The organism is Cyanobium gracile UHCC 0281 (assembly GCF_034931305.1).
Lineage (GTDB): Bacteria > Cyanobacteriota > Cyanobacteriia > PCC-6307 > Cyanobiaceae > Cyanobium > Cyanobium gracile_A.
The window spans coordinates 1-51,749 of the sequence record NZ_JAYGHY010000017.1; the positions used below are offsets into that span (position 1 = coordinate 1).

General features: G+C 64.9%; 67 protein-coding genes, 1 tRNA gene and 1 pseudogene. 29 read left to right on the forward strand and 40 right to left on the reverse strand.

What is annotated here, in order from left to right; translation table 11 throughout:
• Positions 1-126 (forward strand): annotated as a pseudogene (locus tag VB739_RS07105) (photosystem II q(b) protein); the annotation flags it as partial.
• A 99-nt stretch (positions 127-225) separates the two neighbouring features.
• Positions 226-612, forward strand: coding sequence for a hypothetical protein (locus VB739_RS07110; RefSeq protein ID WP_323356400.1), 387 nt, complete (start codon positions 226-228; stop codon positions 610-612).
• Between the two features lie 277 nt (positions 613-889).
• Here VB739_RS07110 and VB739_RS07115 read toward each other — a convergent pair whose 3' ends face one another.
• On the reverse strand, positions 890-1,306 hold the full coding sequence (locus VB739_RS07115) for a PilZ domain-containing protein (RefSeq protein WP_323356401.1): 417 nt from the start codon (positions 1,304-1,306) through the stop codon (positions 890-892).
• A 244-nt stretch (positions 1,307-1,550) separates the two neighbouring features.
• On the opposite strand from VB739_RS07115, the gene VB739_RS07120 reads away from it, so the two are divergent.
• On the forward strand, positions 1,551-1,718 hold the full coding sequence (locus VB739_RS07120; RefSeq protein ID WP_323356402.1) for a hypothetical protein: 168 nt from the start codon (positions 1,551-1,553) through the stop codon (positions 1,716-1,718).
• Positions 1,719-1,805: 87 nt separating this feature from the next.
• Here the strand turns inward: VB739_RS07120 and VB739_RS07125 are convergent, their stop codons facing one another.
• Genes VB739_RS07125 through VB739_RS07145 form a run of 5 tightly spaced genes read right to left on the reverse strand, consistent with a single transcriptional unit; the run spans position 1,806 to position 6,324 of the window.
• Complete coding sequence (locus tag VB739_RS07125) at positions 1,806-2,303, reverse strand: hypothetical protein (RefSeq protein WP_323356403.1); 498 nt, start codon at positions 2,301-2,303, stop codon at positions 1,806-1,808.
• Positions 2,304-2,347: 44 nt separating this feature from the next.
• Positions 2,348-3,313 carry a histone deacetylase gene (locus VB739_RS07130; RefSeq protein WP_323356404.1) on the reverse strand — a complete coding sequence of 322 codons (966 nt, stop codon included), beginning with the start codon at positions 3,311-3,313 and terminating at the stop codon, positions 2,348-2,350.
• Positions 3,313-3,939, reverse strand: coding sequence for a DUF3598 family protein (locus tag VB739_RS07135; RefSeq protein ID WP_323356405.1), 627 nt, complete (start codon positions 3,937-3,939; stop codon positions 3,313-3,315). The genes VB739_RS07130 and VB739_RS07135 overlap by 1 nt, the downstream gene beginning before the upstream one ends.
• 56 nt (positions 3,940-3,995) lie before the next feature.
• Entirely contained in the window at positions 3,996-5,276 is a 1,281-nt protein-coding gene (arsJ, locus tag VB739_RS07140; protein ID WP_323356406.1) for an organoarsenical effux MFS transporter ArsJ, read from the reverse strand.
• Between the two features lie 7 nt (positions 5,277-5,283).
• On the reverse strand, positions 5,284-6,324 hold the full coding sequence (locus VB739_RS07145; protein ID WP_323356407.1) for an ArsJ-associated glyceraldehyde-3-phosphate dehydrogenase: 1,041 nt from the start codon (positions 6,322-6,324) through the stop codon (positions 5,284-5,286).
• 53 nt (positions 6,325-6,377) lie between these two features.
• Between VB739_RS07145 and VB739_RS07150 the strand changes: the two genes are divergently transcribed.
• Complete coding sequence (locus tag VB739_RS07150; RefSeq protein WP_323356408.1) at positions 6,378-6,707, forward strand: metalloregulator ArsR/SmtB family transcription factor; 330 nt, start codon at positions 6,378-6,380, stop codon at positions 6,705-6,707.
• Positions 6,708-6,751: 44 nt separating this feature from the next.
• Positions 6,752-7,156 (forward strand): YccF domain-containing protein, encoded by a 405-nt coding sequence (locus VB739_RS07155; protein WP_323356409.1) that lies wholly within the window; start codon positions 6,752-6,754, stop codon positions 7,154-7,156.
• Here the strand turns inward: VB739_RS07155 and VB739_RS07160 are convergent.
• The 3 genes from VB739_RS07160 to VB739_RS07170 all read right to left on the reverse strand — a co-directional run bounded on the left by VB739_RS07160 (position 7,153) and on the right by VB739_RS07170 (position 8,081).
• The gene (locus VB739_RS07160) at positions 7,153-7,575 is read right to left on the reverse strand and encodes a type II toxin-antitoxin system VapC family toxin (RefSeq protein ID WP_323356410.1); all 423 of its coding nucleotides are present in this window, start codon (positions 7,573-7,575) and stop codon (positions 7,153-7,155) included. The genes VB739_RS07155 and VB739_RS07160 overlap by 4 nt on opposite strands.
• Positions 7,576-7,591: 16 nt before the next feature.
• A complete protein-coding gene (locus tag VB739_RS07165) occupies positions 7,592-7,879 on the reverse strand; it encodes an AbrB/MazE/SpoVT family DNA-binding domain-containing protein (RefSeq protein WP_323356411.1) in 288 nt (95 codons plus the stop codon).
• 128 nt (positions 7,880-8,007) lie between these two features.
• Positions 8,008-8,081: transfer RNA gene (locus VB739_RS07170), tRNA-Arg, on the reverse strand.
• Between the two features lie 83 nt (positions 8,082-8,164).
• Here VB739_RS07170 and VB739_RS07175 point away from each other — a divergent pair.
• Positions 8,165-9,073 carry a hypothetical protein gene (locus VB739_RS07175; RefSeq protein ID WP_323356412.1) on the forward strand — a complete coding sequence of 303 codons (909 nt, stop codon included), beginning with the start codon at positions 8,165-8,167 and terminating at the stop codon, positions 9,071-9,073.
• Between the two features lie 4 nt (positions 9,074-9,077).
• Here the strand turns inward: VB739_RS07175 and VB739_RS07180 are convergent, their stop codons facing one another.
• A complete protein-coding gene (locus tag VB739_RS07180) occupies positions 9,078-9,317 on the reverse strand; it encodes a hypothetical protein (RefSeq protein ID WP_323356413.1) in 240 nt (79 codons plus the stop codon).
• On the reverse strand, positions 9,317-10,207 hold the full coding sequence (gene rsmI, locus VB739_RS07185; protein WP_323356414.1) for a 16S rRNA (cytidine(1402)-2'-O)-methyltransferase: 891 nt from the start codon (positions 10,205-10,207) through the stop codon (positions 9,317-9,319). Before rsmI ends, VB739_RS07180 begins: the two co-directional genes overlap by 1 nt.
• A 20-nt stretch (positions 10,208-10,227) precedes the next feature.
• Here rsmI and VB739_RS07190 point away from each other — a divergent pair, with 20 nt between their 5' ends.
• Positions 10,228-11,163: a 3'(2'),5'-bisphosphate nucleotidase CysQ gene (locus VB739_RS07190; RefSeq protein ID WP_323356415.1), complete on the forward strand. Its 936-nt coding sequence runs from the start codon at positions 10,228-10,230 to the stop codon at positions 11,161-11,163.
• A 16-nt stretch (positions 11,164-11,179) separates the two neighbouring features.
• Here VB739_RS07190 and VB739_RS07195 read toward each other — a convergent pair whose 3' ends face one another.
• The 6 genes from VB739_RS07195 to rseP all read right to left on the reverse strand — a co-directional run bounded on the left by VB739_RS07195 (position 11,180) and on the right by rseP (position 16,271).
• Positions 11,180-11,596: a type II toxin-antitoxin system VapC family toxin gene (locus tag VB739_RS07195; protein ID WP_323356416.1), complete on the reverse strand. Its 417-nt coding sequence runs from the start codon at positions 11,594-11,596 to the stop codon at positions 11,180-11,182.
• Positions 11,590-11,832 (reverse strand): type II toxin-antitoxin system prevent-host-death family antitoxin, encoded by a 243-nt coding sequence (locus tag VB739_RS07200; RefSeq protein WP_323356417.1) that lies wholly within the window; start codon positions 11,830-11,832, stop codon positions 11,590-11,592. The genes VB739_RS07195 and VB739_RS07200 overlap by 7 nt, the downstream gene beginning before the upstream one ends.
• Positions 11,833-11,908: 76 nt before the next feature.
• The gene (locus tag VB739_RS07205; RefSeq protein WP_323356418.1) at positions 11,909-14,038 is read right to left on the reverse strand and encodes a polyribonucleotide nucleotidyltransferase; all 2,130 of its coding nucleotides are present in this window, start codon (positions 14,036-14,038) and stop codon (positions 11,909-11,911) included.
• 131 nt (positions 14,039-14,169) lie between these two features.
• On the reverse strand, positions 14,170-14,472 hold the full coding sequence (rpsN, locus tag VB739_RS07210; protein ID WP_254954972.1) for a 30S ribosomal protein S14: 303 nt from the start codon (positions 14,470-14,472) through the stop codon (positions 14,170-14,172).
• Positions 14,473-14,494: 22 nt separating this feature from the next.
• Positions 14,495-15,181, reverse strand: coding sequence for an endonuclease III (gene nth / locus VB739_RS07215; protein ID WP_323356419.1), 687 nt, complete (start codon positions 15,179-15,181; stop codon positions 14,495-14,497).
• Position 15,182: 1 nt separating this feature from the next.
• Entirely contained in the window at positions 15,183-16,271 is a 1,089-nt protein-coding gene (gene rseP, locus VB739_RS07220; protein WP_323356420.1) for an RIP metalloprotease RseP, read from the reverse strand.
• Positions 16,272-16,365: 94 nt separating this feature from the next.
• On the opposite strand from rseP, the gene VB739_RS07225 reads away from it, so the two are divergent.
• The 6 genes from VB739_RS07225 to VB739_RS07250 all read left to right on the forward strand — a co-directional run bounded on the left by VB739_RS07225 (position 16,366) and on the right by VB739_RS07250 (position 23,213).
• Positions 16,366-16,785 carry a PilZ domain-containing protein gene (locus VB739_RS07225; protein WP_323356421.1) on the forward strand — a complete coding sequence of 140 codons (420 nt, stop codon included), beginning with the start codon at positions 16,366-16,368 and terminating at the stop codon, positions 16,783-16,785.
• Between the two features lie 180 nt (positions 16,786-16,965).
• Positions 16,966-19,743 carry a hypothetical protein gene (locus VB739_RS07230; protein WP_323356422.1) on the forward strand — a complete coding sequence of 926 codons (2,778 nt, stop codon included), beginning with the start codon at positions 16,966-16,968 and terminating at the stop codon, positions 19,741-19,743.
• A 4-nt stretch (positions 19,744-19,747) separates the two neighbouring features.
• Positions 19,748-20,377 carry a hypothetical protein gene (locus VB739_RS07235; protein ID WP_323356423.1) on the forward strand — a complete coding sequence of 210 codons (630 nt, stop codon included), beginning with the start codon at positions 19,748-19,750 and terminating at the stop codon, positions 20,375-20,377.
• A 77-nt stretch (positions 20,378-20,454) separates the two neighbouring features.
• Entirely contained in the window at positions 20,455-20,946 is a 492-nt protein-coding gene (locus VB739_RS07240; protein ID WP_323356424.1) for a hypothetical protein, read from the forward strand.
• A 2-nt stretch (positions 20,947-20,948) separates the two neighbouring features.
• Positions 20,949-21,596 (forward strand): prepilin-type N-terminal cleavage/methylation domain-containing protein, encoded by a 648-nt coding sequence (locus VB739_RS07245; RefSeq protein WP_323356425.1) that lies wholly within the window; start codon positions 20,949-20,951, stop codon positions 21,594-21,596.
• Positions 21,597-21,605: 9 nt separating this feature from the next.
• Complete coding sequence (locus tag VB739_RS07250; protein WP_323356426.1) at positions 21,606-23,213, forward strand: class I SAM-dependent methyltransferase; 1,608 nt, start codon at positions 21,606-21,608, stop codon at positions 23,211-23,213.
• On the opposite strand, the gene serS is transcribed toward VB739_RS07250, so the two are convergent.
• Positions 23,188-24,486: a serine--tRNA ligase gene (gene serS, locus VB739_RS07255; RefSeq protein ID WP_323356427.1), complete on the reverse strand. Its 1,299-nt coding sequence runs from the start codon at positions 24,484-24,486 to the stop codon at positions 23,188-23,190. The genes VB739_RS07250 and serS overlap by 26 nt on opposite strands.
• A gap of 135 nt (positions 24,487-24,621) precedes the next feature.
• Here serS and VB739_RS07260 point away from each other — a divergent pair, with 135 nt between their 5' ends.
• The gene (locus tag VB739_RS07260; protein ID WP_323356428.1) at positions 24,622-24,873 is read left to right on the forward strand and encodes a type II toxin-antitoxin system prevent-host-death family antitoxin; all 252 of its coding nucleotides are present in this window, start codon (positions 24,622-24,624) and stop codon (positions 24,871-24,873) included.
• Positions 24,874-24,959: 86 nt separating this feature from the next.
• The gene (locus tag VB739_RS07265) at positions 24,960-25,169 is read left to right on the forward strand and encodes a hypothetical protein (RefSeq protein WP_323356429.1); all 210 of its coding nucleotides are present in this window, start codon (positions 24,960-24,962) and stop codon (positions 25,167-25,169) included.
• A gap of 2 nt (positions 25,170-25,171) precedes the next feature.
• On the opposite strand, the gene VB739_RS07270 is transcribed toward VB739_RS07265, so the two are convergent.
• The 8 genes from VB739_RS07270 to VB739_RS07305 form a co-directional block, all read right to left on the reverse strand.
• A complete protein-coding gene (locus VB739_RS07270; protein WP_323356430.1) occupies positions 25,172-25,696 on the reverse strand; it encodes a hypothetical protein in 525 nt (174 codons plus the stop codon).
• 11 nt (positions 25,697-25,707) lie between these two features.
• Positions 25,708-26,247, reverse strand: a complete 540-nt coding sequence (locus tag VB739_RS07275) for a prepilin-type N-terminal cleavage/methylation domain-containing protein (RefSeq protein ID WP_323356431.1) — start codon at positions 26,245-26,247, stop codon at positions 25,708-25,710.
• Between the two features lie 4 nt (positions 26,248-26,251).
• Positions 26,252-26,839 (reverse strand): pilus assembly FimT family protein, encoded by a 588-nt coding sequence (locus tag VB739_RS07280; protein ID WP_323356432.1) that lies wholly within the window; start codon positions 26,837-26,839, stop codon positions 26,252-26,254.
• Positions 26,839-27,447 (reverse strand): prepilin-type N-terminal cleavage/methylation domain-containing protein, encoded by a 609-nt coding sequence (locus VB739_RS07285; protein WP_323356433.1) that lies wholly within the window; start codon positions 27,445-27,447, stop codon positions 26,839-26,841. The genes VB739_RS07280 and VB739_RS07285 overlap by 1 nt, the downstream gene beginning before the upstream one ends.
• Before the next feature lie 6 nt (positions 27,448-27,453).
• Positions 27,454-28,998: a hypothetical protein gene (locus VB739_RS07290; protein WP_323356434.1), complete on the reverse strand. Its 1,545-nt coding sequence runs from the start codon at positions 28,996-28,998 to the stop codon at positions 27,454-27,456.
• Between the two features lie 284 nt (positions 28,999-29,282).
• Positions 29,283-29,552, reverse strand: a complete 270-nt coding sequence (locus VB739_RS07295) for a NifU family protein (RefSeq protein WP_323356435.1) — start codon at positions 29,550-29,552, stop codon at positions 29,283-29,285.
• A gap of 45 nt (positions 29,553-29,597) precedes the next feature.
• On the reverse strand, positions 29,598-29,876 hold the full coding sequence (locus VB739_RS07300) for a type II toxin-antitoxin system VapC family toxin (RefSeq protein ID WP_323356436.1): 279 nt from the start codon (positions 29,874-29,876) through the stop codon (positions 29,598-29,600).
• A gap of 4 nt (positions 29,877-29,880) precedes the next feature.
• Positions 29,881-30,114, reverse strand: coding sequence for a type II toxin-antitoxin system prevent-host-death family antitoxin (locus VB739_RS07305; protein ID WP_323356437.1), 234 nt, complete (start codon positions 30,112-30,114; stop codon positions 29,881-29,883).
• A gap of 175 nt (positions 30,115-30,289) precedes the next feature.
• Here VB739_RS07305 and VB739_RS07310 point away from each other — a divergent pair, with 175 nt between their 5' ends.
• Positions 30,290-31,873 (forward strand): class I SAM-dependent methyltransferase, encoded by a 1,584-nt coding sequence (locus VB739_RS07310; protein ID WP_323356438.1) that lies wholly within the window; start codon positions 30,290-30,292, stop codon positions 31,871-31,873.
• A 51-nt stretch (positions 31,874-31,924) separates the two neighbouring features.
• On the forward strand, positions 31,925-33,733 hold the full coding sequence (gene lepA, locus VB739_RS07315; protein ID WP_323356439.1) for a translation elongation factor 4: 1,809 nt from the start codon (positions 31,925-31,927) through the stop codon (positions 33,731-33,733).
• Here the strand turns inward: lepA and VB739_RS07320 are convergent.
• From VB739_RS07320 to VB739_RS07330, 3 genes are all read right to left on the reverse strand, one after another.
• Positions 33,705-34,169 carry a type II toxin-antitoxin system VapC family toxin gene (locus tag VB739_RS07320; protein WP_323356440.1) on the reverse strand — a complete coding sequence of 155 codons (465 nt, stop codon included), beginning with the start codon at positions 34,167-34,169 and terminating at the stop codon, positions 33,705-33,707. The genes lepA and VB739_RS07320 overlap by 29 nt on opposite strands.
• Positions 34,159-34,395: a FitA-like ribbon-helix-helix domain-containing protein gene (locus tag VB739_RS07325; protein ID WP_323356441.1), complete on the reverse strand. Its 237-nt coding sequence runs from the start codon at positions 34,393-34,395 to the stop codon at positions 34,159-34,161. The genes VB739_RS07320 and VB739_RS07325 overlap by 11 nt, the downstream gene beginning before the upstream one ends.
• Before the next feature lie 92 nt (positions 34,396-34,487).
• Positions 34,488-35,096 (reverse strand): hypothetical protein, encoded by a 609-nt coding sequence (locus tag VB739_RS07330; RefSeq protein ID WP_323356442.1) that lies wholly within the window; start codon positions 35,094-35,096, stop codon positions 34,488-34,490.
• Between the two features lie 56 nt (positions 35,097-35,152).
• Between VB739_RS07330 and VB739_RS07335 the strand changes: the two genes are divergently transcribed.
• From VB739_RS07335 to VB739_RS07350, 4 genes are read left to right on the forward strand one after another with little or no spacing between them, the layout of a single operon-like run.
• Entirely contained in the window at positions 35,153-35,677 is a 525-nt protein-coding gene (locus VB739_RS07335) for a hypothetical protein (RefSeq protein ID WP_323356443.1), read from the forward strand.
• The gene (locus VB739_RS07340) at positions 35,674-36,078 is read left to right on the forward strand and encodes a hypothetical protein (RefSeq protein WP_323356444.1); all 405 of its coding nucleotides are present in this window, start codon (positions 35,674-35,676) and stop codon (positions 36,076-36,078) included. Before VB739_RS07335 ends, VB739_RS07340 begins: the two co-directional genes overlap by 4 nt.
• The gene (locus VB739_RS07345) at positions 36,065-36,565 is read left to right on the forward strand and encodes a GspH/FimT family protein (RefSeq protein WP_323356445.1); all 501 of its coding nucleotides are present in this window, start codon (positions 36,065-36,067) and stop codon (positions 36,563-36,565) included. The genes VB739_RS07340 and VB739_RS07345 overlap by 14 nt, the downstream gene beginning before the upstream one ends.
• Before the next feature lie 37 nt (positions 36,566-36,602).
• On the forward strand, positions 36,603-37,175 hold the full coding sequence (locus VB739_RS07350; RefSeq protein WP_323356446.1) for a prepilin-type cleavage/methylation domain-containing protein: 573 nt from the start codon (positions 36,603-36,605) through the stop codon (positions 37,173-37,175).
• Positions 37,176-37,401: 226 nt separating this feature from the next.
• On the opposite strand, the gene VB739_RS07355 is transcribed toward VB739_RS07350, so the two are convergent.
• From VB739_RS07355 to VB739_RS07370, 4 genes are all read right to left on the reverse strand, one after another.
• Positions 37,402-37,569, reverse strand: coding sequence for a hypothetical protein (locus VB739_RS07355; RefSeq protein WP_323356447.1), 168 nt, complete (start codon positions 37,567-37,569; stop codon positions 37,402-37,404).
• On the reverse strand, positions 37,570-37,977 hold the full coding sequence (locus VB739_RS07360) for a PIN domain-containing protein (RefSeq protein WP_323356448.1): 408 nt from the start codon (positions 37,975-37,977) through the stop codon (positions 37,570-37,572).
• Positions 37,974-38,234 (reverse strand): AbrB/MazE/SpoVT family DNA-binding domain-containing protein, encoded by a 261-nt coding sequence (locus tag VB739_RS07365; protein ID WP_323356449.1) that lies wholly within the window; start codon positions 38,232-38,234, stop codon positions 37,974-37,976. Before VB739_RS07365 ends, VB739_RS07360 begins: the two co-directional genes overlap by 4 nt.
• Before the next feature lie 396 nt (positions 38,235-38,630).
• Positions 38,631-38,906: a Uma2 family endonuclease gene (locus tag VB739_RS07370; RefSeq protein WP_323356450.1), complete on the reverse strand. Its 276-nt coding sequence runs from the start codon at positions 38,904-38,906 to the stop codon at positions 38,631-38,633.
• Positions 38,907-39,346: 440 nt separating this feature from the next.
• On the opposite strand from VB739_RS07370, the gene VB739_RS07375 reads away from it, so the two are divergent.
• Both VB739_RS07375 and VB739_RS07380 read left to right on the forward strand, forming a co-directional pair.
• Positions 39,347-39,592: a FitA-like ribbon-helix-helix domain-containing protein gene (locus tag VB739_RS07375; RefSeq protein WP_323356451.1), complete on the forward strand. Its 246-nt coding sequence runs from the start codon at positions 39,347-39,349 to the stop codon at positions 39,590-39,592.
• On the forward strand, positions 39,592-39,984 hold the full coding sequence (locus tag VB739_RS07380) for a type II toxin-antitoxin system VapC family toxin (protein ID WP_323356452.1): 393 nt from the start codon (positions 39,592-39,594) through the stop codon (positions 39,982-39,984). The genes VB739_RS07375 and VB739_RS07380 overlap by 1 nt, the downstream gene beginning before the upstream one ends.
• 242 nt (positions 39,985-40,226) lie before the next feature.
• Here VB739_RS07380 and VB739_RS07385 read toward each other — a convergent pair whose 3' ends face one another.
• Entirely contained in the window at positions 40,227-40,655 is a 429-nt protein-coding gene (locus VB739_RS07385; protein ID WP_323356453.1) for a type II toxin-antitoxin system VapC family toxin, read from the reverse strand.
• A 198-nt stretch (positions 40,656-40,853) separates the two neighbouring features.
• On the opposite strand from VB739_RS07385, the gene VB739_RS07390 reads away from it, so the two are divergent.
• Complete coding sequence (locus VB739_RS07390; RefSeq protein WP_323356454.1) at positions 40,854-41,045, forward strand: hypothetical protein; 192 nt, start codon at positions 40,854-40,856, stop codon at positions 41,043-41,045.
• Between the two features lie 86 nt (positions 41,046-41,131).
• The gene (locus VB739_RS07395; RefSeq protein ID WP_323356455.1) at positions 41,132-41,611 is read left to right on the forward strand and encodes a hypothetical protein; all 480 of its coding nucleotides are present in this window, start codon (positions 41,132-41,134) and stop codon (positions 41,609-41,611) included.
• 37 nt (positions 41,612-41,648) lie between these two features.
• Here the strand turns inward: VB739_RS07395 and VB739_RS07400 are convergent, their stop codons facing one another.
• From VB739_RS07400 to VB739_RS07415, 4 genes are all read right to left on the reverse strand, one after another.
• Positions 41,649-42,398 (reverse strand): class I SAM-dependent methyltransferase, encoded by a 750-nt coding sequence (locus tag VB739_RS07400; protein ID WP_323356456.1) that lies wholly within the window; start codon positions 42,396-42,398, stop codon positions 41,649-41,651.
• Positions 42,399-42,486: 88 nt separating this feature from the next.
• Entirely contained in the window at positions 42,487-44,649 is a 2,163-nt protein-coding gene (locus tag VB739_RS07405) for a hypothetical protein (RefSeq protein ID WP_323356457.1), read from the reverse strand.
• Between the two features lie 981 nt (positions 44,650-45,630).
• The gene (locus VB739_RS07410) at positions 45,631-46,077 is read right to left on the reverse strand and encodes a prepilin-type N-terminal cleavage/methylation domain-containing protein (protein WP_323356458.1); all 447 of its coding nucleotides are present in this window, start codon (positions 46,075-46,077) and stop codon (positions 45,631-45,633) included.
• 150 nt (positions 46,078-46,227) lie between these two features.
• Positions 46,228-46,647, reverse strand: a complete 420-nt coding sequence (locus VB739_RS07415) for a prepilin-type N-terminal cleavage/methylation domain-containing protein (protein ID WP_323356459.1) — start codon at positions 46,645-46,647, stop codon at positions 46,228-46,230.
• Positions 46,648-46,948: 301 nt separating this feature from the next.
• On the opposite strand from VB739_RS07415, the gene VB739_RS07420 reads away from it, so the two are divergent.
• Positions 46,949-48,340, forward strand: a complete 1,392-nt coding sequence (locus VB739_RS07420; RefSeq protein WP_323356460.1) for a HAMP domain-containing sensor histidine kinase — start codon at positions 46,949-46,951, stop codon at positions 48,338-48,340.
• On the opposite strand, the gene VB739_RS07425 is transcribed toward VB739_RS07420, so the two are convergent.
• Positions 48,228-49,010 carry a response regulator transcription factor gene (locus VB739_RS07425; RefSeq protein ID WP_323356461.1) on the reverse strand — a complete coding sequence of 261 codons (783 nt, stop codon included), beginning with the start codon at positions 49,008-49,010 and terminating at the stop codon, positions 48,228-48,230. The two genes, VB739_RS07420 and VB739_RS07425, sit on opposite strands and share 113 nt — an antisense overlap.
• A 2-nt stretch (positions 49,011-49,012) precedes the next feature.
• Positions 49,013-49,708, reverse strand: coding sequence for a response regulator transcription factor (locus tag VB739_RS07430; RefSeq protein ID WP_254963757.1), 696 nt, complete (start codon positions 49,706-49,708; stop codon positions 49,013-49,015).
• Positions 49,709-50,166: 458 nt separating this feature from the next.
• On the opposite strand from VB739_RS07430, the gene VB739_RS07435 reads away from it, so the two are divergent.
• From VB739_RS07435 to VB739_RS07445, 3 genes are read left to right on the forward strand one after another with little or no spacing between them, the layout of a single operon-like run.
• On the forward strand, positions 50,167-50,982 hold the full coding sequence (locus VB739_RS07435; RefSeq protein ID WP_323356464.1) for an ABC transporter permease: 816 nt from the start codon (positions 50,167-50,169) through the stop codon (positions 50,980-50,982).
• A 26-nt stretch (positions 50,983-51,008) separates the two neighbouring features.
• Positions 51,009-51,302, forward strand: a complete 294-nt coding sequence (locus VB739_RS07440) for a hypothetical protein (protein WP_323356462.1) — start codon at positions 51,009-51,011, stop codon at positions 51,300-51,302.
• A 57-nt stretch (positions 51,303-51,359) separates the two neighbouring features.
• Positions 51,360-51,596 carry an AbrB/MazE/SpoVT family DNA-binding domain-containing protein gene (locus VB739_RS07445; protein WP_323356463.1) on the forward strand — a complete coding sequence of 79 codons (237 nt, stop codon included), beginning with the start codon at positions 51,360-51,362 and terminating at the stop codon, positions 51,594-51,596.
• The last annotated feature ends 153 nt before the right edge of the window (positions 51,597-51,749 follow it).

Below are 51,749 nucleotides of genomic sequence, written 5' to 3' on the forward strand. Positions count from 1 at the left end.
GACGTGCTCAACCGTGCCGGCCTGGGCATGGAAGTGATGCACGAGCGCAATGCGCACAACTTCCCGCTCGACCTGGCGGCTGCCAGCGCCACCCCTGTGGCCCTGACCGCCCCGGCCATCGGCTGATTCGGTTGATTCTCAACTCCCTATGCCCCCTGCTTCGGCAGGGGGCTTTTTCATGGCGACCCTGCTTCCGCGGAAAAGGTGATGTTTGATCGGGCACCGGTGGACTATCTGGCCTATTCCCAGTACACGGCGAATCAACGCTCAACAGATATCGATGATGCCTTTGTCCTTGCGATGGTTCCTGCCGTAAGAGAGGCCCTTGATCGTCTGGATATTTTGGCTTTTGTGCCCCAATCCGACAGCTGGCCAATTGGGTTGGAAGACGATGGCATCCGCCCGGTGGCCCACCCCTACCGGGCCGACGTCGATACTATTTTCAAGCAGATTTATCGTGACAATCGTTTCAATATTCTGCCGCAACTGAATCCACCGCTGTTGATTGAACTGGTGGGCCCGCCAGAAGTGCGCCTCCTGCAGTTGTCCCGTGCCGTCGAGCAGCGTGATGGATGGCTGAGGCTGGATCCTTCGGCCCCTGAGCGTGTCTGAACCGAGGGCTCGGTGATCAGCACATCAGCCTGCTCAGGGAGTCCAGGGACAGCGCCGTACTCAAGGATCAGGAGACGACGTTATTGATTCCCTGGATGTCCAGAGTCCCCTGACACACCACGCAGGGGGCATCGTCGCCGACGTCTCGAGGGTTGACGAACACCGACAGCTTTGCGGTCAGGCTGAGGCTGAGGGAGACACCGACAGGGACATGCCCCCGAGTTGCCGTGATCGGTTTGTCGTCATGAAAGGCAAGATTGTCCGCACGCCGGTTGGTTCAGCTGAAGAGCTTCAGCATGGACTTTGGTGTCAGGGTCGTGCTGATGAAGGATAGGCCAAGGTAGGTGTTGAAGCCGGTATCCCTGACCCAGATTACTTTGGATCGGATGCTGATCGTCGAGCCGGAGTCGTAATTGCGTGCTTCGAAAATAATCGTGTCGTCTTCTTTGATATCCAGCGTTCCCTGGCGCACCACGCAGGCACCCGTCTTGCTGATGTCGCGGAGGTTGACGAACAGCGATTGCTTGGTGGGCAGGGTCACACTGACAGAGATTCCCAAGGGGACATGGTGGCGAGTCGCCCCTCGTCTCGCTTCCGGATGTGAATCTTGAGACATGGAATCGTCAGCCTCTCGCTCCGTCGATCGGAGCATGCCAATCGCGTCATTTTGGTGCGTCTTCACCTCTTTGGCCATGCCTGCCGGGCTTCATCCGGTCGCCATCCGGGGCTGGGGTTTGCCCGGAGAGGGGATCGGCTATGGTGGTCGGATCTGGCAGAAGCCGGCGAACCTGTTGTTCGCCTTCGCCGGAACCAGCACCGAGCCGCCCCGCGCTTCCTGGGGACGGTCCACCAGGTCCAGCAATGGCTGCCGTGTGCGATTCCCCGCGTGGGAACGGCAGCACCCCGGTGCGAGATCCATATCCCTTGTGTCCTTTTCCATGAACACCCTCTCCAGGCGTCCGTCGCCTTCAACCCGCCCCAGTGCCTCCCCCGCCGTCTTCGGCCGTGGTACCGCCTATCCCAGCTGCCTTCTGGCGGCCAGGCCGCCGCGCCACGACCCGTCCCAGCACCCCCTCACCTGGGAGGAACTGCTCGGTCGTCGCTGACGTTGTTTCCGTTTCAGACCAGAAAAAACCCGTCCCGGCTTGGCCGCGACGGGCAGGCGTCAGTCGGAGTGCCGGGAAAGCCGGCGCTCAGTCATCGTTGTCCCAGCCTCGGCGCTTCTCCGTCCCGTAGGCGCGGCCGGGAGGTGTCACCACCACCCGCTTGGCGCTCTGCCGCGAGGCGCGCCATTGATCACGGGCCTGCTGGGCCTGGGCCGCCCGCACCCGCGGGGCGTAGACGTTGCGGTACCAGTCATCACGGACGAACTGGACCGGCACGTTGCAGGCCCGGTACAAGCCGCAGTAGCGGCTCCAGTTCCGGGTCTCGTTGAGGGGCACCCGCAGGTAGATCGGTTGGAGGGAGGCCTTCCTCCAGCGGTCGCTTCCCTTGGCGAGGTTCACGATCACCGGTCTGCGGCCGTAGACCGCCGGTGGGGCGAGGTTGCCGATGCTGATCGGGCCGTAGTAGCCGGGTTGGCCCAGTTGCAGGTTGAGGGACGTCTGGGCCTGGACCGGGGCGTAGACGATGCCGGCGCCACAGACTGCCACCAGGGCGGCATGGAGCAGGCGGGATGAACGGCTGATCATGGGTGAAGTTCCGTTGCCCCATCAGGAAAACCCCGCCGCATGACTCACCGCTTACCGGGGTGGGGGCCATCTGTGACCGGACATGACCGGCCTGGCTCGGTCCCGTGGATTCTGGCCAGCGCATGGGCGGCGCGCACCACCAGGGTGTGCCGCTCCACCAGGGCCGCCAGGTCGTCGTAGCCGCCGCCGATGACGGTGGCCACCGGGATGTGGCGGCGCAGGGCGGCGTCGATGACCATCCAGTCGCGCCTGTAGAGGCCGTCATCGCTCAGCTGCAGCCGGCCGAGGCGGTCGTCGCGGTGCGGATCGACGCCGGCGTTGTAGAGCACCAGATCGGGCCGGATCTGCGCCAGCAGGTCGGGCAGGGTTCGCCCCAGGGCCTGGAGATAGACGTCGTCCGCCACGCCGTCCTCCAGGGCCAGGTCACGGTCGCTCACCTGTTTGTGCAGAGGGAAATTGCTGGCCCCATGCATCGAGAAGGTGAACACCCGGGGGTCGCCGGCGAAGATCGCGGCTGTTCCGTCCCCCTGGTGCACGTCGAGATCCACCACCAGCACCTGCCGTACCCGGCCCTCGGCGAGCAGCACCCGGGCCGCCACGGCGAGGTCGTTGAAGATGCAGAAGCCACTGCCATGCAGCGGGAAGGCGTGGTGGGTGCCGCCCGCCAGATGGCAGGCCAGGCCGTGGCGAAGGGCCAGCCGGGCCGTCAGCACGGTTCCCCCCACCGCCAGCCAGCTGCGTCGCACCAGGGGCCAGGACACGGGCAGTCCGATGCGGCGCAGCTCCTGCCTGCTGAGCCGACCACGGGCGAAGGCCTCGTGGTAGCTGCGGCCATGCACCAGCTCCAGCCAGCGGCGCGGCACCGGCAGGGGCTGGTGGATCTGCCCGGGGCGGGCCAGTTCGAGCTGCTCGAGACGCTCCTTCAGCAGCCGGAACTTCTGCATCGGGAAGCGGTGGCCGTCGGGCAAGGGGACCGAATAGGCCGGGTGATACACCAGTGGCAGGCCCATCAGTCGGCAGCCAGGGGTTCCAGCAGGCCATAGGGGGAATAGCGGCGCTCGATCCGGCCGCACACGTTGGCGTCCACCTGCCAGCTGAGCGTCACCTGCACGGGCCCCGGCTGGCCGGGCTGATGAACGATCAGCACCTCCACGTTGCTGTCCAGGCTCCAGCGGGTGGCGGTGGCACCGTCCGCCTCGATGGTCTCCAGGCTGGCGACCAACGGCGCATCGGGGCCGGCATCTGTGACGCCCGGCCGCCATTCCCTGGCGTAGGTGAGGCTCTCGAGGCTGTCCACGCCATGGCGCAGCACGATGCGGCGGCGGCGGTTGCCATGGGCGACGCAGAGCTCGGCGATCCAGGGCCAGGGACCGGTGCGATCGATGCCCAGGCTCCAGTGGCCGGCAGCGCTGATCTGCATGGCCGCCGGCGGTTCGCGGAAGCGCATCGGCACCGTGCGCCCGGAGTTGAGGTAGGTGAGGGCGGCCTCGATCGTGCCGTCCTGGTCGGTGACCATCAGGCGGGTGGGGAACCGGTCGATCTCGCGGCCGTCGGGGCCCAGGCGGGCGAACAGGCCCTGCCAGCAGCCGCCGTTCACCTCCAGCAACCTCTGGCGTGGTGGGGCGCTCAACGTCATGGCAGGCAGGGGAACGGCCCCCAGCATGGCGAAACCAACCCGGCCAGCGGGGCGGCTCAGCCGCCGCTCAGGGGTTGGGGTTGCTGCCTGGGGGGCGCCGGCAGACGGGTGCTCACCAGAGCGGCCAGGCCCACCAGGAGGGCGGAGCTCCACAGGCAGGCCTGCAGGCCTCCGACCAGGAACAGGGCGCCCGAGAGAACCGTGCCGAGCAGGCGGCCACCGGCATTGGCCATGTAATAGAAGCCGACGTTCATGCTCACCGATTCGGCATCGGTGTAGGCCAGGATCATGTAGCTGTGGATCGATGAATTCATGGCGAACACCACACCGAAGGCGGCCAGTCCCACCACCACCGCCACACCGGGATGCCCCACCTCACGCCAGAGGGCGATGGCGATCAGGGCCGGAATGGCGGTGAGCAGCCCGCTCCAGAAAGTCACGGCGGAGACCCCCGGCGGAGCGCTCTGGCCCCAGCTGCGCCGCAGGGCCGGAGCCGACCCCTGCACCACGCCGTAGCCCATCACCCACAGGCCCATGAAGCCGCCCACCTCCCAGTAGCGCCAGCCGAGCGTGGTCTGCAGGAACACCGGCAGGGCCACCACGAACCACACATCCCTGGCGCCGAAAAGAAAGAACCGGGCCAGCGAGATCACATTGATGCCGCGGGACTTGGAAAACAACGCCGTGAAGGCGGGCTTTTCCTTCATCCGGCCGATCTCCCCAGGCAGCACCAGTGTGAGCAGGAAGGCCAGAAACAATCCGGCCGCCATCGCGCCGACGGCGGCATTGAATCCAATGGTGGTGAGCAGCAGGCCGCCGAGGAAGAACCCCACCCCCTTGAGGGCATTCTTGGAGCCGGTGAGAATCGCCACCCACTGGAACAACTGGGTTTCGCCCTTGCTGTGATCCTCAGGTGTTTCTGGAACCACGGATTTGATGGCACTTTTGGCGCTCATCTTGTTGAGATCCTTGGCGATGCCACTGAGCGCCTGAGCCACCATCACATAGGCCACGCTCCACCATTTCGGCCAGCTGTCGGCGACGGGCACCAGCATCAACAGCGCCCCCACCTGCATCAGGGTGCCGGCCCAGAGGGTGACACGCAGGCCGAAACGGGCCCCCAGCCAACCGCCGTAAAGGTTGGTGAGGATGCCGAAAAATTCGTAGAAAAGAAACAGAAAGGCGATCTCCAGGGTGCTGTAGCCCAGCTCCCGGAAGTGGAACACCACCAGCATGCGCAGGGCGCCGTCGGTGAGGGTGAAGCACCAGTAATTGGCCGTGACGACGCCGTACTGCTGCAGGGCCGTGAGCGAATGGCCGAATCCGGGCAGTTTCATGGCTCGATCACGCCCCCACGGGCCCATCCAGGTCGACCACATGGCAGGCCAGATCCGCCATCCGGCAGCTGTAGCCCCACTCGTTGTCGTACCAGGCGTACACCTTCAACTGGGTGCCGCCCGTCACCATCGTCGAGAGGGCATCCACAATCGAACTGCGGCTGTCATTGAGGTAGTCGACGGACACCAGCGGCCGCTCCTCGTAGCCCAGGATGCCCAGCAGCGGGCCCGCCGCCGCCGCTGCGAAGGCGCCGTTCACCTCCTCCACCGTCACCGGGCGCTCCAGTTCGAACACCGCATCGGTGAGCGAGGCATTCAGCAGGGGCACGCGCACGGCGTGGCCGTTGAGCTTGCCCTGCAGCTCGGGGAAGATCATCCCGATCGCCTTGGCCGACCCGGTGGTGGTGGGAATCAGGCTCTGGGTGCAGGAGCGGGCCCGGCGCAGATCGCTCTTGAAGCTGTCGATCACCACCTGGGTGTTGGTGATGTTGTGCAGGGTGGTGATCGAGCCATGGCGGATGCCGAAGCTCTCGTGCACCACCTTCACCACCGGCGCCAGGCAGTTGGTGGTGCAGGAGGCGGCGGTGAGGATCCGGTGCCGTTCCGGCAGGTAGGTGCGGTGGTTGATGCCGAAGACGATGTTGGGGATGTCGATGCCGTCCAGCTCGCCCTTCACGGGGCAGGCCACGATCACCCGCTGCACGCCGCTCTGGTGCAGGTAGGGGGCGAGGGCCTCGGGGGTCTTGACCTTGCCGCTGCACTCGAGCACCAGCTCTACCCCCGCCGCCTGCCAGGGCACCAGGGCCGGATCACTCCCCCTTGACCAGCCGACGTGGCGCCCCTCGATGGCGAAGCCGCCGCCGTCAACCTCGGCCGCCACCGGCCGGCTCCAGCAGCCGTGCACCGAATCAAATTCCAGCAGGTGGGCAGCCCCGGCGGCGTCCCCGGCGCTGTCATTAACATGAACCAGTTCAATGCCGGGCCGCCCCCAGAGGGCGCGGAACACCAGGCGTCCGATCCGCCCGAAGCCGTTGATGCCGATCCTCACAGCGCCTACCGCGACAGGTTCTCACCCTTGCATCAACCAGAGTTGATTTATTTATGGCCGGGTTAAGGACCGTGGCGGCCCCCCTGGAGGCCGAGGAGGCGCGCCTGCTGCTGCGGGCCCTGGCCGATCCGATCCGTCTGCAGGTGATCGAGGCCCTCGGCGGCGGCGAGCGCTGCGTCTGCGATCTCACCGCCGACCTGGGCCTGGCCCAGTCGAAGCTCTCGTTCCACCTCAAGGTGCTCAGGGAGACGGGCCTGCTGGCCGACCGCCAGAGCGGCCGCTGGGTGTACTACCGCCTGCAACCCGACGCCCTGGAGCGCCTGCGGGCCTGGCTCGCCTCCCTCGCCGCCAGCTGCACCGCCCCGGCCGAACCCTGCGGCTGAAGGTCAGGGCGGCGTCATGCTGGAGCGCAGCACCGGCTCTCCCCATGCTGCGCTTCCTGCTCAACGTTCTCTGGTTCGTGCTCGGGGGCTTCGTGATGGGCCTGGGCTGGTGGCTGGCCGGCCTGGTGGCGGCGGTCACGATCGTGGGGATCCCCTGGGCCCGGGCCTGCTTCGTGATCGGCAATTTCTCCTTCTGGCCGTTCGGCTACGAGGCCGTCAGCCGCCGGGAGCTGACCGGCCGGATGGATTTCGGCACCGGACCGCTGGGACTGGTCGGCAACGTGATCTGGTTCCTGCTGGCCGGATGGTGGCTGGCGATTGGCCATCTCAGCGCAGCGGTGGCCTGTTTCGTGACGATCGTGGGCATCCCCTTCGGCCTCCAGCACATCAAGCTGGCCCTGATCGCCCTGGCCCCAATCGGCCTGCAGGTGGTGCCGGTGCGGCGTTAATCGAGAGCTGGAGCCAGGCCCAGGGCGGCGGCGGCCTGCCGCATCCGCCCGTCGAAGCTGGCCAGGTGGGAGCAGCGGCTGTGCAGGGCGACTGCCAGGTGCAGGGCATCACCGGCGCGCAACCCGAGAGCGGGATCCTGCAGCAGCTCAGCGGCCTGGCGGAAGCGGTCCCGGTCGAGGGAGCGCAGTTCCACTCCGCCTTGCAGCAGGCGCTCCAAATGTTCTCCGGCGGCCCTGCGGGCCTCCGGGCTGAGGCCGTGGTGGCGCTGTTTGATGCCGAGGGCGCTGTGGGTTTCGGTGATCAGCCAGTCGCTGCTGATCAGGTTGTCGCGGCACTGCTCCAGCCACACCAGTGCCCGTGGGCTGAGCGATTCCGGGGTCAGCAGGGCGACCACGACGCTGGTGTCCAGGTAGATCACGGCTGGTCCCCCGGCCTCACCAGCGCTCCTGGCCCCGGCACGTTTCGATCACCGAAGGGGTGAGGGGCATGGTGGCCTGCAGCTGGCGCAGGTCGGCGGCCAGCGCGGAGCGATCCAGTCGTTGCAGGGGCTCCAGGCTCAGCCGGCCGTCGGGTCCAACGACGATTTCGATCGGGTCACCTTCCCGCAGGCCGGCCTGACGCAGGCAGTCGGCGGGGATCCGGATGGCCAGACTGTTCCCCCAGCGGCGGATCGACTGCTGGACGCGCCGGCCGGTTTCCTCCGCTCGTTGACTGGGCTGCACGTGAACGGAATTTGGTTGAGGGGTCTGGGATGGTGCCAAGGCGTCCAGCGCGGCCGGCGCGTTGTAGATACATGACTCTACATCGGTTGGTCGCGCTTCGCGCTCAGGCCCCAACTCGCTTCTGCCAACGCCCCCTGATGGATTCGAACCATCGACCGGCTGCTTAGAAGGCAGCTGCTCTATCCAGCTGAGCTAAGGGAGCACGGAGCGCATTGTGGCAGCGTTCGGTGGCGAGGGCACTCCGGTAGCCACCCGTACAGTGGGCAACCGCGATTGAACCGTTCCATGGCCGCCACCCGGCTCAGCGACAGCCAGAAAACCGAACTGGTTGGGCGCTTCCGGGAGGGTTCCAGCAGCCAGGAGCTGGCGGAGACCTATGGCTGCAGCCCCAACACGGTCATCCGGGTGGTGCGCACGGAGCTGGGGGAAGCGGAGTACGAACGCGTCAAGACCGAGCGCTCCCGGCGTCGCAGCCGGCCGTCGGTGGAGGCGGCCGAGCCCCCCGACGCCCTGCAGACAGCCCTGGAGATCAGCAGCCCCGACCCCAGCCCAGACCCCACCCCGGAACCGGCGGCCCTGGATCCGGCTCCAGCAGCCGCTTTGGAACTCACGGAGGCCATTGCCGCCGAAGAGCCCGCGCCCGCACCGGCTCGCAAGGTCCTGCCCGATCCCCCTCGGCGTCTGTCCGTGCAAGCCCCGGTGAGGGCCGAGGCGGAGGCTGAGGACGGCCCCGCCGTGCTCGCCATCGAGGATGCCGACGATTTCGGTGCCGATGACGACGACCTGCTGACCAGCGACGACAGCGACGACGAGGAGATCAACCCGTTCCAGCCCATCCCCGTGGTGTTGCTCGACGACGGCGCCACGGCCGCTGGCGAGGGGCGGCTCCAGCCCCTGGTGGCCGCCGCCCTGCCTGCCAGCGCCTACATGCTGGTCGACAAGACGGTGGAGCTGCAGGCGCGGCCGCTGAGCGAGTTTCCCGAGCTGGGCCGGCTTCCCGCCGCCGAGCTGGAGCGCCAGGCGCTGGTGGTGTTCCTCAACCCCCGCCAGGCCAAACGCCAGTGCGGCCGCACCCAGCGCGTCATCAAAGTGCCCGACCTCAAGGTGTTCGAGCTCACGGCCCCCTACCTGCTGGCCCAGGGCATCAGCCGGGTGGTGATCGAGGGAGCCCTCTACGCCCTGCCGGGCAGCTGAGGCCTCAGCCCTCGTCGGCGGGGCTGTTTCCGGGCAGCAGCAGCGCCGCGCTGGCGCCACCGCTGATCACCCCCAGCACCAGGGCCACGCCCACGAGGAAGCCGGCCGGCAACGGAGCGCTGCGGGCGAAGCCGAAACGCAGCTGGGGCCGCTCCTCCAGGTTCTGGGCTCCCAGGCAGAGCAGGGCCAGCAGCAGGGTGCCGCCCAGCAGGCTGCCGCACAGGAGGCGCAGGCGCAGGAGCATCACGGCGTTGAAGGAGGAGGGGTGCAGTCTGCCGGTTCCTGGTGCAGCAGGGCATAGAGGGCCCGGCGGCTGTGGCCGCTGCTGAGCGCCAGGCTGCGGGCCGCCTCCCGGTTGCTGAGGCCGCCCTGCACCAGCTCGGCCAGGGCGCGGCGCAGGGCGGTGTCGTCCCAGACGGGGGCCGCCGCCGGTGGGGCACCGCCCAGCACCAGGGTGCATTCCCCCTGGGGCGGGGTGCGTTGGAAGTGCTCCAGGGCCGCCGCCACGCTGGGGCCCACCTGTTCCTCATGGCGCTTGGTCAGTTCCCGGGCCACCTGCAGGGGCCGGTCTCCCAGCACCGCCAGCAGGTCTTCGAGCAGCGCCAGCAGCCGGTGGGGCGCTTCGAACAGCACCATCGTGCGCTCCTCACCGGCCAGGGCCTCCAGCCGCTGGCGCCGGGGGCCGCCCTTCGGCGGCAGGAACCCCTCGAAGCAGAAGCGGCCCGATGGCAGGCCGCTGCTCACCAGGGCGGTGGTGACGGCACTGGGGCCGGGGATGCAGATCACCTGGCGGCCGGCGGCGCGGGCGGCGGCGGCCAGCTCCTGGCCGGGATCGGACACGCCGGGCAGGCCGGCATCGCTGATCAGGGCGATCGCTTCGCCCGCCTCCAGGGCCGCCAGCAGCTGGGGGATGCGGGCCGTCTGGTTGTGCTGGTGGAAGCTCAGCAGGGGCACCCGCAGGCCGAGGTGATGCAGCAGCAGTCCGCTGCGGCGCGTGTCCTCGCAGGCGACCCGGCTGGCCCCCGCCAGCACCCGCCGGGCCCGGGGGGAGAGGTCGTCAAGGTTGCCGATGGGGGTGCCCACCAGATAGAGAACACCGGCGGCGGGTTCCTGCTCCTGCACCGGTTCCTGCACAATGCTTTTTTCCCGCTCCCATGATGCCGTCTCCCTTCGCCCTGCCCGACGGCATCGGCTGTGAACCCTTACTGGCGGAGCTGCGCCGGCTGGCCTGGGGCGCGGCGGACATCCTGCGGGCCTACGCGCGCGGCGAGCAGCCCCCCTTCGGCTTCCCGCCGGCCCTGAGCGTCGACCATGGCGGCGAAGGGCCGGTGTCGGCGGCGGACCTGGCGGTCAACCGTTGGCTGCTGGATGGCCTGGCGGAGGCCTTCCCGGCCGCCGGTTGGACCCTGCTCAGCGAGGAGACCGCCGCCGAGGTGCTGGTGCCGGGCCAGCCGCTGGACGCCGAATGGCTGTGGATCCTCGATCCCCTCGATGGCACCAAGGATTTCCTGCAGGGCACCGGCGAATACGCCGTCCATCTGGCGTTGGTGCACGGCCAGCGGCCCGTGCTGGGGGTGGTGCTGCTGCCGGAGCCGGAGGAGCTCTGGTTCGGGCTGATCGGCGCCGGTGGGACCGGCAGCGGGGCGGGGGAAGCCTGGCGGGAGAACCGGGCCGGTGAGCGCTTCGCGCCTGCCCTGAGCAGCCGTGACGGGGATCTGGTGCTGGTGGCCAGCCGCAACCACCGCGATGATCGCCTGGAGCAGCTGCTGGCCGAGCTGCGGCCCGCCCGCAGCCTGGCGATCGGCAGCGTCGGCGGCAAGGTGGCCACGATCCTGCGGGGGGAGGCCGACCTCTACATCTCGCTCTCGGGCCGCAGTGCCCCCAAGGACTGGGACATGGCCGCCCCGGAAGCGGTGCTGCGCGCCGCCGGTGGCGGCTTCGACCATGCCGATGGCCGGCCGTTGCTGTACAACACCGGCGACGTGCGCCAGGCCGGCTGCCTGATCGCCAGCCACGGACCGGCCCATGCCGAACTCTGCAGCCGGGCGGCGGCGGCGATGGCGGTGATCGATCCAGGCTTTGCGGTCTGAGGGGGAGCCAGCCGATTCAGCAGGCGAGCAGCTCCAGCCCGCAGCTCCTTGCGGCCGCCAGAAGCGTGTTGTCGCGACTGGCTAAGGGGAGTCCGCCACGCATCGCCAGTTCCAGATAAGCGGCGTCGTAGCTGGTGAGGCGGTGCTGCGCCGCCAGGCTGAGCACGTCGTGCCACACGACGTTGGGATTCGCAGGATCGATCTGCAGGTCGAGCTGCACCATCAGGGCGAGGAAGCGGCTCCGATCCGCCGCGGTGATCCGGCCTCGCCGTTCGGCCATCAGCAGCACGTTCCCCAGCTCCCAGAGAAACAGCGCAGGAACGCAGAGTTCGCACTCCGGCAATCGGGCCAGGAGCACCTCCGAAGCCGCCGTGCGCTCGTCCTCAAAACACCAGGAGCACACCGCTGAAACGTCAGGGACGAAGCTCAGCACCTGCGGCCTTCGTCCCGCAATTCACCGATGGAAAGGCCGTTGAGACGCCGGCCCGTTGCGAAGCTGCTCAGACGGGCGATGGCCTCCAGGCGCTGCTCACGCCCATCGGACGCGACCGGAACCAGCCGTGCCAGGGGCCTGCCGTGGCGGGTGATCAGGATCTCCTCGCCGCCGGCCACCTCTTCCAGCAGGCTGGAGAGGTGGGTCTTGGCCTCGAAGGCACCGACGGTCTTCATCGCCCGATTCCAACCAGTTGCCAACCAGTTTAGGGCTGCGGGGGGGGGCTGGCAACAAGCCGGGCCCCCGCAGAGGTCAGACCGCTGCCGGCTCCTGCTGCTCCACGCCCCGCAGGGTCAGGTTGATGCGGCCGCGGTTGTCGATCTCCCGCACCCGCACGGTCACCTGGTCGCCGACGTTGACCACGTCTTCAACCTTCTCGACCCGCGATTCCGACAGCTGGGAGATGTGGATCATCCCCTCCTTGCCGGGCAGGATCTCCACGAAGGCACCGATCGGGATCACCCGGGTGACCGAACCGTTGAACACTTCCCCTTCGCTGACGCGACGGGTGAGGCCCTCGATGATGCGCTGGGCCTCTTCGGCGGCGGCGCCGTCATGGCTGGCGATCGTGACGATGCCGCCGTCCTCGATGTCGATCTTGGTGTTGGTGCGCTCGGTGATGCCCTTGATCGTGCGGCCGCCGGGGCCGATCACGGTGCCGATCAGTTCCGGATCGATGCGGAAGCTGAGCAGGCGCGGGGCATGGGGGGAGAGGGTGTCGCGGGGCTTGTCGATGGCCTCGAGCATCTTGCCGAGGATGTGCAGCCGGGCCGGGCGGGCCTGGTTGATCGCTTCGGCGACGGTCTTGATCGCCAGGCCGCTGATCTTCATGTCCATCTGCAGGGCGGTGATGCCCTTCTCGGTGCCAGCCACCTTGAAGTCCATGTCGCCGAGGAAGTCCTCGATGCCCTGGATGTCGGTGAGGATGCGCACCTCGTCGCCTTCCTTGATCAGACCCATGGCGGCGCCGCTCACGGGGGCGGCCAGGGGCACGCCGGCATCCATCAGGGCCAGGGTGCTGCCGCAGACCGAACCCATCGAGGTGGAGCCGTTGGAGCTGAGGCACTCCGAGACCACGCGCAGCACATAGGGGAAGCTCTCCTTGGAGGGCAACACGGGGATCAGGGCCCGCTCGGCGAGGGCGCCGTGGCCGATCTCCCGCCGACCGGGGGAGCGCATGGGGCGCGTCTCACCCACCGAGTAGGGGGGGAAGTTGTAGTGGTGCAGGTAGGTCTTCTCGCTGATGGGGTTGAGATCGTCCATCTCCTGGGCATCGCTCGGGGTGCCGAGGGTGGCGCAGGAGAGCACCTGGGTGAGCCCACGCTGGAACAGGCCCGAGCCATGCACGCGCTTGGGCAGCACGCTCACGGCCGCCTGAATCGGGCGCACCTCATCGAGGTTGCGGCCATCCACCCGCTTGCCTTCGACAACGATCTGCTGACGCATCAGCTTCTTGGTGAGGCTCTTGTAGGAGTTGCCCAGCAGCTTGCTGTTGCTGCTCACGGCCACCTTGATCGGATCCTCGCCGTTGAGGGCGGCGATCTTCTCGCCCACCTCGGCCTTGATGGCGTCGAGCTTCTCGTCGCGCTCGGCCTTGGTCTGCTCGAAATGCTTGAGCACCTCACTGATGCCACCGGCGCATTCCTTCTCCAGGAAGCTGGGCAGGGCAGGGTCTTCACTGCGCTCTTCGGGCAGCACCTGCTCGATGCCCAGTTCCTTGAGCAGGGCCAGCTGGGCGCGGATCAGCTCGCCCACGGCTTCGTAGCCGAAGTCGATGGCCTCGATCACATCCTGTTCGGGCAGCTGGTTGGCGCCCGCTTCCACCATCACCACGCCGGAGGGGGTGCCGGCCACCACCAGATCCAGTTCACTGCGCTCGATCTCGCGGAAGCTGGGGTTGAGCACGAAGTCGTCACCCAGCAGGCCGACGCGCACGGCGGCCATCGGGCCCATGAAGGGGATCTTGGCCAACAGGGTGGCCATCGAGGCGCCGGTGACGGCGAGCACATCGGGCGGGACCCGCTCATCCAGGGACATGCAGGTGGCGACGATCTGCAGGTCGTCGCGCAGCCAGCCCGGGAACAGGGGCCGCATCGGCCGGTCGATCAGGCGGCAGGTGAGGATGGCGCGCTCGGGGGGGCGGGCCTCACGACGGAAGAAACTGCCGGGGATGCGGCCGGCGGCGTAGAGACGCTCTTCGTAATCGCAGATCAGGGGCAGGAAATCGATGCCGTCCCGGCCTTTCGAGCGGGTGGCGGTGACCAGGATCGACGTATCGCCGCATTCCACCATCACCGAGCCCCCGGCCTGGGGCGCAAATCGGCCGCTGGTCAGCCGGATCTCCCGACCATCGAAGGAGATCGACTGAGTGTGTCCTTGCACTGGGCGTTATGTCCGTTTTGTTGTCACGCACCATTCTCGCATCCACCCCCGCCCGGCCATGAAGAAGGCGCCCTCCAGGGGCGCCTGCTGCGGCTGAGAGCCGTTGCGGCAAGGGGCTGATGCCCCGCTGCTCACCAGCTCGACTTGACCACGCCGGGGAGTTCACCCTTGTGGGCCCGCTCGCGCAGCTGGTTGCGGCAGAGACCGAAATCGCGGTAGAAGCCGCGGGGCTTGCCGGTGGCCCAGCAACGGTTGCGGATGCGGTTGGGGGCGCTGTTGCGGGGCAGCGACTGCAGCTTGCGGTGGATCTCCAGGCGCTCCATCGGATCGCCGGCCGCATCGAAGGCCTCCTTGAGGGCGGCACGGCGCGTCGCGAAACGCTCCACGATCTTGCGGCGCTTGACGTCACGCGCGATCATCGACTTCTTCGCCATGCGGCCGGAGGAGGGGGAAACTTCAGCCTGCCACCTTACCTCTTGGCGCGGCCGGCCTGGGTTCGGGGCCCGGATGGCTGGGACAGAGCTCGGCGAGGCCGCAGCCCTGGCAGCGGGGTTTGCGGGCCACACAGACCGCCCGGCCGTGGAAGATCAGCCGGATCGAAAGGGTTTCCCATTCGGGCCGGGGCACCAGCTTCATCAGGTCGGGTTCGATCCGTTTCGGGTCGGTGTGGCGGGTGAGACCGAGCCGGTTGGACAGCCGCTTCACGTGGGTGTCGACGGTGACGCCGGCGTTGATGCCGAAGGCGTGGGCCAGCACCACGTTGGCGGTCTTGCGGGCCACCCCCGGCAGGGGCAGCAGCTCCTCCATCGAGGCGGGCACGGCGCCGCCGTGGCGTTCCATCAGCAGCCGCGAGGCGGCCACGATGTGTTTGGCCTTGTTGCGGTAGAAGCCGGTGGACTGCACGTAGGGCTCCACCGCCTCGCTCTCGACGGCGGCGGCAGCGGCGGCATCGGGGAAGCGCTCGAACAGGGCCGGTGTCACCTTGTTGACCCGCTCGTCGGTGCACTGGGCCGAGAGCATCGTGGCCACCAGCAGCTCGTACGGGGTGCGCCAGTCGAGGGAGCAGGTGGCGTCGGGATAGAGCACGCCGAGGCGCTCCAGGATCAGCGGCGCCCGAGTGCGGGGGCTGGGGAAGCGGGGCACCTCAGCGGCTGAGCAGCTGCTGAATGGCAGGCAGCTGGCTGGTGTCCTTGACGATCAGCACCACCGAGAGGCCCACCAGGAAGACGAACCCCGACTGCATGAAGGCCATCTGGTAGCGATCGGCCAGGGGCCGACCCCGTACCCCCTCCAGCAGCAGCAGGGCGAACTGGCCGCCGTCGAGCAGGGGCAGGGGCAGGGCATTGAGCACTGCCAGGTTGATCGAGATCAGGGCGGTGAACAGGAACAGGCTGCTGCCCCCCTGGCTGGCCAGGGACGCCCCCATCTCAACGATTTTCACCGGGCCCGACACCTGGGGAGCGGTTTCACCGAAGTGGGTGATCAGGGTGCCGAAGCCCTCCACGGTGCGGCGGGTGAGGGCCACGAAATCGTGGTTGGCCTGCAGGATCGGCTCCAGGGGGCTGGTGGGGGCCCGGAAGGATTCGCTGCCGTTGGGTTGCAGCTGGGCGCCGATGCGGCCGATGCCGCCGCTGTCGGTTGGGGTGAGGGGCAGGGTCACGGTGGTGCCGTGGCGGTCGGCCTGCAGGCGCAGGGTGCGGCCGGGGGCGTCCTTGATGCGGCCCACCAGGGCCATCACGGCCTCCTGGCCGCCGGCCAACGGGGTGCCATCGATCGCCACGATGCGGTCGCCGGGCTGGAGGCCGGAGCCGGCGGCCGCCTGGCCGGGCTGCACGGCGGCCACCACCACGCCGGGGGTGGCGCTGAAGCCGGAGGGGATGCCCAGCACCAGCCCCTGGGCCAGCAGCACGCTCCAGGCCAGCAACAGGTTGGCGATCACGCCGGCGGCGATCACCAGGGCCCGCTGGGCCAGGGGCCGGTTGCGCATCAGGTCGGGATCATCGGCAGGGATGGTGCTGTCCTCCTCGTCGTCGGGGAAGGCCACAAATCCGCCCAGGGGGATAGCCCGCAGGGCGAACAGCACGCCGCGCCGCCGCCGCTCGATCAGGGCCGGACCGAAGCCGATCGAGAAGCCACTGACCCGGATGCCCTGCCAGGTGGCGGCGAAGAAGTGGCCGGCCTCGTGCACCACGATCAGGCCCGCCAGGATCGCCAACGCCGTCAGTACACCCATTCCATTGCCCGGCTCCGTTCCCTTCATTCTGCGGGAACCGCCTCGCCAGCGGGGCAGTGGCACCGGGGCAAACGGGGAATAGCATGAAGCCTTGATGCTGACGTCTGCCTGCATGTCACCGGAACAGACCGAAGGGCAACCGGCTGAAGGCGAAGGGCAACTGGAGGAACTGCGTACCGCGCTGCGCCACATTCTGCCCGCGGGAGTGTCGGCCAGCCTGCGCCTGACCTCCGGCCGCACCATCTACGTGACGGTGGGTGACATCAGCCGCACAGGAGCCTGCGTCGTCCGTCGCGGAGAACTCGAGGTCATCGCGGACGAGGAAGTTCTCCTCGACGTGAGTGATTATGAGCGTAATCAGAGCGTTTCATTACAGGCCCGCGTGAAGTGGATTAAAACCAGGAGCTTCAACACCCTCGTGGGACTCGTTTTCACTGAGGGGCCAGTTTTGCCAGGCACCATGCTCGATCAGTACCTCGACAGGTCGCTGTTGGCCAGGGGAGGAGACGGCTGATCGGTCGTGACCTCTGGCAGACCTGGCACGGGCATCACACCACCATTTCATTCCTTGTGGTCACGGCCCGTGGGGTCGTGAGTTAACGTTGTTAGAAGAAGAGGAAAGGTCTAGGCTGCAATGCCAGGATGATCCTTCCCCTGCGTTGAAGCTTAATTTTGCTTCATTTTGGTTCGCACCGTGACACCTAAGTTTCTTCTCCACCTGCTCTCCGCACGCTCCAAGGGGCGCCGAAGCCAGTCGGGATTTTCAATGCTGGCAGGCATTCTCATCATTCTGGCTCTGGTGGCAGGGACAGTCGGATTAACCGTTCTCACCGCCAATAATCTGCTGGGAAGCCGCAAGCAGGACACCCGCAGCGATGCCCTATCCGTTGCCGAAGCAGGCGCCGACCAGATCATTTCCGTCCTCAACCAGACGGAAAACCGCAAGATGCTGGTTTCCGGTCAGGGAATGAATCAGTGGTCCACGGCCGACTTCACCAGCCCCTGCCGCGATAAAGACAACAACACGCCAGGGGCTCCCACCGCCACGGCCCGCAACTTCGGTGATGGCAAGTTCCGCGATCTGGCGACCTTGGCCGTCAACACCGGCGATCGCCGTTTCGCCCTCAAGTCGGTCACGTTCTCGGCGGGCAAGGAAAGTGCTGCCGACCGGCGCAGCGAATCCATTACCACCACCCCTGCGGGGATCACTACTACCAAGGGAAGCTTCAGTAGTGATCTGATCAATCTGCAGGACCCTCCTGACACCCCCAGCACCAAGTTGCCCGGCTACAACAAGGGGTATATCACCCTCACGGTCGAAAGCCAGGTGCTGAAAAACGGGGTGGTGAAATCCACGGCCACCGTGACACGCGAATTTGAAGTTCTTCCCAAATGCTGTGGGGCCTCGCTGGGTTCCGGTGGCTCTGGCGGCCTTGCGGCCTCCATTGGTTCTGACCCCACCCAATCCTTGGGGGGGGAAAGCCGCTTCTGCGGGGTGGAATTCGGCATGATTGCTGGCCTCAATGGTGGGACTGTCTGGAGCAATGCCGCTAACGACCGCTTCACCAAGCGGGTCTCTTCCACCAAGGTCACCAGCATTCTCAACATCCTCGGCATTGTTGCCAAGGACGGCGATCCGTTTGATCGGGCCTCCAACCGGGTGGTGCCGAACAAGTTTTCCACGGATGTTCCGGACGTTTGCGATCCGGCCCGCTGGTTTGGCAGTTCAAAAGGCTGCAGCTCCTCTTGGATCGGGCTGGCAAATGCCAGCCCCAGCGCCTTCTATGGCACCAAGGACGACATTCTCGGCCTCTCGATTTCAGGCATTCCGATCATCCCCTCGGCCATCACCCTGCCCACGATCGGCAGCGAGGTCACCGCAGGAAAGTATGCGTTTGTCTGGTCTTCAGGTGGTGGCCCTGCCCAGCGCGTCGACCCGAGCATTGATGGCGGCCAGAGGTACCCCACCTTGAACCCATCGGGCAGCGGTGGCTTCCGGTTCCGCTTCCGCACCCGCAACGACACCAACCCGCCACGGATTGAAGTGTGCAACGCCTCGCCCACCACCATCGGTGGCACAGGATTTCCTTGCACGAACACCGACTGGACGACGATCAGCGGCACAGCTGACACTGTCGAAAACCTGGAAGATTTCAAAGGCATGACAGGTGGTTCCACAGCGAGCACCCGCTACAGGTCGGCCTACACCAACTCTACGAAGAATGCCCATCCAAACTGGGTCAACGTCAGCAACTGGCAGTGGTATGCCCTTGACCGAAACAACAATGACACGAATGCTGGCAATGGCCGTGTGCGTCTGGTTTCGACCGGTGGCGGCGACAACAACATTCAAATCGGTGTTGGTGGATCCATGAGTGCGCAGCAGAACGCTATCTGCCGCCCCGCTGACCTCAGTGGCAACCTTGGCCGTGCCACGCTTTCCTTCAATCAGTCGGGCAGTGCACAGGTGGATGCTACCGACGAACTCTGGGTGCAAGTAAGAACCGGTTCCGCCTCCTCCACGGCCCAATGCACCGGCAGCACCGGCACCAACATCACGAACAGTTGGGTCACGGTTGCGAAGTTCCCTGGAGTGAATAGCGGCACCGAGACCAGGGTGGTGAGTCTGGCCGACTATCAAGATTCAGATACCAGGATCAGAATCATCAATGGCACAGCAACCGGCAATAACGAGACCCATTACATTGACGACATCAACCTTCGCCTGAGCGACTGGTGCGAATACTCGGCCTCCTCACCCGCCTCGGCGGCGCCGGGTTTCCATTGCCTCGGCCCGATCTTCAACCTCGACCCTGACTCCTCCAACCTCACCGGTGGTTTCGTCACGATGGATGCCAGCGGTGGCCCTATTTCTTTCTATTACAACCGAACCGATGACTTGCGTGGGTCGTCGTACTCCACGGCCAAGCCTGCCAACGGCAGCAGCCCGCTGATCACCATCGGCTCCTCTGCCGCCATTGAGCTGGTGAAATGCGCAGGCGGCCCGAGCAACACCTGTTCCACCCCGGTGCCCGAAACCGAGGTGGCCCTGGTCGGGGATCCGGACAACCTCAATTTCTTCGGCCGTGATTCCGGCTCCATCCAAGTGGTGCGCTTCGGCATCCTTCCCTCGGGCTCCGGGGGCAGCGCCACAGGCCGCATTGCGGGTGCCTGGTTTTACATGCCCGTGGGCTATTTCGAGATGCGCACCTTCGGCTGTGCGGGCTTCCCCAGCGCCTCCGCCGCCCAGCGGGCGATCTTCAACAGTGATGACGGCTGGATCTTCAGTGGTCGGATCTGGACCCAATCTTTCAAACCCTGTGGCGATGTGCACATCCGTGTGCCACCTTCTTCGGCCTCCAACCTGGGTGCCGTGATCGCTGCCAGCTCCCTGCTGGATGACATCAACTTCGTTCCCTGGGTCGGCGAAGACTGGGTCGCGCGCAGTGTCACCAACTCTCGCCCCTACTGAGCTCTTGAAGCGCACGATCCCCATGGATGCCGAAGGTTTCACGATTGTTGAACCACTGATTCTCTTTGTGGTTCTGCTGATCGTGAGCTCTGGCACGGCTGTGATGATCGACAGCATCAACCGCAACGCCACCAATTCCCGGCTGCAGATCAAGGTCAACGAGGATATTGAATCCGACATCGCCACCGTCCGGGGTGTGGCTGATCGCCTCACCTGCTGCTCCGGCACATGCGTGGTGGCCACCCTCAATGCTTCGGGCCTGGCCACCTTTCCCTCAGTCGATTCAGGTACCGCCACGTCCTCCTGTGCCACCAACAATCCCCGCAGTGGTGCCTTCTTTTTCCCCACCCGTGACGACATCACCACTACTGGGGTCATTGCTCCCACCACCTCGGCCCGCGAACCGGATGCCGTCACGCAGGTGTGCAGCGACAACACCGTGACGTCACCCTTGATGACGCCCCTGCTGACGGCCGTGAATGCCCTTCCCAATCCACCGGCCGGACAGAACTTCTCTCGAGCCGCTGCCATTCAGCAGGGCAAGGTGTTGCGTGTTACCTATACCGATACGATCAATTCAACGGTGGCCCGCGTGGTCAACATCGTTCCGCCGATGGCCAATTTCTGCACATGATCTCCTCCCGCCCCCACCACCCTTCTGGCCATCCACAGACCAGCGCCAAAGCTTTCGGATTCTCCACGATGGAGTTGATGGTCACCGTAGCGGTGCTCGGAATCGTGGCGGCGGTGGTGATCCCGGCAAACCAGGTGCAGTGGCGGCGAGAGCGGACCAATGCCGCCGCCCTCGAACTCACCTCCTGGCTGGAGGTGATCGCCCGTACTCCCGACCAGACCGGCACAACGTGCGACGTCACGATCACCACGGGCAACAACCGCGCGGCCGGTGCAACGCTGGCCACGGTGACCCCGAACACGTGCGCACCCGAAAGCACCCTCAGATTGCCGGGGTCCGTGCTTGGTGCTTCCACCTACAACGTGGGGGCCTCGACCACCACGTTCAGCTTCACTCCCCGTGGGGCCGTCTCCCCCACCAACATCCAGGTGCGATTCAGCATCGACGGCCTCGAACCGGTGCGCTGCGTGCAGCTCACGGGCCTGCTGGGGCTACCGCGCCTGGGGAGCAACAACGCCAGCGGGAATGTCTCCACCGCCTGTGCCGCCAGCGAGTTCAACCGAGCATGACCATGACCCGTCGATCCCTTGCCTCTGCCGCCGGGTTCACCCTGGTGGAACTCCTGGTGGGGGTGGTCATCGGCGGCATCGCCCTGGCGGCCCTCGCCTCGGTGGCCGTGGGCCACATCCGCGTCACCGGTCGGGTGACTTGGAACACCCAGGTGCAGCGGGACATCGGCAAGATCAACAGCTTCATGGCGGTGGAAACCCGCGAGGCCTGCGCCTTCACCGCCGATGCCTCGGCCCCGGCGAACTGGGCCACTTCACCGATGCCCACCCCATCCCCCTGCACCACAGCTTGCAGCACCACCGCCGGCCCCACCACCGGCACGCAGCTGCGGATGCTGGTGCCTCTGAACACCGGTGTGAATGCGGCGCCGATCCCGAGGGTGATCCGCTATTACACCGCCTTGAACGCCACAACCGGCCGCACCGAACTGCTACGGGATGGGCCTGCAATCCTCGCGGATGGACGGCTCGATAGTTCCACCAATCAGACTGGCGCCATGCTGATCGATGGGGTCAACACCTTCACCCCCACCGTCTCGGCCGATTGCCGCACGGTCAATCTCCAGATGAGCCTCGATGTTCCCAATGGTGGTGGTACCACCCCTGTTGAAACGATCACGCTCACCTCCGGTGTGCGGATGTTTTCCTAGGGCACCTGCATGGGCTGGGACCACGGGTATTACTCCCACTCCACCTACACCAGTGGTTTTTTCCGGGAACTTGCTCCCAGCTGGCTGGATTTCGCTGGCCTGATCAAGGGTCATTGCCCCCCTCGCGGCGAAGAAGGCCAGCCCTTTCACTATCTCGAGCTGGGCTGCGGCATGGGCTTCGGCCTTTGCCTGCTGGCGGCGTTGCATCCGGAGGGCGTTTTCCTCGGCATCGACTTCAACCCCGACCACATCAGCCATGCCGAGGGGCTCTGCCGCCGACTGGGGCTGACCAATGTGCGCTTTCTTGAGGCCGATTTCCTGGCCCTTGCGGAAGATCTCTCTCCTCTGGGGCCGCGGCCGGCGTTCGGCGGCGGCTTCCACTACGTGGCCGCCCATGGCATCGCCACCTGGGTGAGCGAGCCGGTGCAGCAGGCCCTGCTCGCTGTGGCTTCAGCTGCCCTGAGGCCGGCAGGGCTGTTCTACTGCTCCTACAACACCCACCCGGGCTGGTTGGGGCGCACCACCTTCCAGAAGCTCTACGCCCTGGAGCGCAGTCGGGCCGACCCCGCGGATCCTCGGGCACCCCTGCGTCGTGCCATCGCTGGCCTGAAAGTCCTGCTTGGCAACGACCAGCAGCCCTCTGCCCTCAGGCATGCCTTTCCCAGGCTGGAGGACGATCTCGCCGGCCTCGATCCCGAGCAGTTCGATTACCTCTGCGGAGAGTTCGCCAATGAGGGCTGGCAGCCGCTCTATGTGGCCGACATGCACCAGCGTTGCCAGGCCCACAAGCTGCATCCCCTCGGCACCGCCACCCTGCCCGAGGCCTTTGAGCAGTTGCTGGCCCCGTCGCTGCAGGGCCCGATCTTCGCGGAGGTCAATCCCCTGGTGCGACAGACCATGATCGATCTGGCCACCCACAAGTCGTTTCGCCGGGATGTTTTCGTCAAGGGGCTCGACCCCTTAACGCTCCAAGACGCGGAGCTGCGGATCGGTGCACTGACCCTGCGGCCGCTGCAACTCCCGCCAGCCCCTGCTGAGGGGGAGGAACCCTTTACCTTCGGCACCAGCTTCGGCCAGGTTCAGGGTGATCCGGCCGTCTATGGCCCGATTGCCGAACGGCTGGCGGCAGGAGCCTGCACGGTTGCCGAGCTGCAGGAGCACAGTGGACAGTCGGCCGGGGAATTGCTGATGATCCTGGCCCTGTTCCTGGATGCCGGCTGGATCGGCTTCGACCGTGCTCGCCTAGCCAATGGAGGCAAGCTGCAGTCTCAGGCCCAGCGCTGCAACGGCGTGCTGATGGAGCTGATCGCCGGGGGGCGGCCCTATGCCTCGCTTCTGCTTCCGGAGATTGGTTCGGCCTGGCCCATCACCCTTGTCGATGTACTGATTTACAAAGCCATGGCGGATGGTCTTGAAGACCCGATGCTCAGCACCTGCGTCCTGATGGGGCTCGAGCAGATGGGTGTCCGCCTTCTGGCCTCCGATAAGAGCCCCATCAGTGATCCTGAAGCCCAGTTGACCAGGTTGGAGACGCTCTTCAGCGACTTCCGGGACCGACGCTTACCTACCTTGCAGCGCCTCGGGGCCCTGCCTACGCCGAAGCCGCGGCGGCGCTGATCCGCTCCGCTCCGAAGTAGGGCACCAGGGCCTTGGGCAGGAGCACGCTGCCGTCCGCCTGCTGGCCCGCTTCCAGCAGGGCGGCCATGGTGCGGCCCACGGCCAGGCCGCTGCCGTTGAGGGTGTGCAGCAGGCGGGTCTGCCTGCCGTCGCGGAAGCGGATCGAGGCCCGCCGGGCCTGGAAATCGCCGCAGGTGCTGCAGCTGGAGATTTCCCGGTAGGTGCCGGCCCCCGCCAGCCACACCTCCAGGTCGTAGGTGCGGGCGGCGGAGAAGCCCAGATCGCCGGTGCACAGCTCGATGCGGCGGTAGGGCAGCTCCAGGGCCTCGAGGATCGCCTCGGCATCACCGGTGAGCTGCTCGTGGGCCGCGTCCGAGTCCTCGGGGCGGCAGAACCAGTAGAGCTCCACCTTGTTGAACTGGTGCAGGCGGATCAACCCCCGGGTGTCGCGGCCGTAGGAGCCGGCCTCGCGGCGGAAGCAGGGGGTGTAGGCGGCGTACTTCAGCGGCAACTGCTCGGCGCTGAGCACCTCACCGCGGTGCAGGGACGTGACCGGCACCTCGGCGGTGGGGGTGAGCCAGAGGTCGTCCTCGGCGCAGCGGAAGCTTTCGTCGGCGAACTTGGGCAGCTGGCCGGAGGCGGTGAGGCTGGCGGTGTTCACCAGGATCGGCGGCAGCACCTCGGTGTAGCCCCGCCCGGCATGGCGATCGAGCATGAAGCTGATCAGGGCCCGCTCCAGCCGGGCCCCCTGGCCCAGCAACGTCACGAAGCGGCTCTGGGCGATGCGCACCGAGCGCTCGGTGTCGACGATGCCCAGCCGCTCGGCGATCTGCCAGTGCTCCTGCAGCTCCTCGCCGTCTGCGGCGACGCGCGGGGTGCCCCAGCGCTTCACCTCGACGTTGTCGGCCTCGCTGCGGCCGCTGGGGCAGAGGGGCGACGGCAGGTTGGGCAGCACCATCAGCTGCTGCTGCAGCTGGGTCTCGATCCCCTTCTCGCGCTCCTCCAGCTCCCCCACCTGCTGCTTGATGCTGTTGCCCCGGGCCCTGAGCTCCTTCACTTCCTCCCCGCCCGCGGCGGCGCCGGCCCGGATCCGCTCGCCCACCGCACGGCCGACGCGGTTGCCTTCCGCCTGCAGCTCACTGCGCTGCTGTTCCAGGTCGCGCGCCTCCAGCGCCAGTTGCTGCAGGTTCGAGAGGTCGGTGGCCAGGCCGCGCCGCGCCAGGGGGGCGGTGATCAGCGTCGGGTCGTTGCGCAGCAGGCGCTGATCCAGCACAGGGAGGGCCCAATATCTGCCAGGCAGCCTACGGACCGGGCGTTCCAGATCTGAAGCCAAGATCCGGTCGCCCCTGAGGGTGGGGTCGATGGCGCCAGCGGCCCTACAGTTCTGTAACCATCTGACCACCTGACCATGCGTTCCGTCGGCCTGGCGGAGGCGAAAGCGCAGCTTTCAGCCCTGCTGGATGCCGTGGAGATGGGCGAGGAGGTGGTGATCACCCGCCGCGGCCAACCGGTGGCCCGGCTGGTGCGTGAACTCCCTGCCCTGGCGAAGGATGGCGCGCTTTCATGGCCGGAGCGGCTGCGGCGGTTTCACGGCAACCAGGCCCCCTTGGCGGGGAACGCTGTGGCCCTCGTCGGCGAGCTGCGGCGGGATCGGGGATGACGCCCCAAGCCCGCCATCCGATGGCGGCTCCGTAGGCGCGCGCCGGGGCCGTCCACGCTGAATTTGAGTGTTTCCGCCGGGAACGCTTGCAACTGCTGGAACCGCGGGGCACCGATTTCCTGCAGGCCAGGCAGTGGTTGCAGGAGGTGGAAAGTCTGCCGCTGCGAAGTGGCGATGCCCTCCACCTGGCGATCGCCAGCCGGGAGCAGTTGATCCTCACCACAGCCGACCAGGCGCTGATACAAGCTGCCGCCACCCTGGGCCTGGCCCACCACTGGATTGGCCCTGACCCGTAGCCCTACGGACCGGCCGTTCCCTCCAGCACGTGGCGATCGCAGCGGCTGTAGGCCTCGACGGCGGTGGGCATCAGATCCATGCCGTTGCGGATCTCCGGCGGCAGCAGCCGCTCCAGCTCCGCCAGCGCGGCGTCGTAGGTCTGCTGGGCGGCGCGGACCTCCTCGCTCTCGGGGGCATAGCGCCTCGAGGCCTCCATCAGCGGCTTGGCGGCGTTGGTCAGGCGGGCCGAAGCCGCCCGCACGTCGTCCTGGTGCAGCCGGCAGTAGCGGTAACGATCGATGGGCGCCGCGGCCGGCGGAGCCGCCACCACGGCCGGAGGGCTGGCCGGCGCCGGCGGTGTGTTGCGGTCGTTGAGGGCGGCGGCCAGGCAGGCGGCATTGCGCTGCAGGGCCTCTTCTGGGCTGGCGGCGCTTTCGGACGCAAGGCGGCAGGCAGCCCTCTGCTCATCGCTCACCACGACCGGGGTCCGCTGGCAGCCGATCAGCAGCAGGGGCAGCAGCAGCAGGACAGGACGTGGGCAACGCATCGGCGTGGCGTTCAGGGGTAGCTGGAGGTGCGCGAGCGGCTGGAGCTGGACAGACCGGTGAACGACGCCCCCAGACCATCGCTGAGGGCAAGGGTGTAGACCGGCTCGCGGCTGTTGGTGATCGTGGGCAGGAAGGAATCCACGTTGGTGAGCATCACCGAGGCCACGTTGGGTGTGCCGGCGGCGAGATTCAAGGTGCCGTTGTCGTTGATGGGCGGGCCCGACCGGGTCAGGGTGCGGCTGCCGGCATCGAGGGAGTAGGTGATCGTCTGGCCGCCCGAGAGGGTGAGGGTGAGGGAGGTTCCAGACACGGCCGTCGCCGAAGCGGACTCGGTGATTTCGCTGTCGAGCAGATGGTTGATGCGGCCCCAGTGGTCCTGCAGGCGCCGGACCGATTCCTGCTGGGCCGAGACCCGGATCTGGGTCACCATCACATTGCTGCCAGTGGCGAAGATCACTCCCATGATCAGCGAGGTGATCAGCAGTTCGACCAGGGTGAAGCCCCGGTGCCAATGGGGGCGGTGTCGGAAGCGGGTGTTGCGGTGGTTCATGGTGTCAGAGGGTTCCGCCGTAGCTGTTGTCAGGACAGGTGCCGCCGCTGGAGTTGCTGGCGCCGACGCTGATCAGGCCGAGGCCTTCGGAGATGCGGACGCAACGCTTGGGTCCGCTGGTGCCCGCCAGGGAGATCTCGATCACGAGTGGGTTGGCGAGCTGGGTGTTGGCGGCTGCGGCGTTGACCGTGCCGCGGGGGGTGAACTTGAAGCTGGTGGTACCGCCAGGGGCAATCACATAGATGGAGTTGCCGAGGCTGCCGCTGATCTGCAACGGCTGGCCGGTCAGGCAGTTGTTGGCGATGCTCGGGTTGGCAGTGGCGCCGCTGGCGAGCAATTCCGAGGCTGTGGCGAGGGTGGCGCCGGCCGCCAGGCTGCCGCCGCTGATGCTCACCTGGCAGGCATTGCCCTTGAGGGAGGTGCGCCGCACCGTTTCCAGCCAGCCGGCCAGTTCTGTCGCCACCGCATTCACCCGCTCGCGACGCCATTCATTGCCGGAAGCGTGGATTCCGACGGCCGAAAGGAGGCCCACGACCACCACCACCACGGCGAGTTCGATCAGGGTGAAGCCGGCGTTGGAGGGGCGTTTCATCAGGGGCACCAGGCGACGGTGGTGGGAACGAGGGTGACCCGGCGCAGCAGTTCGCCGCTGGTGCTGTTGCTGTAGGTGATGGTGTAGCGGTGCAGGTTGCGCACCACATTGGTGCCGAATTCGCTGATGGTCTGCTGCCCCTGGTTGGCCGTGTCGATGCTGTAGGTGATGCCGGCCGTCGTCAGGTTGGAGGGGGTGGCGCCGATGTCGGTCACCAACTGGGTGATCAGGCCGGTGGAGTTGCACAGGGCCTCGAAGCTGTTGCCGGCGGTGCTGTTGCCGGTGACGGCCGTGGACACGGGCGACGGAAAGAAATCGTTCTTGCCCAGCTCCACGGTCCCGAGGCTGGTGCAGACGCCCGAGCTGCAGGTGTAGCGGTCGTTGAGTCGGCGCACCCGGGCCAGATCCGTATCCACCAGCGATTGCTGGTGGTAGCGCAACGTCGCCGCCGCTGAACTGCGGTTGGACTCGATGAACAGCACCGAGGTGCCGGTGAGGGCCAGCACCAGCAGCACCGATGACACCATCAGTTCCACCAGCGAGAAGCCGCGGGCCCCCCTGCCGCGCTGGCGATGCCGGGGGACGGGGATGGGAGGAGGGCGTTTCACGGCGGATCAGGAATAGGTGAGGCGTTTGACGGCTCGGGTGACGTAGTCGATCGCAAAGGTCTCGTAGAGAGAATCGTCAGTGCCGCAGAACTTCATCAATCCGCAGACGCTCTCCAGATCGCTCGGAGAAATCGTGACGGTGATGTTGCCGTTGGCCCTGAAATCGTTTGTCCAGATCACCCCCTTGAAGTCCGGGGTGCCGCCCATCTCGATGGTGCCGAGGGGGAAGTACAGGAACATGCTCTGGGAGGCACCATTGCCGTTGCCGAGATCCAGGAACTGGGCGCCGCAGGGGGCAGGTGCTCCGGGGGCGCAGCCGAACAGGGCCAGGTCGGCGGCGCGGGGGGCGCCCTGGGTGCTGGTGCTGCAGGTGATGGCGCCGGCATCGGAATCGCACTGGAAGATGCCGGAGGAGCCGTTGCCCCGCGAGACGCTCTTCTGCCCGCTGGTGGAGGCGTTGGGGAAGTGCAACCGCACCGGGATCGTCTCGGCGGCGGTGTTGCCGCTGGTGTCGAAGAACAACTCGACGTTGTTGCCGGTGCTGAGGCGGTTGAGGCTGCAGGAGATGGTCTGGAAGGTGCCCGGGGGCGAGGCGGCGCCGTTGACATCCTCCCGGCTGCAGAGCGTGTTCCAGGGGGCGGGCCAGCTGGCGAAGTTGCGGCTGGCCAGGGTCAGGTCACTGCTCACCGTCACGTTGCAGGAGGCCGGAGGCGAGGCGCTGCGGCAGGTGGTGTTGGCGGTGGGCAGGGGGGGCGGCAGGTTGACATCCACCACGTTGACGCTGGTGTGCGCCAGGCCATCGACACAGCCTGATGGGCTGGTGGCGATGCAGGTGACCGGATCGACGTTGAGGTTGTAGGCACCGCCGGAGATCACCAGATCGCCGGTGTTGTCGTCGGCGGCACCGGCAACGAAGCCGAACCCCGGGGCCAGGGCGCAGCGGCGGATGTCGTTCCCAAAGGCATTGCCCAGGCCGCGCAGGCTGCGGTCGAGGCATTTGGGCACCACCTCCAGGGTCTGCTGCAGGGTGCTGGTGGCCACGACGGCACCGCCGCGAAGAGCGAAGCCACGCACGGTGAGGGTGAGTTCGCCGCTGGTGGGGGGCACCGCGGCCGCCCCGCTCATCGCGTTGGCCACCGTGCCCTGCCGCACGAGGGCGGCCGTGGCGCCGGAGCAGTCGACGTCCACCAGCCGCCAGCGCTGCTGGGAGCCATCGCCGATGTTGAGCGTCTGGGTGGTGGGGATCGCGTTGCTGGTGGGGAAGGTGGTGCCGACGTTGGCGAAGGCCCGCCCATCCACCACTTTGATGGCGTTGTTGGCGGCGATGGCGGCCGGCGTGGCCGTCTCCAGCAGGCAGGCGTTGACCAGGAGCTGGCGGTTGCGGTGGCGATTGAGCTCACTGACCACGGCCGCCATGCCGCTGTCGGCCGCGGCCTTGGCATCGCGGCTCTGGCTCTGATAAGCGGAGGCCAGTTCGGCGAGGCTGGAACGGTTCGAGATGGCCAGCCCGCCCAGCAGCACCGCCATGATGATCAGGAACGTGGCCGCCATCGACCCCCGCGTGGCCGACGGTCTGGGGTGGCTTGCGGCTTTGGAAGAGCCCGCCAGTGTGCGGAGAAGCAGCTTGCTTGTCATCGCTTCCAACCTCCGCCAGCATGGGCACGAATCTCAGTCGTTGCAGCGTTCTTGCTGCAACTTCAAGTTAGGACCAGATCGTCTCTGGCCCTTGAGGTGCGTGGCTGAATCCGCTGGGCGGTGCGGAAGAGAACGCTGACAACTCGACATGAAAAACCCCTCCGTTCGGAGGGGACATTCAGTCTCCAGCAGGCGGGATCTCAGAGCACCTGCACCACTTCGCTCACTTCCGGGATCGACTCGCGCAGCTTGCGCTCGATGCCCATCTTCAGGGTCATGGTGCTGCTGGGGCAGGAGCCGCAGGCGCCCTGCAGACGCACCTTCACGATCGGCCCGTCGATCTCGACGATCTCGACGTTGCCGCCATCGGCCATCAGGTAGGGGCGCAGCTCATCGAGCACCCGTTCGACGTTGTCGATCGTGAGGGCGCGGGGGTCGGTGCTGGTTTCGGTGGTCACTTCGGTGGTCATGGGTAGGAGAGGGATTTACGAGGAGCCTAGGAAGCCTGGGCCGGATCAGACGAGGCGCACGGTCGGTCCGTAGGGCGCCAGCAGGTGTTCGTTACGCAGGGACAGCCAGCGGAAGCCCTGTTCCGGAATGCTGCGCTCCACCTGCGCCAGGTCGGCCGAGAGGCGTCCGAGCGACGTCTTGATGGCCATCTCCCAGAGTGACGCTTGGCTGACGAACACCTCTTGGCCGGCGTCCTGCAAGAGGCTGACCACGGAGCTGGGAAGGCGTGGATCGGCGCTCAGCCACCAAAGCACCAGTTGGGTGTCGAGCAGCAGACGTGCCACGGGCTCAATGGACGGGGAAACGGTTGGAGACGAAAAGATCGTCGAGAGGAGCGTCGAAATCGTCAGACACGCTGATCGCGCCAGAGAGGACTCCCGGTGGGGCGATTCCCCCTGCCGCCCCGCGGCAGGGCACCATCCGCGCAATCGGCACACCGGCCCGGGCGATCACAACGTCCTGACCAGCCTCCACCTGCTGCAACAGACGGGACAGGTGGGTCTTGGCCTCGTGCACGTTCACCTGCACAGGGGCGAGAAGGGGCCCAGACGGGAGAGCGGACGTGGACATACCGAGCAGATCTGACTAAGTCTTGGTTTGGTCCGGATCGCTGGCAGCAGAGCCGACGATCGCCCCCGGCAGGTGGCAGGGGCTGTTTCCTGAGGCATCCTGCGCCCAAAGCGCCTGCCTCGCCGGGATGGAGTCCAAGCCCGCCTATCCCATCGACAAGATCTATGGGGCCTTTCTGCACCGGGAGCTGTCCGTGTCCTGGCTGATGCTGGCCACGCTCCTGGGCGGTCGCCACCGCCTTGAGCCCGCCCTGATCCATTCCGGCTTCCATTACCTCGACTTCGGCTGCGGCCATGGGTTGAATCTCCTCTTCAACGCCGCTGCCCACCCCCAAGCCAGCTTCTACGGGCTCGATCTCAACCCGACCCACATCGCCGGCGCCATTGCCAGGGCTGAAGCCCTTGGACTCCCCAATGTTCATTTCGCCCTGGCGGATCTGAAGAGCTTCGCTACGGGGCTGCCCAGCACCGGCCCCTGCCGTGGCTGGCCAGAGGCGTATGACGTCGTTGTCGCCCATGGGCTGGCGAGCTGGGTGGGCCCAGAGGTGAGGGAAGCTCTGGTTGCCGCGGCGGGCAGCCTGCTGCGGCCGGGGGGGATTTTCTACTGCTCCTACAACACCTATCCGGGTTGGCTGTCGCGCAGCACCCTGCAGATGCTGAGCGTGGAAGAAGCCCTGCGCGCCGGGGGAAGCACCTCACTGGCAGGCATTCGCAAGGCCGCGCAGATTCTCACGGGCTTCACGGGCACTGAGGACAATACCTTGCCGCTCGGCAAGGAACTGCCGGGGCTCAGATCCCTGATTGAGCGACTGCAGCCGATGCCGGAGGCGTATTTGGTGGGGGAATACCAATCGGCCCATCAACCCCTGTATGTGGGCCCCATGCACCGCCTTTGTGCGGCCCATGGTCTCAGCCACATCGGCTCGGCCACGCTGGCTGAGATGTTCCCCGACATGCTGGATCCGCAGAGACGCTCCCTGGTGATGGAGGCGGACGATCTGCCGATGCGGGAGGTGCTTTTGGATCTGGCCATCAACCAGACGTTCCGGCGTGATCTTTTTGCCAAGGGCCCATGTCTCCCATCCCGGCCGTGGCGTCGCCAGGCCATGGGCGAACTCAGCCTGCACCTGGGCGCCGCCCCAGACGATGACGCCAATGAGTTCTCAACGAGCCTCGGGCTGCTTGGCATTGACGCCGATTTCATGCGGGCCTTGAAGGGCACCCTCTCGGAGCGGCCCGTGAGCCTGGGCTGGCTTCTGGATCAGTCGTCGCTGGAGCTCGAGGACCTGCTGATGCGGCTCTCCGTTCTCCTCGGGGCGGGAGTGATCGGCGTCAGTGTCCCGGCGAAGGCCGGTGCTGAGGCCCTACAGCCAGCCATCGCCGGCTTCAACGAGCGCTGCCTCGACCAGACCACGTTGGGTGAGGAGATCGGGGCCCTGCTCTCGCCGGTGCTGCTGCAGCCCATCAGCATCAGTGTGCTGGAAGCGTTCTTCCTGCAGGTCGCCCATTCAGATCTGGCTTCCGAAGACGTGGTGCAGCTGGTGTGGATGGGGATCTCCATGGCCGGCGGCAATGTGAAGGACAAGCAGGGACAACCGATCGAGGATCCGGAGCAGGCCGTGCGTCAGCTGCAGGAGTTCTGGGAGACCTTTGCCCGCGAGCGGCTGCCTGTGCTGTGGCGGCTCGGTATCGCCTCTGCCGCCGCTGCCTAGGATCGCCCCAACTTGCGGTGGCCCCAGTGGGCCGCCGGCCGCTGCCCCCCTATGACCGACGTTCCCGCCCAGCGGATCCGTAATTTCTGCATCATCGCCCACATCGACCACGGCAAATCGACCCTGGCCGATCGCCTGTTGCAGGACACCGGTACCGTGGCGGCCCGGGACATGCAGGCCCAGTTCCTGGACAACATGGAACTGGAGCGGGAACGGGGTATCACGATCAAGCTCCAGGCCGCCCGCATGGAGTACAAGGCGGCCGACGGCCAGAGCTACATCCTCAACCTGATCGACACGCCGGGCCACGTCGACTTCTCCTATGAGGTGAGCCGCAGCCTGCTGGCCTGCGAGGGCGCCCTGCTGGTGGTGGATGCCAGCCAGGGGGTGGAAGCGCAAACGCTCGCCAATGTGTACCTGGCACTGGAGAACGATCTGGAGATCATTCCGGTGCTCAACAAGATCGACCTGCCGGGCGCTGATCCCGACCGGATCAAGGCGGAGATCGAGGCGATCATCGGCCTCGATACCTCCACGGCGATCAACTGTTCCGCCAAGACCGGCCTGGGGGTGCCCGAAATCCTGCAGGCGGTGGTGGACCGGGTGCCGGCGCCGCCGGACCAGGTGGATGAGCCGCTGCGGGCCCTGATCTTCGACTCCTACTACGACCCCTACCGGGGCGTGATCGTCTACTTCCGGGTGATCAGCGGCGTGATCGCCCGCAAGGACAAGGTGCTGCTGATGGCCAGCGGCAAGGTGGTGGAGCTCGACGAGGTGGGCGTGATGGCGCCGGACCAGCGCCAGGTGGACAGCCTCCATGCGGGCGAAGTGGGCTATCTGGCCGCCTCGATCAAGGCGGTGGCCGATGCCCGCGTCGGCGACACGATCACCCTGGCGGCCAATCCGGCGGCCGAACCGCTGCCCGGCTACGCCGAGGCCACGCCGATGGTGTTCTGCGGCCTGTTCCCCACCGATGCGGATCAATATCCCGACCTGCGCGAGGCCCTCGACAAGCTGCAGCTCTCCGATGCGGCGCTGAAGTTCGAGCCGGAAACCAGCAGCGCCATGGGCTTCGGCTTCCGTTGCGGCTTCCTGGGCCTGCTGCACATGGAGATCGTGCAGGAGCGGCTGGAGCGGGAGTACGACCTCGATCTGATCGTCACCGCCCCCTCGGTGATCTACCAGGTGAACATGATCGACGGCAGCACCTTGATGGTGGACAACCCCGCCACCCTGCCCGATCCCCAGAAGCGCGAATCGATCGAGGAGCCCTACGTGAAGCTGGAGATCTACACCCCCAATGTGTACAACGGCGCCCTGATGGAGCTGTGCCAGGAGCGACGCGGCGAGTTCATCGACATGAAGTACATCACCACCGACCGGGTCACGCTGCACTACGAGATGCCGCTGGCGGAAGTGGTGACCGATTTCTTCGATCAGATGAAGAGCCGCACCAAAGGTTATGCGTCCATGGAATACAGCCTGATCGGTTATCGCCGCAACGAACTGGTGCGGCTGGATGTGCTGATCAACGGCGAGCGGGCCGATCCGCTCACCACGATCGTGCATCGCGATAAGTCGTACAACGTCGGCAAGAGCCTGGTGGAGAAGCTCAAGGAGCTGATCCCTCGGCAGCAGTTCAAGATTCCAATTCAGGCCTCGATCGGCAGCCGCATCATCGCCAGCGAAAGCATCAGCGCCATCCGCAAGGACGTGCTGGCCAAGTGCTACGGCGGTGACATCTCCCGCAAGAAGAAGTTGCTCAAGAAGCAGGCCAAGGGCAAGAAGCGCATGAAGGCGATGGGCCGGGTGGAGGTGCCCCAGGAGGCCTTCATGGCGGTGCTGAAGCTGAATCAGTGAGGCCGCTCAGATCGATGGCGGGCGGCAGGCCGGGCCTGGGCGGCTGGAGTTTGCGCAGCAGCCGTTGATCCGCGGTGATCAGGGTGGCCCGTTCCCGTTCGGCCAGGGCCACGTAGAGGCAGTCGTAGGCCGGGTGATCGAGCTCCACGCACCAGTGGGCGGCTCGGGCCAGCAACGCCTGGGAGGGCGCAAGGTGACTGAAGGGTTCGGCCCCGCGGTGCGCCAGCATCTGGAACTGCTCGGCGGTGATGGCCCCCAGCCGCAGGCATTTCCAGCCCGCGTTCAGCAGCTCCACCAGCACCAGATCGGGCGCCAGCAGGACGGCCGCAGATCCGGGTTCCAGAAGCCAGGCGGCCTGCTCCGAGCCCGGCACGGCGGCAAACCAGGCGAAGGCCACCGACGCATCCACCACCCAGATCGTGGGTTCAGCGACCATCCCGGTCCTCGCGGATCAGGGCGGCTACGTCCAACTGGCGGCCGGCGGCCGGTGTTGTGGCCCGCAGGCGCGCCAACTCGTCGGGCAGCTCACCGCCGCGGCCACGGGCGGCGTCGGTGAGGAGGTCCCGCAGGCTCTGTTCCAGGGAAAGACCCTTGGCTCTGGCGCGGGCCCTGAGCACGTCCAACACGTGATCCTCCAGCTGCCGGATCAGAACCTGCGCCATGGCCGCCCTCCCCCATCCTGATAGCGTCAATGATAGCGCCAATGGTCGTGAGTTTCGGCTCTGGGGCCTGGCGATCCACCGGCCAGCTATCCCTAAGCCCTGTCCGTCGGGCGGCGCCGGTGCTGCTGCACCGGACCGGTGGCGTCGGTGCGGAAGAACAGGCTCGGGGTGAGCCCCACCCGCTGCATCTGGCGCCGGCCGCGGAGCTGCATCAGGACCAGCCCGGCGCCGGTGATGGCCTGCAGCAGCAGGGTGGTGACCAGGCGCACGGGGTTGAGCAGATGCTGCTGCAAGGGGGAGAGGGGTGCCAACTGGCGCTGGCTCACCAGGGTGGCGGCGTCATGGATGGTGACCGCTGGTAGCAGCAGCAGCAGGATCAGACCCAGGGGCAGCAGGGTTCGGTGCAGGGCTCCGGTCCAGGGCTGCTCACGGCGGTGGCGGCGATGGCCGCCGCCGAGCAGGTAGAGGCCGAAGCCCAGGGGCAGCAGCGGCAGGGCGGGGGAGAGGCCGATCAGGCCACTGAGACGGCCCGTGGGAGGTTCGACGCTGGCGAAGCTGCCCGCCAGCAGCAGCGTGCTGAGTTCGAGCACCAGCAGCACAAGCCCCAAAAGCCGCAGCTGGCCCAGGGAATAGTCCAGCTGGTGGCGGCCCACGATGCCGTCGACCTCGTCGCGGGTGTCGCCATGCCTCCGGTGGTTCATGGGCCGCGGGTGCGTCCTCTTGGGGGAACTCTGGAGGAGACGTTGCTGTCACCGCCATGCCCACGTTGCACCATCTCCATCACCATCACCACACCCGCTCTCAGGGATTCGTGCTCCCCCTGTCCATAGGGGCGTCCCTGGTGCTGCTGCTGGGCAGCCTTTCCGCCCAGACCGCCAGCCTGCAGGTGCGCCTGCAGGGGATCCGGGAGCAGCAGCAGCGCCGGGCCGAAGACCGGCTCGCCTCGGCGGGCCAGCAGTGGCTGGCCGACCTGCAGCGCAGCCATCCCTGCCTGCTGGTGCTGCCTTTGCAGCACTGGGATGTCCAGGGGCTGGCCTGCGCTCCCGCCGCCACGATCGCCTCCCTCAGGGCGGGCCAGGTGCTCGGCAGCGCCTACCGGCTGGTGGACTGGCGCCCGCAGCTGGCCCCGGCTGAACTGCTGCTGGAAATGGCTGCTGAAGGGGGCCAGCCGGCACGTCAAGGGGCCTTCGCGGTGCAGCTGACCCCGGCGCAGCCGCCGGTCGTGCCGCAACCGCAGATCACCGACGTGCGCCTGGTGGGCCTGCGGGGGGTGGCGCCATGAACCTGATCGAAGTGCTGACCGGATCGGTGGTGTTCGCTGCCTCGGCGGGAGCCTCCCTCCAGCTCTGGGGTCTGGCCGCCGCGGCGGCCGTGGCCGAACAGCGCCAGCAGGAGCGGATGGAGCAGGCGGAGGTCGCGTTGTTGCGGGCTGAAACGGCCCTGCGCCGCCTCGCCCCTGGCGGCGGTGACTGCAGCACCGCTGCTCTCCAGATGCACCAGGCCCTGGCCGCCGAGCCCCTGGCTCCGGGGCTGGTGCGCCAGTTGGAGCCCACGACCAGCGGTGATGGGGTGGTGCTGCGGTTGGCGGTGGATGGCGAGGCCGAACCACGCCAGCGCCTCTATGTGCCGGCGGTACTGGGGCTCTGCGCAGGGGCGCAGGGAGGCGGCGGTGGCAACCCCTGAGTCAGGCGGTGGCTTCACGCTGCCCGAAGCCCTGCTGGCCCTGGTGCTGGTGGGCCTGCTGGCCCAGCTGGGGCTGACCTCCGCCAGCCGGGACCTGGCCGACTCCCGGCTTGAGGGGGCCAGCCGGAGGGTGATGATGGGGCTGGAGCGGGGACGGAATGCCGCCCTGCGCCTGGGCCAGCCCTGCGTCCTGGCCCTCTCCGCCAGCGGCTGGCAGGAGCCCCAGGGCAGCAGCCTGCCGCCCTGCGACGGCGCCGCGCTGGATCTGGGCGAGGGCCTGGGCGGTGGGCCGGCGGTGAGCCTCAGCCACAACCTGCCGGCCGCGGTGCGCTTCACCAGCAATGGCTTGATCATCGACGGCGGCACCGTGCTGCTCAGCACCGAGGGCACCGACCTGGTGCGCTGCGTGGTGGTGGCCCTGCCCCTGGGGGTGACCCGCCTGGGCCGGCAGGGGCCGGGCGGCTGCCTGCCGGATCCGCGGCCCTGAGCCGCCCTGTTCTCTGTACCGGAGTTGCGCTATGGCCTTGCTGTGTTCCCACGGGCGTCCCGTCAAGGGACCGGCGGGCTTCTCGCTGGTGGAGCTGATGGTGGCGGCCTGCCTGGGGCTGCTGGTGTGGGGGGTGGTGCTGCAGGCGCTGGTGGCGGATGGCCGCCAGGTGGACCGGCTGGTGCGGCAGCTGCGGGAGCGGGGCCAGCAGAAGCGGGTGCTGGCCCTGCTGCGGGGCGATCTGCAGCGGGCCACCCAGGTGGATCTGGCTGTGGGGGTTGGGGCCGCCTGCGGCCTGGGGGGCCGGGATCCGGTGCTGCAGCTCACCACGCCGGCCGGCCCGATCACCTACACGGTGGGCAGCGCTCCGAGCGCCATCTGGCGGGGCCGGGTGCTGATGCGCTGCGGCCCAGCCTTCGGGCTGCACGGCGAACCGAGCACCGGAGCGGCCCAGAACCGTGTGCTGCTGGATGGCCTCAGTGATCCGGGGCTGGCCGCTGCCCAGGAGCCGGACGGTCTGCTGCACCTGCAGTTGCGGCAGGAGTTTGAGCCCTCAGGCGGCGGCACCCAGCGCATCGAGACGACGGTGCGGCTGGGGGCGGGGGGATGAGCGGGAGGATCCTCAACCGCTCCCGGCGCTCGTCGGCAACCCCACCAACGCCGCCTGCTCGATCTCTTCGGCGTAGGTCTTGAGCACAGAGAGCACGAGGTGCCCAATCACTTCTGGCAGCACGTTGAGGCAGCGGCCCACTGCATCAGGGCCTGATCAGGAGCCCGTGGATCCCCGACCTCTGACCATTGAACAGAAGGGTTCATATCGACCAGCAACCTGGCCATCAGTTCAGGACCAGTGCCTCTTCCCGCTCTTCCATGCGCCAGGCGGTATAGGCCAGAGATTCATCGATGTCGGCCTCTTCGATCTGCGGGTAGGACTGGAAGATCCTCTCCCGGCTGCTGCTTCTGATTACGCAGCGCAACGGGTTGACACCGGGCACACTGGACATTCACAGACTGTTCAGAAAGTCAGCAACGGTCTGAATGATCAGGCCATCCGTGAGTTCTGGGGCATTCATCAGCGGACCGAAGTCGCGTAGGTCACCTGTGAGCAGTACGTCAGCCTGACAGGCCTGGGCAGCACGAAAGATCGGCCAGTCTTTCTCAGGCAGACAGGACGGGCAGGCCAGATCTGAATGGTCCCTCACCAGATGAATGGGTTTTATGATGGTCACCAGAGCTCCGAGGGCATGGGGAGCTTTCCGGGCAAGATTTCTGCGGGCCTCTTCCAGGGCATAGGGGCTGGTGGCAAATTGAAGATCAGCCATACGGCCAAGACCGATCAGAAACGCTGCCTTGCCGTTGGGGTTGTGGGCAGCCGTGAACAGGACATTGGCATCCAGAAACAGTCGCTTCACCGACCGCCGAGCCGCTGGAGCATCGCATTGCGCTCAGCGGACGAGAGCGCATCGGCGCTGTCCCACTCCTCAATCTGAGCGTCGCTGTAGTGGTCAAGTTCCAGAATGGCAGCCGGTTTTAGCCGTAGCTCACCATCCAACTCCTCAACGATCAGGGCACTGCCGGGGGTGATGCCGAGATGCTTGCGCATCCCAGCCGGCAGGGTGATCTGGCCGCGGCTGGACACCGTAAGCAAATCGCGCTTGGGACCGGCCATCAGCCCTCCAGTGTCAGTTATTCAGAATTTCATCCTACGGCCGGGCGCCGAGCACGGCGGGTCTCCATGCATGGGAACTGGTGCGTCATGGGCCGTCAGCCTGGAAAATGGGTTCTGGCATGGGCGATCTGACGATCGAGATCCACGACCAAGCCGCCCTGCATCACCGAAGCCGCCTGAATAGCCTGCGCCTCACTGTATTCACGCAGCACCCATCTGAACACCGAGCCAGCGGGCCCTTGGTGAACCCCTCAATCCAGCCCGAGGAATCCACGACGGCTCTCTCCGCGCTCACAGGCGGTCAGTCTCCCTTTGGAAGCTGCTCTCCCCATGCAGAAAACCACGCAGGGCTGCCGGCGGTTGGCCTCCACCTGATTGACATCGGTGAGGCGGCCCTCAGGACTCCCAGATCTCCGTCAGCTCCAGGCTCAACCCAGGGAATCGCTCGCCAGCCTCGAGCGTCGTGGCCCATTGGAGGCGCTGGGGCTGCTGGGGCTCCCCATTGGCGTCGCCGCTCCAGATCTCGACGGTCTGCTGCTCCGGGATCAGCAGCCAGCCCAACTGGGCGCCATTGGCCTGGTAAGCGGCCATCGTGCGGCGCAGGGCGGCAAGCCCACGGGGGCCTTCGTCGCTGGGGCTGGCGAGTTCGACCAGCAGATCGGGGCTGAGCACCGAGCCAACTCCTGCGGAGACGCCTTGCGGCTACGGGCAGACGGAAGCCCGTGGAGCTGTCGAACACCCGCCATCCGCCCACGCGGTCGGCCCAGGCCAGCAGGCGCATCAACAAACGGCTGTTGCGGGCGCCGGTTTCACCACCTGGGGGTTGGCGATGCACACAGCGGCGAACTGCTCGGGGCTGAGGCGCAGATCAGCAGGCAGGCGCAAGGGCGCCAAGGCATCAAGCGTCTTGGCCCCAGCACAGACTGGAGTCAAAACTTAGGTCGAAACGTCAGCCAGGGATTGGGATCTTGGATGACGTGCCGATGGCAGGGCTAGGGCTGCGGCCTCCCCGATCCGCGGATGGGGGCGGGGGGGTGAGAGAGGAGCTCAAGCTGCCGCAGCATGCCATCCGCATGCATTCCAAGTAAACTGCTTGAAGACCGGAGCCTGCCATGCCTTCCTTGCAGATCCGCGACCTGCCGGATCCCCTGCATCGACTGTTGCAGCGCCGGGCCAGCGCCCAGAAGCGCAGCCTGAGCCAGCAAGCCCTTGCTGATCTGGAAGCGATCGTTGGCGGGGACTCGAGACAGCGGCGCCAGCTGGCGCTCGAGAGGATCGCCCAGCGCTGGCAGCAGCGACCGGCGCTGCAGTGGGAGGAGTCGCCGGAATCCCTGATCCGCAGCGACCGCGAGCGCTGATGGCACCGGCGCTGGTGCTCGATGCCTCGGCTGCGTTGCGTCTGATTACGCATGATCCGATCGCCAGTGGCTGGGCAGAGCAACTAGGGCAGGCGCCGCTGGTCTTGGCTCCCGAGCTGATGCTCACGGAAGTGGCGAATGCGCTCTGGAAGCTGCAGCGCGACGCTGGGCTGGCGGGCATGGATCCCCAGCCGCTACTGGCGGACGCCGCCGATCTGGTGGATCAGATCGAGCCCGACCGCCACCTGCAGGTGGAAGCCCTGGCCCTGGCCTGCCATCTGAACCATCCCGTCTACGACTGTCTTTACCTGGCCCTGGCCCGGCGGGAAGCGGCTCTGCTGCTCACCGCCGATCTACGTCTGCGACGGCTGGCTGATCAGGTACTGCCCTGAATGGATGGAGACTGGGGCCTCCCTCCTGTCCACAGGCGACGTTCAGACCTCCCAGCTGCAGCCGACTCCAGGATGGGGAGCAGTAGCAGGGTGGAAGAGGCTGTGACGCATTTCCAACTTGTACACAATGTACAGGTTGGAAAATGGCCTCTGGCATTGGTGAGTCAACTGTCGAGATCCACGAGGGCTCTCTCCGCGCTCACAGGACGTCAGCCAGCCCCAGGCCCGAGAGGAGCAGCACATCAGTTGCGAATCATCAGCTCCACGTCGTTGAGGCCCTTGAAGTCGGTGTCCATTGTGTGCAACCTGGCCAGGATGATGCTGTCGGCCATGGGCAGTCGCAGTGTGTGGCTGAGTTGTGCTGAGGCCATCGCGAGTCGACTATCGAGATCCACGACCAGGCCTCGCTGCATCACGGCAGCCGCCTGAATGGCCTGTGACTCACTGTGTTCACGCAGCACCCACTTGACGACCTCCAGGATGCTGATGGAAGGAACCACCAGGCTCGCCTCGGCATCAAGTACATCAAGAAACCGCTCACAGGCGGTCAGCCTCCCTTTGGAAGGTATTCTCCCCACACAAACACGCAGGGCCATCACCTGCAACTGCTGCCCCGGACTGAGGCCAAATTGCTCGTGCACCCGCTTCGGGGAAACAGTTGCAAGATCCATGGCCAAAACGTAAGAGGGATCCTGGTTGATGGCGGTTGGCCCCCCACCTGATTGACACGGGACAGGTGGTGATGCTTGGCCAGCCCTGTGCCCTGGCGCTCCCCGCCAGCGGCTGGCAGGAGCCCCTAGGGCAGCAGCCTGCCGCCCTGCGAAGGGGCCGCGCTGGATCTGGACGAGGGCCTGGGCGGTGGGCCCGCGGTGAGCCACAGCCACAACCTGCCAGCCGCGGTGCGCTTCACCAGCAACGGGCTGATCATCGACGGCGGCACCGTGCTGCTCAGCACCGAGGGCACCGACCTGGTGCGCTGCGTGGTGGTGGCCCTGCCTCTGGGGATCACCCGTTTGGGGCGGCAGGGGCCGGGCGGCTGCCTGCCGGATCCCCGTTCCTGAGCCGCCCTTCCCCCATGCACCGGAGTTTGTCTATGGCGTCATTGCGATCCCGCCCCTTCCCCAGGTGGGCAACGGCGGGATTCTCGTTGGTGGAACTACTGGTGGCGGCCTGCCTCGGGCTGCTGGTGTGGGGGGTGGTGCTGCAGGCGCTGGTGGCCGACGGTCAGCGGGTGGAGAGGCTGGTGCGGCTGGTGCGGGAGCGGCGCCAGCAGCGGCGGGTGCTGGCGCTGCTGCGGGGCGATCTGTTGCGCGCCCAGCGGGTGGACCTGGCCGTGGGGACCGGAGCTGCCTGCGGCCTGGGCGGCCGGGCGCCGGTGCTGCAGCTCTCCACCCTGGAGGGCCCGATCACCTACACGGTGGGTGTTGCACCCAGCGCCATCCGGCGCGGCCCAGAACCGTGTGCTGCTGGATGGGCTCGCCCTGCCGGGACTGGAGGCCACTGTGGAGCCGGGTGGGCTGCTGCACCTGCGGCTGCAGCAGGTGCAGCAGCCCTCAGGGGGGGGCACCAAGCGGATCGAGACGGAGACGCGGGTGGGGGGGCTCTGAAAGGCCGGTTGTATTTCTAGTCTGGCCGTTGCGATTGATCTGCCCCGCTTCTGGCCGTCAACCTCTGTTGATGGAGTCGATAACGAGAGCCAGAGCATCCTCCTCATTTATCAAATTGTAGCTCTCCTGGTTGCGAAGAAACCACAGATAATCCAGCGCAGGCATGTTCAGCGCGCCAACGTCCGAGAGGATGGGTGAGGGTAGAGACGGCTCAGGGGAGCGCCACACAAGGGCTTGTGGATTCCCATCGGTGATGATGGTGCAGTAGCTGAGAAGCGGGTGAAATGTCCGGATCAGAGGTATGACTTTGTACGTGTCACCGTGCCAGGCATTACTGGGATCATTGGCCATGAACTGACGCATCATGACCGCCTCAATCTGATCACGATTGCAGGAAAAAACATCACTTGGGAAAACGTCATCCAGCAGAATCACAGATCGCTTGTGAGTAGCAAGCAAGCTATTGCAGAAATCTCTGTAGGTTTGATCCCAAGTATGGAGGCCATCAAGAAAAATAAAGTCAAATGCCTGGCCGTTCCAATGATCCTGGAAGTATTCATCACTGCTGATTTGAAAAAAATGAGACGTGGGTTCAGCCTGTTTCCCTTGTTCTACGTTGAAAGTGAATGTGGGATCGACGGCCGTTTTAGACGATGCGGAAACTTCAAAGAAGGTATGCCCACTCTCTACTCCAATTTCAAGATATCTCGCCGGCTTTTTGATAACCTCAAGAAGTGAGTTAATCCGTCTTGCAGAATAATTGTACATGGCGGAGATGGTGATAACGTGAAAGGTGGGATAGGACAAGGGAGTGTGGAGTACGTAGCTCGACTAACTCCAAGGCGTCGCAGGCTGGCTGATGCTGGAAAAGTCAGCAAGAATAAGTCAAAAGGAGTTAGTGCGTTTTGGCTAGTCGATGGAGGAACTCCTCGCAGGATGCAACACAAGCATTGTTATTGTAAATTGTTGCTGAACTTTTTGTGTGAATTTCCTCTCTGATCTTAAGCCTGTACACTTCGTCTTTCATTAGCCTTTCGAATAATGAAATGTATTCGCTCTTGCTTCTTGCTATAGGTGCATCCTTGATATCTGCGTACTCGTACGAGCGTGATACAACAGCAGATCTTAAGGTATTCCCGCGTAATGTGATGCAAGGCGGGCCACACCATGCCGTCTCGATAAATGTAATTCCAGCTCCGTAATGAATCGGATCTAGATTTAAATCGAGAAGGTGGTTGAGGCTATGATAGTCGCTCATTGCCATTCTCTGAACAAAGCAAATTTGCTTGTGTGCTGTCGGAGCAGATCTCTTTATCCGCTGAACGAAGCGCTGGTTCAGTACATCGCTTTCCGATGCCGCGATAATGATGAGGATCGACTCGTCAAGTCTTGCGATCTCTTCGAGGTAGGAGTCAAAGTCTGGATGAATCTTGTGGAGTGTTTGCAGACACCCTACAAGGAAACGGTCTGGAGGGAGCAAGAAGTAATCGGTGCTCTTCTCAATGAGTGAAGACCTGTCAACGTCAAAAAAACCGAGATAGCCATCGATGGATGCAAGTGTCTCTGTATATTCGCTTTGTCCCTCGCAGTCATGGAAGATCTTGGATCGAAGGTAGTAATCAATCTCGGAAAGCCCCGTCGTATGGGGAAGTCCCCATCCTGTCACTTGGAAGGGTGCAAGCCGAACCATAGGTAAAATCCCATCAAGAGGATTCATACCAATATCCGTAATAAAATTGATGTCAAGGTCTAAATCCGCAATCTGCTTACAGGCACTGCCAAAATCAGAAGCAAGATAAATGACGCGATCAGCATGTTCATTGAGATCAAGATGTGCCATATCTTTCTTGACGCCATGTCTGTGAATTAAAACAATCTCAAACAGATTACGACTTAGGTTTTTGATTAGTCCTGCGTGGGCCTGAAGATTGCTGTGTTGAAAAAAGTTCCTAGAAGTGAAACCGATTCTTGCTCGACTTGTAGCATTTCGAGGCACCTGGGAAGATGGAACAGATTTGTTCCTTGGTGAGTGGTGAGAATAATTTTCTTGGACGACCTGTTGGGCGACGGATCGGATGAGGCGGTAGTAGGCTTCCAAGAGCCACCTCAGATCGATACTGCCCTGATAGGCCAAATAGAATGTGTGGCAGATCGGTGTAGAAAAGGCCAAGGAGGTGATTAGGCCAACTGAGCTCTTGCCGGTAGAGCACTTGTCAAGATTCAGGATGAAAGACTCAAGTGATGCCGATAGCTCATTTACTGAGCTGGCCACCTGCGGCATGGTGAATAGCATATTCAACTTGCTCACCTCGTCGCCAGTGATCTCATGAATGAGCGCATAAGTTTTCCGTGCGGCCTTCCAGTTTGATTCTCCATTCAGGGCTTGTCCAAGAATGTCAAGTGCTTCCACATCCTGTTTGTCGGATCTCAGGAGGTGGCAGGCATATCTTCTGGCAGGGTAAAAATAACCGGTGTTAAGGAGTATGCGAGCAGCCAGTTTGGTGGAGGCAGAGTAAACCTGCACATTGTCTTGTTCGGCCTGTGCAAGGCGCATGGCGGTTGATAAATCTTCATTTCTGAAGCTGATGTAGGCAGAAATGAAATTGAGTTCTTCCTTGGTATAGCGATATCTGTTTTTAGCCTCATTAAGAAACAATAGCTGCATCGCTTCATCTTCAAATTCAGCGGCAATGACTGCGGCTTCGGTGGGAGTTAGCCGGGTACTGTCGATATAATCAAGGGCCCTGATTATGTCTGTGGGCTTGAGTGTTAGATTCTTCACCGAATTGGATATGATGATGATCAAGTCGCCGCGAAAAGATAAAGTACTGTGCAGCAGCTTTAATGCGGATAGGATTGAGGCACGGTAATGGCCAGTCATGCTCAACGCGGTTGGAAGAATCAGATCGAACTCTCTTGTCGGACTTGCGATTGCTTTTCGATGTCTCATGGCAAGTAGTGCCGCCTTGCGATAATCTCCGACTCTGCAGAAGAAGCAGGCTCTCTTCTCTTCCTCCTGCATCTGTTCCTCTTGGCTTCCTGGGCTAGTGGCATTCATGGGCAAGAAGAAAAGCTAACAAAATCTTAGCAAAGACCTTCCTGCTAAAGATTCAGTTGCTTTCTCTTGCCTGTTATGGATGTATGGGACAGGAGCGCTCTGGCGTTGATGGCCCGCTTTTATCGCCTCTTCCTAAGGCGCAACAGCTTTCCTGATTGGTGGTTTCTCTTGATGAGCAGTCTTCATCATCATTGCTCTGATGAAGAACTAGGCGACGACGAGGGAGGCGATTACTGGCAACTTGACGATCCAAGAGATCTTCGCTGAAATGTTATCCCATTCGCCAAGGTGAGCCAGCGAAGGGGTAAGAAGTTGGATCAAGGTAGTGAATTGGCCAGCCTGAGTAGGAGTGGGAAGTTTAAGGATGCAGGCATCAAACGGCAAGCAAGGCTTTACCAAATGATGAGGCCATTTGAACTGGTGCTCTTGACAGCTTCCGTTCGGCTTCTGCTGCAAGTGCGCTGGTTTGTCTGCCTGCTTCGGGGAGTGCTGCGAGAGAGGGCTTGGGGCCCTATTCCGAATTTGGAACTTGAACACCTATAGCCGAGTGGGCATCCACACGAAACGCTTGATCTGTATGACCCCTCCTCAGTCCCCTGCTTCCATTGTGGGGATCACCGAAGAACGCTCCCACTGGCCACAACTCTATTCTTTTGCTGAAGACGGGATCAGCATTAACAAGAATGCCAACCCCAAAAAAGAACCGTATAATAAAAAGTTGCTGACGACGATGATCTAGGCTGACGGCTTGAAGATTGACTGATAAGCTCGTTCAGGCTATGAATTCGACGCTTGAAAAAATTCGGAAGTAGGAAGGGGCTAGGTCGGAAAGCTGTGATGAAACAATTGAGCTGTACGCAATTGCGATGCTGATTAGGGAAGTGGTGGCAAATCGGCGCCGAGGCAAGCCTAGTTGTTGAAAGAAGATAAAAGTTCCCGATTCAGGGAGGAAGCAAAATATTTGGAATGTAAAGATGGCGATTAGGTCAGGGCGCAGCTCAGGTTCCCATTGGTCTCCACGGTGATGACTGCTTTTGAGGCTCCAGCTGAAGTGGCGGTAAGGCATCGGACGCCTGAGACAGTTCCCCCCCAGGTAGCCGAGTAGGTCTGCGACGCAGTGGTGTTACAGGTGACACCACCACCTGTCGGTGCAATCCCAACGCCACCGGATGCTTTGAAGGTGGAGCATTCCTTGGCAAGGCCAATGAGTTCGCCGATTGCAGCGCCTGCCTCAGCGGCATTACGAGCGCCGAGGAAATTGGGCAGGGCCACGGCGGAGAGTATGCCAACGATGGCCACCACGATCATCAGCTCAATCAGGGTGAAGCCTTGGGCCACCTTCGACTGCTTCTCGCGCAGGCTGCGCATCAGCGCCAGTTTAGTCTTGGGGGAGATGTTCAATGGAAGAGGATTTAGCTTGTTGACCATATGTGGATACGAAGCAATCTATGGTTTAATCAACTCAGCCGCAGGTTGGTCTGATGTTGTGTGAGCCCCAACTTTAAGTCTGATCGAAGATGAGTATAGGCAATAAGCCCCGCATAAGGGGGCTAAAGTCTATGAAACTAAAGTCTTCGATCAGGTTAGGGCGCAGCTGAGGCCGCCATCAGTCGCCACGGTAATGACTGCTTTTGAGGCTCCAGCCGAAGTGGCGGCAAGGCATCGGATGCCTGAGACGGTTCCCCCCCAGGTAGCCGAGTAGGTCTGCGACGCAGTGGTGTTACAGGTGACACCACCGCTGGTCGGCGCAACTCCAACACCACCTGATGCTTTGAAGGTGGCGCATTCCTTGGCTAGGCCCACCATTTCACCGATCGCTGCGCCTGCAGCAGCGGCGTTACGAGCACCGAGGAAGTTGGGCAGGGCGACGGCGGAGAGGATGCCAACGATCGCTACCACGATCATCAGCTCGATCAAGGTGAAGCCTTGGGCCACCTTCGACTTCTTCTCGCGCAGGCTGCGCATCAGCGCCAGTTTGGTCTTGGGGGAGATGTTCATTGGAAGAACTGCAAAGCTTTCGGCTAACCCAGTTTATGCACCGAAACCACTGCCGTCCATGCGGCTCCCGTTGCTGTGGGCGGAGTGGCATTGTTGTATCTCCTAAGGTTCGGAATCCTTGACGGGGCGGGATTCTGCCGGTTTTCTTCCCGGTGCTTCTTCGGCGGAGTGGCGACCTTTTCATTGTCCATTACGATCCAATTGGGGCTGGATCTCGCCGAGGTCTAATGGTGGTCTAATGAAACTGATGAGCTTTTCTCGGTTGTTGGGACCGTTCCGGCCTCAATCCCATGCGTTTTCGATGCGCCGGCGCTTGCTGGGGCTCAGCCTGCTGGCCGTTCTGGGGGGGTATGCCCTCTTGATCGGGGCGACAGCCCTGCTTGCCAGCCAGGAGCGGCGTGACCAGCACCGTGTCACCGCCGCCAGCGTGCGGAGGGTGCTTCTCTCCCGCCGACCCGTGCCACGCACACTGGACGAGATCAGTGACGCCCTTGCCCGCCTGATCAGCCCCAACTTCCTCGGCTGGGTCGAGACTGACCAGGGCATTCCGTATGGCGCCGCCGGCCAGATCCGTCTGTTCTCCATTCCCACCGGTGTGCCGTTGACGCGACTGCCCGCCCAGCCGAGTGGCCTCGGCCAGGTGTCCGTGCTGCAATTACAGGAGCTCACCTACCTCACCAGTTCGTTGAAGATCCAGCTGGGGGAGCGATCAGTGCGTCTCCGCTTCCTGGAGGACATCACCCATAAACTGGCCCAGCAGCGGCTCCTGCTGATTCTTCTGGTGGCTGCCGCCGGTGTGGCCACGCTGTTCACGGGCCTGCTGCTGCGGCCCGTGCTCATGCGCGGCCTTTCGCCCCTGCATGATCTCGGCCTTCGCATGCAGACGATCAGTTCCGACACCCTCGACAGCCAGCGGGTGCTGGTGGACGCCCAGCCCAGGGAACTGGCTCCAATCGCCCTCGCCTTCAACGATCTGCTCGATCGCCTCTCGGCCTCCTGGGAGCGCCAGCGAGGCTTCGCTAACGGCGTGAGCCATGAATTGCGCACCCCCATCAGCCTGATCCGCAACTACGCCAGCAGCCTGCGTCGCCGCTCGCTCGATCTATCTGATCAGCAGGCTGAGCAACTGGCCTTGATCGAGGCGGAAGCCGGCCGGATGGGGCGTTTGGTGACGGATCTCCTGGCCCTTACCCGCATCGATGCCCATCGCACCCTGATGCCCTTTGAGCCTTTCGATGTGGCCCAGGCGATCGAGCGGGTGGCCGAGCGGCTGCGTTCACGTTGTTATGGCCGCCTGCGCCTCTGCCCCGGTGCCACCCAGGCCGCACGCACCTTTGCGTTGGGGGATGCCGACCGCTTCGAGCAGTGCCTGGCCAATCTGATCGAAAACGCCCAGAAATATGACCCAGGCGCCGGCCCGATTCAGCTGCGGCTCGATGCCAGCCTCGATCGGGTGGTGGTGCATGTGATCGATTCAGGCCCCGGGGTGCCCGACAGCGAGAAGCAGCTGATCTTCGAGCGCTTCGGCCGAGGGCGTAACACCAGCGCCATCCCAGGCAGTGGTGTAGGCCTGGCGGTGGTCAGGGCGCTGATGGAGGCGATGGGCGGGAGCGTTTCGGTGGCGGATGGTCCCCAGGGGGGGGCTGATTTCCAGCTGCGTCTGAAGGCCGCAGCTCTCCTTCACGGAGCATGAAGCCCACGCCGCGCACCGTCTGAATCAGGGTGGGAAGGCCCTCCGGTTCCAGCTTGCGGCGCAGGTAACGGATATAGACACCCAGCAAATTCTCGTCGCCGAAGTGGTTTTCGCCCCACACCTCGCGCAGGATCTCTTCCCGTGGCACCACCCGCCCCGCTCCACGCAACAGGCAAAGCAGCAGGTCGTACTCACGCACCGAAAGGGAAATGGCTTCGCCCGCCCGCGTCACCTCCCTGGTGGCCGTGTTCACCGTGACATCGGCGCAGCTGAGCACATCGGAATTGGCGACACCACGCCAGTAGGCGGTACGCCGCAGCTGGGCACGGATGCGGGCCAGCAACTCCTCGATCGAAAAGGGTTTGAGGATGTAGTCGTCGGCGCCTGAATCGAGCGCTTCGACACGGTCGCGGATGTCGTCGTGGCAGGTGAGCATCAGCACGGGGGTGATGTCACCGCTGGAGCGCAGCCGCCGGCAGATCTCGACGCCGCTGAAGTCCGGCAGCGTCCAGTCGAGCAGCACCAGATCCGTTGTGGCGTCCCGAAGGTGCATCAAAGCCCCTTGGCCATCTTCGGCTTCACTGACGCTGTAGCCCTCGCAATTCAGTTCGCCGGCCAGGAAGGTGCGCATGCGCGGGTCGTCTTCGACGATCAGCAGCCGTGACGCCATGGTCAGCGGGGCGGGCCTTCTTTCAGCATGAATCCGACGCCGCGCACCGTTTGGATCAGGGTGGGCTGGCCCGCCGGCTCGAGTTTGCGGCGTAGATAACGCACGTACACATCCAGGAGGTTGTCGTCGCCCAGCCAGTTTTCACCCCAGAGGGCATCGAGGATGGCGCGGCGCTCCTGCACCTGGTTGGGGTGACGCAACAGATGCATCAGCAGATCGAACTCCTTGGCCGTGAGATGGATCGATTCACCGCCCCGGGCCACTTCCCGGCTGGCGGGATTCACCTCCAGATCGGCCATCCGCAGCACACCACCTTCCTGCTCGTCGATGCCACTGCGGCGCAGGCGGGCCCGCACCCGGGCCAGGAGTTCCTCGATCGAGAACGGCTTGATCAGGTAGTCGTCGGCTCCGGAATCGAGCGCCTCCACCCGTTGCTGCACCTCATCGCGGGCCGTGAGCATCAGCACGGGCGTGGAGATTCCGCCTTTGCGCATGCGACGGCACACTTCCACACCACTGAAATCAGGCAGGTTCCAATCGAGCAGCACCAGATCCCAGGTTTGGCTGCGGATCCTGCCCAGGGCCTGCTGCCCGCAGGCCGCTTCTTCACATTCATACCCCTCAACGGCCAGCTCGGAGGAGAGGAAGCCGCGCATCTCGGGATCGTCATCGACGATCAGCAGGCGAGCGCCGGTCATCGGATGGGTAGGGCGGTACGACGCTTGGCCAAAGTGAAATAAGGCTCTCTGGAGTTGAGAGGCGCAATCGCTTCACATTATACCAGCGTGAGAATTGTCTTGCAACCTTGTAGGAATCCTTCCTGCTTTGTTGTCTTTACGCGCTCCAACAGGTGAAGACAGACCCAAGCTGGCTCAGATCGACTGGCCTGGCAGTGGTCAGGCCGCGACCACGCGGTGCGTCAGAATTAGTTTTTTCACCGATCTTTACCACTGGGATGGCCCATGTCAGCACCAATGCAGCGGCAACGCTACTGTTGCGCCAATCCGCCTCACTGCACACGTGCAGAAGCTCATTCCCCGCGCTTCTGGTTACTATAACCAAGCCATTGTACTCGTGATGGGTCCGAGCACGCCGCATCTCTGACGTACGCACCATGGTGACCAGTCGGGCCGGAACCCGCAACCTCTCCGCGCGCATGGCCCGTTGGGGCATCGCCATTGTGGCGCTCTATGGCCTGATCGCCCTGCTCACGCCACTGCTGGTGCACGGGGGCCTGTTGCCCGATCCCAATGCAGGCCTGGAGAATCCCATCTACGCCCCGCCCTCGTTCGGGCACTGGTGCGGCACCGACCGCCTCGGCCGTGATGTCTGCGTGCGCACCCTCGCCGGCAGCAGCGTGGCCCTGCAGGTGGTGCTCAGCGCCTTGGTGCTGGCGCTGGTGATCGGCGTTCCCCTCGGCATGGTGAGCGGCTACCTCGGCGGTGGGGTCGACCGCGTCTTGGTGCTGGTGATGGACACGCTGTACACCCTGCCGGTTCTGCTGCTCTCGGTGGTGCTTGCCTTTCTGCTGGGCCGGGGCCTGCCCAATGCCGCCGCCGCCCTCTGCGTGGTGTATGTGCCGCAGTACTTCCGGGTGGTGCGCAACCAATCAGCCCAGGTGAAGGCGGAGCTGTTCATCGAGGCGGCCCGCTCCCTGGGCGCCGGCCCCGCCTGGATCCTGCGGCGCTACCTGCTGCGCAACGTGATCACCTCGGTACCGGTGCTGCTCACCCTCAATGCGGCCGATGCGGTGCTGGTGCTGGGGGGGCTGGGCTTTCTCGGCCTCGGTCTGCCGGAAACCATCCCCGAGTGGGGCAGTGATCTGCAGCAGGCCCTGACGGCCCTGCCCACCGGCATCTGGTGGACGGCCCTGTTCCCGGGGTTGGCCATGTTTGTTTTGGTTCTGGGTCTTTCGTTTCTGGGGGAGGGCCTGGAGAACTGGCTCAGTGGTACGCCGGCCGACCTGAAGTAGCGTTTTGCTGCTCGGTGGCTCTGGCCATGCCCTGGTGGTTGGATCTGGTCCTGCTGGCCTTGGCCGTCTATCTCTGGATCAAGGGCGGCAACACGCCCGATGACGTCTGGAGTGTCTTCCAGAAATTCCTGTCCGTCGTGGCCGTGCTCGTGGTGCTGCTGGGGGGGCGTCAGATCCTGTTGGAGGTTCTGGCCCTGGCCCTCACCTTCTGGCTGCCGAATGCCGCCCGCTTCGATGGCGGCCCGATCAGCAGCGCAGACGCCCCCCCCCGCGGCAGCTCCTCGAGGATGGCGCCTTCGGGGCTGAGGGCCACCCGCTGAGGCGTTGTGGCCACTGTTGGTGAACGTAAGATTCTTACCAGGCCAAACCAGAACGGCATGCGGATCACCAGCAAGGGGCAGGTCACGATTCCTCAGGCCATCCGCGAGCAGGCTGGGCTGCATCCGAACTGTGAGGTGCAGTTTCGGCTGGTGGGTGAGCAGGTGGTGCTCGAGAAGACGGATGGCCAGGCCGAGCAGCGGGGCGAGGAAGCCTTGATGAGGCTGCGGGGCCACCGGCCCCGGCAGGGTCTGAGCACCGAAGCGATCCTGGCCCTCTGTCGCGGTGAGCCCTGATGGCCATGGCCGCCGCTGCCGCGGTCTGAGGTGGTCTGGGTTTTCTGGACAGGGCCCATCGTTAACCTGTGAGGCGGGGCACCTCCCCTGAGAGGGGGCTCCCACCCATGAGCAAACGCCGCACCCATAGCCCCGAGTTCAAGGCCAAGGTCG

Coding starts and splice junctions, on each gene's coding strand:
- VB739_RS07115 (WP_323356401.1), bottom strand. CDS start 1,306: ATGGCCAAAGAGGTGAAGACGCACCAAAATGACGCGATTGGCATGCTC.
- VB739_RS07120 (WP_323356402.1), top strand. CDS start 1,551: ATGAACACCCTCTCCAGGCGTCCGTCGCCTTCAACCCGCCCCAGTGCC.
- VB739_RS07125 (WP_323356403.1), bottom strand. CDS start 2,303: ATGATCAGCCGTTCATCCCGCCTGCTCCATGCCGCCCTGGTGGCAGTC.
- VB739_RS07130 (WP_323356404.1), bottom strand. CDS start 3,313: ATGGGCCTGCCACTGGTGTATCACCCGGCCTATTCGGTCCCCTTGCCC.
- VB739_RS07135 (WP_323356405.1), bottom strand. CDS start 3,939: ATGACGTTGAGCGCCCCACCACGCCAGAGGTTGCTGGAGGTGAACGGC.
- arsJ (WP_323356406.1), bottom strand. CDS start 5,276: ATGAAACTGCCCGGATTCGGCCATTCGCTCACGGCCCTGCAGCAGTAC.
- VB739_RS07150 (WP_323356408.1), top strand. CDS start 6,378: ATGGCCGGGTTAAGGACCGTGGCGGCCCCCCTGGAGGCCGAGGAGGCG.
- VB739_RS07155 (WP_323356409.1), top strand. CDS start 6,752: ATGCTGCGCTTCCTGCTCAACGTTCTCTGGTTCGTGCTCGGGGGCTTC.
- VB739_RS07175 (WP_323356412.1), top strand. CDS start 8,165: ATGGCCGCCACCCGGCTCAGCGACAGCCAGAAAACCGAACTGGTTGGG.
- VB739_RS07180 (WP_323356413.1), bottom strand. CDS start 9,317: ATGCTCCTGCGCCTGCGCCTCCTGTGCGGCAGCCTGCTGGGCGGCACC.
- VB739_RS07190 (WP_323356415.1), top strand. CDS start 10,228: ATGATGCCGTCTCCCTTCGCCCTGCCCGACGGCATCGGCTGTGAACCC.
- VB739_RS07200 (WP_323356417.1), bottom strand. CDS start 11,832: ATGAAGACCGTCGGTGCCTTCGAGGCCAAGACCCACCTCTCCAGCCTG.
- rpsN (WP_254954972.1), bottom strand. CDS start 14,472: ATGGCGAAGAAGTCGATGATCGCGCGTGACGTCAAGCGCCGCAAGATC.
- rseP (WP_323356420.1), bottom strand. CDS start 16,271: ATGGGTGTACTGACGGCGTTGGCGATCCTGGCGGGCCTGATCGTGGTG.
- VB739_RS07225 (WP_323356421.1), top strand. CDS start 16,366: ATGCTGACGTCTGCCTGCATGTCACCGGAACAGACCGAAGGGCAACCG.
- VB739_RS07240 (WP_323356424.1), top strand. CDS start 20,455: ATGGTCACCGTAGCGGTGCTCGGAATCGTGGCGGCGGTGGTGATCCCG.
- VB739_RS07245 (WP_323356425.1), top strand. CDS start 20,949: ATGACCCGTCGATCCCTTGCCTCTGCCGCCGGGTTCACCCTGGTGGAA.
- VB739_RS07250 (WP_323356426.1), top strand. CDS start 21,606: ATGGGCTGGGACCACGGGTATTACTCCCACTCCACCTACACCAGTGGT.
- VB739_RS07260 (WP_323356428.1), top strand. CDS start 24,622: ATGCGTTCCGTCGGCCTGGCGGAGGCGAAAGCGCAGCTTTCAGCCCTG.
- VB739_RS07270 (WP_323356430.1), bottom strand. CDS start 25,696: ATGCGTTGCCCACGTCCTGTCCTGCTGCTGCTGCCCCTGCTGCTGATC.
- VB739_RS07275 (WP_323356431.1), bottom strand. CDS start 26,247: ATGAACCACCGCAACACCCGCTTCCGACACCGCCCCCATTGGCACCGG.
- VB739_RS07280 (WP_323356432.1), bottom strand. CDS start 26,839: ATGAAACGCCCCTCCAACGCCGGCTTCACCCTGATCGAACTCGCCGTG.
- VB739_RS07290 (WP_323356434.1), bottom strand. CDS start 28,998: ATGGCGGCCACGTTCCTGATCATCATGGCGGTGCTGCTGGGCGGGCTG.
- VB739_RS07295 (WP_323356435.1), bottom strand. CDS start 29,552: ATGACCACCGAAGTGACCACCGAAACCAGCACCGACCCCCGCGCCCTC.
- VB739_RS07310 (WP_323356438.1), top strand. CDS start 30,290: ATGGAGTCCAAGCCCGCCTATCCCATCGACAAGATCTATGGGGCCTTT.
- lepA (WP_323356439.1), top strand. CDS start 31,925: ATGACCGACGTTCCCGCCCAGCGGATCCGTAATTTCTGCATCATCGCC.
- VB739_RS07320 (WP_323356440.1), bottom strand. CDS start 34,169: ATGGTCGCTGAACCCACGATCTGGGTGGTGGATGCGTCGGTGGCCTTC.
- VB739_RS07325 (WP_323356441.1), bottom strand. CDS start 34,395: ATGGCGCAGGTTCTGATCCGGCAGCTGGAGGATCACGTGTTGGACGTG.
- VB739_RS07330 (WP_323356442.1), bottom strand. CDS start 35,096: ATGAACCACCGGAGGCATGGCGACACCCGCGACGAGGTCGACGGCATC.
- VB739_RS07335 (WP_323356443.1), top strand. CDS start 35,153: ATGCCCACGTTGCACCATCTCCATCACCATCACCACACCCGCTCTCAG.
- VB739_RS07340 (WP_323356444.1), top strand. CDS start 35,674: ATGAACCTGATCGAAGTGCTGACCGGATCGGTGGTGTTCGCTGCCTCG.
- VB739_RS07355 (WP_323356447.1), bottom strand. CDS start 37,569: ATGTCCAGTGTGCCCGGTGTCAACCCGTTGCGCTGCGTAATCAGAAGC.
- VB739_RS07365 (WP_323356449.1), bottom strand. CDS start 38,234: ATGGCCGGTCCCAAGCGCGATTTGCTTACGGTGTCCAGCCGCGGCCAG.
- VB739_RS07375 (WP_323356451.1), top strand. CDS start 39,347: ATGCCTTCCTTGCAGATCCGCGACCTGCCGGATCCCCTGCATCGACTG.
- VB739_RS07380 (WP_323356452.1), top strand. CDS start 39,592: ATGGCACCGGCGCTGGTGCTCGATGCCTCGGCTGCGTTGCGTCTGATT.
- VB739_RS07385 (WP_323356453.1), bottom strand. CDS start 40,655: ATGGATCTTGCAACTGTTTCCCCGAAGCGGGTGCACGAGCAATTTGGC.
- VB739_RS07405 (WP_323356457.1), bottom strand. CDS start 44,649: ATGAATGCCACTAGCCCAGGAAGCCAAGAGGAACAGATGCAGGAGGAA.
- VB739_RS07410 (WP_323356458.1), bottom strand. CDS start 46,077: ATGGTCAACAAGCTAAATCCTCTTCCATTGAACATCTCCCCCAAGACT.
- VB739_RS07415 (WP_323356459.1), bottom strand. CDS start 46,647: ATGAACATCTCCCCCAAGACCAAACTGGCGCTGATGCGCAGCCTGCGC.
- VB739_RS07420 (WP_323356460.1), top strand. CDS start 46,949: ATGCGCCGGCGCTTGCTGGGGCTCAGCCTGCTGGCCGTTCTGGGGGGG.
- VB739_RS07425 (WP_323356461.1), bottom strand. CDS start 49,010: ATGGCGTCACGGCTGCTGATCGTCGAAGACGACCCGCGCATGCGCACC.
- VB739_RS07430 (WP_254963757.1), bottom strand. CDS start 49,708: ATGACCGGCGCTCGCCTGCTGATCGTCGATGACGATCCCGAGATGCGC.
- VB739_RS07435 (WP_323356464.1), top strand. CDS start 50,167: ATGGCCCGTTGGGGCATCGCCATTGTGGCGCTCTATGGCCTGATCGCC.
- VB739_RS07440 (WP_323356462.1), top strand. CDS start 51,009: ATGCCCTGGTGGTTGGATCTGGTCCTGCTGGCCTTGGCCGTCTATCTC.
- VB739_RS07445 (WP_323356463.1), top strand. CDS start 51,360: ATGCGGATCACCAGCAAGGGGCAGGTCACGATTCCTCAGGCCATCCGC.